At 72.7% G+C, this 56799-nt stretch carries 51 protein-coding genes and 2 pseudogenes (1 of these 53 running past the window's edge); 20 read left to right on the forward strand and 33 right to left on the reverse strand.

Going from position 1 to position 56799, the window contains the following annotated elements; genetic code table 11:
- Positions 1–249, reverse strand: partial view of a hypothetical protein gene (locus ABZY20_RS06130; RefSeq protein WP_356437220.1) — the 5' portion only. 258 nt of this gene lie to the left of the window's left edge; 249 of the gene's 507 nt are visible here — the first part of the coding sequence; the start codon lies at positions 247–249; the stop codon falls past the left edge of the window.
- Between the two features lie 95 nt (positions 250–344).
- Positions 345–1916, reverse strand: a complete 1572-nt coding sequence (locus ABZY20_RS06135; RefSeq protein ID WP_356437437.1) for a glycoside hydrolase family 20 protein — start codon at positions 1914–1916, stop codon at positions 345–347.
- A 289-nt stretch (positions 1917–2205) separates the two neighbouring features.
- Here ABZY20_RS06135 and ABZY20_RS06140 point away from each other — a divergent pair, with 289 nt between their 5' ends.
- The 9 genes from ABZY20_RS06140 (at position 2206) to ABZY20_RS06180 (ending at position 9077) form a co-directional block, all read left to right on the forward strand.
- Positions 2206–2679 (forward strand): 2-oxo-4-hydroxy-4-carboxy-5-ureidoimidazoline decarboxylase, encoded by a 474-nt coding sequence (locus ABZY20_RS06140; RefSeq protein WP_356437222.1) that lies wholly within the window; start codon positions 2206–2208, stop codon positions 2677–2679.
- Between the two features lie 219 nt (positions 2680–2898).
- A complete protein-coding gene (gene sdhC, locus ABZY20_RS06145; RefSeq protein ID WP_356437225.1) occupies positions 2899–3279 on the forward strand; it encodes a succinate dehydrogenase, cytochrome b556 subunit in 381 nt (126 codons plus the stop codon).
- Positions 3280–3284: 5 nt separating this feature from the next.
- Entirely contained in the window at positions 3285–3767 is a 483-nt protein-coding gene (locus ABZY20_RS06150) for a succinate dehydrogenase hydrophobic membrane anchor subunit (RefSeq protein ID WP_356437228.1), read from the forward strand.
- Between the two features lie 19 nt (positions 3768–3786).
- The gene (sdhA, locus tag ABZY20_RS06155; RefSeq protein ID WP_356437231.1) at positions 3787–5541 is read left to right on the forward strand and encodes a succinate dehydrogenase flavoprotein subunit; all 1755 of its coding nucleotides are present in this window, start codon (positions 3787–3789) and stop codon (positions 5539–5541) included.
- A complete protein-coding gene (locus ABZY20_RS06160; RefSeq protein WP_356437233.1) occupies positions 5541–6320 on the forward strand; it encodes a succinate dehydrogenase iron-sulfur subunit in 780 nt (259 codons plus the stop codon). The genes sdhA and ABZY20_RS06160 overlap by 1 nt, the downstream gene beginning before the upstream one ends.
- A 152-nt stretch (positions 6321–6472) precedes the next feature.
- Positions 6473–7093 (forward strand): Uma2 family endonuclease, encoded by a 621-nt coding sequence (locus ABZY20_RS06165; protein WP_356437236.1) that lies wholly within the window; start codon positions 6473–6475, stop codon positions 7091–7093.
- Between the two features lie 269 nt (positions 7094–7362).
- Positions 7363–7770: a hypothetical protein gene (locus tag ABZY20_RS06170; RefSeq protein WP_356437239.1), complete on the forward strand. Its 408-nt coding sequence runs from the start codon at positions 7363–7365 to the stop codon at positions 7768–7770.
- Between the two features lie 12 nt (positions 7771–7782).
- Positions 7783–8316 (forward strand): DCC1-like thiol-disulfide oxidoreductase family protein, encoded by a 534-nt coding sequence (locus ABZY20_RS06175; RefSeq protein WP_356437242.1) that lies wholly within the window; start codon positions 7783–7785, stop codon positions 8314–8316.
- Positions 8317–8327: 11 nt separating this feature from the next.
- On the forward strand, positions 8328–9077 hold the full coding sequence (locus ABZY20_RS06180; protein WP_356437245.1) for a TetR family transcriptional regulator: 750 nt from the start codon (positions 8328–8330) through the stop codon (positions 9075–9077).
- A 40-nt stretch (positions 9078–9117) separates the two neighbouring features.
- On the opposite strand, the gene ABZY20_RS06185 is transcribed toward ABZY20_RS06180, so the two are convergent.
- Both ABZY20_RS06185 and ABZY20_RS06190 read right to left on the reverse strand, forming a co-directional pair.
- Entirely contained in the window at positions 9118–10461 is a 1344-nt protein-coding gene (locus tag ABZY20_RS06185) for a metallophosphoesterase (protein ID WP_356437248.1), read from the reverse strand.
- 23 nt (positions 10462–10484) lie between these two features.
- Positions 10485–10724 carry a hypothetical protein gene (locus tag ABZY20_RS06190; protein WP_356437250.1) on the reverse strand — a complete coding sequence of 80 codons (240 nt, stop codon included), beginning with the start codon at positions 10722–10724 and terminating at the stop codon, positions 10485–10487.
- A 91-nt stretch (positions 10725–10815) separates the two neighbouring features.
- Between ABZY20_RS06190 and ABZY20_RS06195 the strand changes: the two genes are divergently transcribed.
- The gene (locus ABZY20_RS06195) at positions 10816–12099 is read left to right on the forward strand and encodes a D-alanyl-D-alanine carboxypeptidase (RefSeq protein WP_356437253.1); all 1284 of its coding nucleotides are present in this window, start codon (positions 10816–10818) and stop codon (positions 12097–12099) included.
- Here ABZY20_RS06195 and ABZY20_RS06200 read toward each other — a convergent pair.
- From ABZY20_RS06200 to ABZY20_RS06215, 4 genes are read right to left on the reverse strand one after another with little or no spacing between them, the layout of a single operon-like run.
- The gene (locus ABZY20_RS06200; RefSeq protein ID WP_356437255.1) at positions 12047–12964 is read right to left on the reverse strand and encodes a YihY/virulence factor BrkB family protein; all 918 of its coding nucleotides are present in this window, start codon (positions 12962–12964) and stop codon (positions 12047–12049) included. The genes ABZY20_RS06195 and ABZY20_RS06200 overlap by 53 nt on opposite strands.
- On the reverse strand, positions 12952–13407 hold the full coding sequence (locus ABZY20_RS06205) for a GtrA family protein (RefSeq protein ID WP_356437258.1): 456 nt from the start codon (positions 13405–13407) through the stop codon (positions 12952–12954). Before ABZY20_RS06205 ends, ABZY20_RS06200 begins: the two co-directional genes overlap by 13 nt.
- Positions 13404–14348 carry a decaprenyl-phosphate phosphoribosyltransferase gene (locus ABZY20_RS06210; RefSeq protein WP_356437261.1) on the reverse strand — a complete coding sequence of 315 codons (945 nt, stop codon included), beginning with the start codon at positions 14346–14348 and terminating at the stop codon, positions 13404–13406. Before ABZY20_RS06210 ends, ABZY20_RS06205 begins: the two co-directional genes overlap by 4 nt.
- The gene (locus ABZY20_RS06215; RefSeq protein ID WP_356437264.1) at positions 14341–14862 is read right to left on the reverse strand and encodes a phosphatase PAP2 family protein; all 522 of its coding nucleotides are present in this window, start codon (positions 14860–14862) and stop codon (positions 14341–14343) included. Before ABZY20_RS06215 ends, ABZY20_RS06210 begins: the two co-directional genes overlap by 8 nt.
- Positions 14863–14995: 133 nt before the next feature.
- On the opposite strand from ABZY20_RS06215, the gene ABZY20_RS06220 reads away from it, so the two are divergent.
- The 4 genes and pseudogenes from ABZY20_RS06220 to ABZY20_RS06235 form a co-directional block, all read left to right on the forward strand.
- Complete coding sequence (locus ABZY20_RS06220; RefSeq protein WP_356437267.1) at positions 14996–16378, forward strand: FAD-binding oxidoreductase; 1383 nt, start codon at positions 14996–14998, stop codon at positions 16376–16378.
- A 25-nt stretch (positions 16379–16403) separates the two neighbouring features.
- Complete coding sequence (locus ABZY20_RS06225; RefSeq protein ID WP_356437270.1) at positions 16404–17159, forward strand: decaprenylphospho-beta-D-erythro-pentofuranosid-2-ulose 2-reductase; 756 nt, start codon at positions 16404–16406, stop codon at positions 17157–17159.
- A gap of 164 nt (positions 17160–17323) precedes the next feature.
- Positions 17324–17743 carry a CU044_2847 family protein gene (locus ABZY20_RS06230; RefSeq protein WP_356437273.1) on the forward strand — a complete coding sequence of 140 codons (420 nt, stop codon included), beginning with the start codon at positions 17324–17326 and terminating at the stop codon, positions 17741–17743.
- Positions 17730–19571 (forward strand): annotated as a pseudogene (locus ABZY20_RS06235) (serine protease); the annotation flags it as partial. The gene ABZY20_RS06230 and the pseudogene ABZY20_RS06235, both read left to right, overlap by 14 nt.
- Positions 19572–22067: 2496 nt before the next feature.
- Here the strand turns inward: ABZY20_RS06235 and ABZY20_RS06240 are convergent.
- The 9 genes from ABZY20_RS06240 to ABZY20_RS06280 all read right to left on the reverse strand — a co-directional run bounded on the left by ABZY20_RS06240 (position 22068) and on the right by ABZY20_RS06280 (position 29820).
- Positions 22068–22649 (reverse strand): 2'-5' RNA ligase family protein, encoded by a 582-nt coding sequence (locus tag ABZY20_RS06240; RefSeq protein WP_356437275.1) that lies wholly within the window; start codon positions 22647–22649, stop codon positions 22068–22070.
- 139 nt (positions 22650–22788) lie between these two features.
- Positions 22789–23802 (reverse strand): tryptophan--tRNA ligase, encoded by a 1014-nt coding sequence (gene trpS, locus ABZY20_RS06245; protein ID WP_356437278.1) that lies wholly within the window; start codon positions 23800–23802, stop codon positions 22789–22791.
- 93 nt (positions 23803–23895) lie between these two features.
- The gene (locus ABZY20_RS06250) at positions 23896–25344 is read right to left on the reverse strand and encodes a glycine hydroxymethyltransferase (protein ID WP_356437280.1); all 1449 of its coding nucleotides are present in this window, start codon (positions 25342–25344) and stop codon (positions 23896–23898) included.
- A gap of 229 nt (positions 25345–25573) precedes the next feature.
- Positions 25574–26755 (reverse strand): glutathionylspermidine synthase family protein, encoded by a 1182-nt coding sequence (locus tag ABZY20_RS06255; RefSeq protein WP_356437282.1) that lies wholly within the window; start codon positions 26753–26755, stop codon positions 25574–25576.
- Positions 26756–26769: 14 nt separating this feature from the next.
- A complete protein-coding gene (locus tag ABZY20_RS06260; RefSeq protein WP_356437284.1) occupies positions 26770–27117 on the reverse strand; it encodes a hypothetical protein in 348 nt (115 codons plus the stop codon).
- A gap of 205 nt (positions 27118–27322) precedes the next feature.
- A complete protein-coding gene (locus ABZY20_RS06265; RefSeq protein ID WP_356437286.1) occupies positions 27323–27649 on the reverse strand; it encodes a DUF1048 domain-containing protein in 327 nt (108 codons plus the stop codon).
- Between the two features lies 1 nt (position 27650).
- Positions 27651–28007, reverse strand: coding sequence for a DUF1048 domain-containing protein (locus tag ABZY20_RS06270; protein ID WP_356437288.1), 357 nt, complete (start codon positions 28005–28007; stop codon positions 27651–27653).
- The gene (locus tag ABZY20_RS06275) at positions 28004–28330 is read right to left on the reverse strand and encodes a PadR family transcriptional regulator (protein WP_356437291.1); all 327 of its coding nucleotides are present in this window, start codon (positions 28328–28330) and stop codon (positions 28004–28006) included. The genes ABZY20_RS06270 and ABZY20_RS06275 overlap by 4 nt, the downstream gene beginning before the upstream one ends.
- A 101-nt stretch (positions 28331–28431) precedes the next feature.
- Entirely contained in the window at positions 28432–29820 is a 1389-nt protein-coding gene (locus tag ABZY20_RS06280; RefSeq protein WP_356437294.1) for a PLP-dependent aminotransferase family protein, read from the reverse strand.
- Positions 29821–29867: 47 nt separating this feature from the next.
- Here ABZY20_RS06280 and ABZY20_RS06285 point away from each other — a divergent pair, with 47 nt between their 5' ends.
- Positions 29868–30398, forward strand: coding sequence for a carboxymuconolactone decarboxylase family protein (locus tag ABZY20_RS06285; protein WP_356437297.1), 531 nt, complete (start codon positions 29868–29870; stop codon positions 30396–30398).
- Positions 30395–31147 (forward strand): isocitrate lyase/phosphoenolpyruvate mutase family protein, encoded by a 753-nt coding sequence (locus ABZY20_RS06290; RefSeq protein WP_356437300.1) that lies wholly within the window; start codon positions 30395–30397, stop codon positions 31145–31147. The genes ABZY20_RS06285 and ABZY20_RS06290 overlap by 4 nt, the downstream gene beginning before the upstream one ends.
- Positions 31148–31153: 6 nt before the next feature.
- Here ABZY20_RS06290 and ABZY20_RS06295 read toward each other — a convergent pair whose 3' ends face one another.
- The 9 genes from ABZY20_RS06295 to ABZY20_RS06335 form a co-directional block, all read right to left on the reverse strand.
- Positions 31154–32110, reverse strand: a complete 957-nt coding sequence (locus tag ABZY20_RS06295; RefSeq protein ID WP_356437303.1) for an ABC transporter substrate-binding protein — start codon at positions 32108–32110, stop codon at positions 31154–31156.
- A 1-nt stretch (position 32111) separates the two neighbouring features.
- Positions 32112–34061: an ABC transporter permease subunit gene (locus ABZY20_RS06300; RefSeq protein WP_356437306.1), complete on the reverse strand. Its 1950-nt coding sequence runs from the start codon at positions 34059–34061 to the stop codon at positions 32112–32114.
- Positions 34061–35131, reverse strand: coding sequence for a glycine betaine/L-proline ABC transporter ATP-binding protein (locus ABZY20_RS06305; protein ID WP_356437309.1), 1071 nt, complete (start codon positions 35129–35131; stop codon positions 34061–34063). The genes ABZY20_RS06300 and ABZY20_RS06305 overlap by 1 nt, the downstream gene beginning before the upstream one ends.
- Before the next feature lie 32 nt (positions 35132–35163).
- Positions 35164–36696 (reverse strand): GMC oxidoreductase, encoded by a 1533-nt coding sequence (locus tag ABZY20_RS06310; RefSeq protein WP_356437312.1) that lies wholly within the window; start codon positions 36694–36696, stop codon positions 35164–35166.
- A 148-nt stretch (positions 36697–36844) separates the two neighbouring features.
- Positions 36845–38365 (reverse strand): aldehyde dehydrogenase family protein, encoded by a 1521-nt coding sequence (locus ABZY20_RS06315; protein WP_356437315.1) that lies wholly within the window; start codon positions 38363–38365, stop codon positions 36845–36847.
- Between the two features lie 574 nt (positions 38366–38939).
- A complete protein-coding gene (locus tag ABZY20_RS06320) occupies positions 38940–39929 on the reverse strand; it encodes a malate dehydrogenase (RefSeq protein WP_356437318.1) in 990 nt (329 codons plus the stop codon).
- A gap of 353 nt (positions 39930–40282) precedes the next feature.
- Complete coding sequence (locus ABZY20_RS06325) at positions 40283–41554, reverse strand: DUF2690 domain-containing protein (protein ID WP_356437321.1); 1272 nt, start codon at positions 41552–41554, stop codon at positions 40283–40285.
- A gap of 365 nt (positions 41555–41919) precedes the next feature.
- The gene (locus ABZY20_RS06330; RefSeq protein WP_356437324.1) at positions 41920–42582 is read right to left on the reverse strand and encodes a DUF3017 domain-containing protein; all 663 of its coding nucleotides are present in this window, start codon (positions 42580–42582) and stop codon (positions 41920–41922) included.
- Positions 42572–43426, reverse strand: coding sequence for a bifunctional methylenetetrahydrofolate dehydrogenase/methenyltetrahydrofolate cyclohydrolase (locus ABZY20_RS06335; RefSeq protein ID WP_356437326.1), 855 nt, complete (start codon positions 43424–43426; stop codon positions 42572–42574). Before ABZY20_RS06335 ends, ABZY20_RS06330 begins: the two co-directional genes overlap by 11 nt.
- A 276-nt stretch (positions 43427–43702) precedes the next feature.
- Between ABZY20_RS06335 and ABZY20_RS06340 the strand changes: the two genes are divergently transcribed.
- Together ABZY20_RS06340 and ABZY20_RS06345 are read left to right on the forward strand one after the other, a co-directional pair.
- Positions 43703–44287, forward strand: coding sequence for a hypothetical protein (locus tag ABZY20_RS06340; protein ID WP_356437329.1), 585 nt, complete (start codon positions 43703–43705; stop codon positions 44285–44287).
- Positions 44288–44513: 226 nt separating this feature from the next.
- Positions 44514–46079: a protein kinase gene (locus ABZY20_RS06345; protein ID WP_356437332.1), complete on the forward strand. Its 1566-nt coding sequence runs from the start codon at positions 44514–44516 to the stop codon at positions 46077–46079.
- Positions 46080–46629: 550 nt separating this feature from the next.
- Here ABZY20_RS06345 and ABZY20_RS06350 read toward each other — a convergent pair.
- The 6 genes from ABZY20_RS06350 to purN form a co-directional block, all read right to left on the reverse strand.
- A complete protein-coding gene (locus tag ABZY20_RS06350) occupies positions 46630–48099 on the reverse strand; it encodes an MFS transporter (protein WP_356437335.1) in 1470 nt (489 codons plus the stop codon).
- A gap of 73 nt (positions 48100–48172) precedes the next feature.
- Positions 48173–48352, reverse strand: a complete 180-nt coding sequence (locus ABZY20_RS06355) for a hypothetical protein (RefSeq protein ID WP_356437338.1) — start codon at positions 48350–48352, stop codon at positions 48173–48175.
- A gap of 296 nt (positions 48353–48648) precedes the next feature.
- Positions 48649–49578: a helix-turn-helix transcriptional regulator gene (locus ABZY20_RS06360; RefSeq protein WP_356437340.1), complete on the reverse strand. Its 930-nt coding sequence runs from the start codon at positions 49576–49578 to the stop codon at positions 48649–48651.
- Positions 49579–49784: 206 nt separating this feature from the next.
- Entirely contained in the window at positions 49785–50444 is a 660-nt protein-coding gene (locus ABZY20_RS06365; RefSeq protein WP_356437342.1) for a ScbR family autoregulator-binding transcription factor, read from the reverse strand.
- 195 nt (positions 50445–50639) lie between these two features.
- Positions 50640–52202: a bifunctional phosphoribosylaminoimidazolecarboxamide formyltransferase/IMP cyclohydrolase gene (purH, locus tag ABZY20_RS06370; protein WP_356437344.1), complete on the reverse strand. Its 1563-nt coding sequence runs from the start codon at positions 52200–52202 to the stop codon at positions 50640–50642.
- The gene (gene purN, locus ABZY20_RS06375; RefSeq protein WP_356437346.1) at positions 52199–52837 is read right to left on the reverse strand and encodes a phosphoribosylglycinamide formyltransferase; all 639 of its coding nucleotides are present in this window, start codon (positions 52835–52837) and stop codon (positions 52199–52201) included. The genes purH and purN overlap by 4 nt, the downstream gene beginning before the upstream one ends.
- Positions 52838–53146: 309 nt before the next feature.
- Between purN and ABZY20_RS06380 the strand changes: the two genes are divergently transcribed.
- Positions 53147–53923, forward strand: coding sequence for a hypothetical protein (locus ABZY20_RS06380; protein ID WP_356437348.1), 777 nt, complete (start codon positions 53147–53149; stop codon positions 53921–53923).
- Positions 53924–53964: 41 nt separating this feature from the next.
- Here ABZY20_RS06380 and ABZY20_RS06385 read toward each other — a convergent pair whose 3' ends face one another.
- A complete protein-coding gene (locus ABZY20_RS06385) occupies positions 53965–55740 on the reverse strand; it encodes a DUF6350 family protein (protein ID WP_356437351.1) in 1776 nt (591 codons plus the stop codon).
- 96 nt (positions 55741–55836) lie between these two features.
- Here ABZY20_RS06385 and ABZY20_RS06390 point away from each other — a divergent pair.
- A pseudogene (locus ABZY20_RS06390) lies at positions 55837–56031 on the forward strand (helix-turn-helix transcriptional regulator); the annotation flags it as partial.
- Between the last annotated feature and the right edge of the window lie 768 nt (positions 56032–56799).

Raw genomic sequence — 56799 nt, forward strand, 5'->3', positions numbered from 1 at the left:
CGGCGCGGCCGCCTCCAGCACCACGCACTCGCTGTTCATGACGTACCCGAACAGCGCGGGCGCCCCGGTCTCGCGGGCGAGGGCGTTCATGTTCCCCATGGCGCCGTCGCCGCTCGCGTACTCCCAGACCTGCCAGCCGTCCGCCGCCGAGGTGTGCCGGGTCATCCCGTCCGCGACCTCCGCGAGCGCCGTCAGCTCGGTGAGGGGCCGCTCCCCCCGGCCGACGACGAAGTATCCCCAGTAGCCCATGCTCCGCTGCCCCCCTGTCCGTCCGATTCGGATCGCCTCAGAAGACCACCACAGCTCCACGGGGGTGCGCAGCCGTACGGCGCAATTCGTGCGGGTCAGCCCAGTTCGTTCGCCAGGGTCCGGAACTCCGCCCAGGACAGCTCGGGCCGGCCCGGGTCCCACAGCTTCTGCACGGTCGCCCGCAGCGGCATCCGGATCCCGGCGGCCACCTGGTCCTGCGTCTGGGAGCCGGCGAGGTCGCACCAGACGGCGAAGGACCCGCCGAGGATCTGCCCGTCGTAGCGCTCCGGCACGGCCGTGGTGCCGCGCAGCACCCGGGGCGTCCACTGCTCGTAGATGCGCTGCCCGGTCGGATAGACGAAGGTCTGCGGCTCGCCGAGCACGTAGTAGAGGAACTCGTCGTTGTAGTTGATCACCTTGCGGCCCGCCTGCAGGTACTCCAGGGGCTGCCGGGCGCCGATCTCCTTGCCGGTCCAGTAGGCCACCTGGATGTCCCGGTCGGCCTCGACGGAGGTGTCGCGGAAGAACCCGTCGTTCCAGGCGCGCGGGACCCGCTCGTTCGCGCGGACCGTGGCGGCCCGGTCGTTCAGCCAGCCGGTGGCGAGGTCGGCGACGGTCGCGCCGGAGCCGTACTTCTGCCGCGCGGCGGCGGCCAGCTGCGGGAAGGACGCCTCCGGGTCGGAGCGCACCAGCGCCTGGTACTCGTCGCCGCCGAGGTGCCAGGGCCGGCCGGGGAAGAGACCGGCGTACTCGTCGAGCAGGTCGTCGACGATCTCGGCGCTCTCGGCCTTGGAGATGTCGATGGCGCCCTGCACGGCCGACCCCTGCACGGTGCGCAGCTGGAGGTCGGGGTGGGCGGCGATGACCGCGCCGAGGTGCCCGGGTGAGTCGATCTCGGGTACGACGGTGATGTGCCGGCTCTCCGCGAGGTCGACGATCCGGCGCACCTGCGCCTTGGTGAGGTGCTGCTCGGAGACGATCTCCGGGTGCGTGTCGGACTCGATCCGGAATCCCTGGTCGTCGGAGAAGTGCAGCCCGAGCTGGTTGAACTTGAGGTCGCCCAGCTCCCGGACGCGGTCCTCGATCCAGTCGGCGGTGAAGTTCTTGCGCGCGATGTCGAGCATGAACCCGCGCTGCTCCTTGGCCGGCTCGTCCTTCACCACGCCCTCGGGGGCCGTGCCGCCGTCGTGCACCGCCTGCTTGAGCGTGCGGGTGCCGTAGAAGACGCCGGCGTCGGCGGGCCCGGTGATGCGCACGCGCCCGTCGCCGACCCGCATCTCGTAGGACTCCGGGTTCGCGCCCTCGTCGCCCTGCAGGGCCAGCCGCAGGTCGCCGGACCGGTCGTCGCCCTTCTCACCCGCGTAGGCCATCCCCAGCTCACCGGCGATCAGCTTGCCCTCGTCGGCCAGCGAGGCGTCGTCCACGACGACACGCCCGTCCTTCTCCGGCTGCCAGCCCGGGCCGCGCGCCGGGCTGTGGTCGCGCACGGCGGGGATCGTCCGCGGCGCCGTGGACAGGGGGTAGGAGCGGCTGGGACTCGGGCTGGTCGGCGCTGCCGCCGCCCCGCCCCGGGTGGACGCCGCCTCCGGCCCGGTGGACCCGCCGCCCGAGGCCGCCCAGAACGCGAGACTCACCCCGGCCGCGATCACGACCAGGGCCACGGCCATGGCCACGACCAGCACCTGCCGCTGTTTTCCCTGCTTCGCCGGTGCCCGGCGCCTGTGCTGACTCACTCCGCCAACCTAAGACCCGTGGCCGTTCCGCGCGCGTCCACCACCCGTGGGGCGACTCTCCTCGCGGGTGAAGTTCGGGCATCTTCCGGACACGTCCCGATCGCACTCGATAGCGTGACGTCACAACTCTCACACCACGCCCTGCTGACACACGGCACGCCCACGAGGACCCACGCTGCCCGCGCACCGTCTCCCTGAGCTCCCCGGCCGACTGGCCATATCGGTGGAGCCCGTCAACACAGCCTCCGCGACGGACCTGGAGCGGACGCTCCTGTCCTGTCTGCGCAGCCCCCGCTGGTCCCGCAGCGTCGCGGCCCACCGCCCGTACCCCGACCTGGCATCCCTGCTCGCGGCGGCGGACGAGGCGGCCTACGACCTGAGCTGGGCCGACCTGAGCGAGGCCCTGGCCGCCGAGTCGCTGCCCTCCCTGCCGCCGGACACCTACGCGGCGGCCCACACGGCCCTCAGCGCGGCGCACGCCGCCTACGAGGCCCGTTTCGGACACGTTTTCGTCATCTGCCTGGCCGGGCTGGCCCCGGGCGACGTGCTGGACCATCTCCTGCAGGCCATCCGGTCACGATTGACCAACGATCCGGAGGAGGAGCGGGCGGTGGTGGCCGACGAGCTGCGGCGCCTGGCGAGGGAACGGCTGGTGGACGCCCTCAGGGGTGCGGGGAACGGCCCGACCGGCCCCTGACGGCCCGCACACGCGGCACAGACGCCCCCTCTCCCCCAGGGGCCGCACTAGCCCACCCGTACCTCTTTGCGTGCCAGTTTGATCACACCCGGGGACCCCCGCTCAGCCGAGCGGCGGCGCCTCGCTACGATGCTGGGGGCCGGTGGACCGTACCCGGCCGGGCCCGACCGACAAGGAAAGCCGGCGCGGCCCCAATCACCGCTCCCGGAGGAAACTTCCGTGCCGGCTGGAACGCTGTACCGCGGCCGGGAAGGAATGTGGTCCTGGGTGGCTCACCGAGTCACCGGCGTCCTCATTTTCTTCTTCCTGTTCGTTCACGTGCTGGACACCGCCCTCGTGCGGGTCTCACCGGAGGCCTACGACACCGTCGTGGCCACGTACAAGACGCCGATCGTCGCGCTGCTGGAGTACGGCCTCGTCGCCGCCATCCTCTTCCACGCGCTCAACGGCCTGCGTGTCATCGCCGTCGACTTCTGGACCAAGGGCGCCCGCTACCAGAAGCAGATGCTCTGGACCGTCGTCGCCCTGTGGGTCGTGCTGATGCTCGGGGCGATCTACCCCGTCCTCGGCCACGCCGCTCGTGAACTGTTCGGGAGCTGACGCCAATGTCCACGACTGAGAAGTCCGCCGCCGGCGTCGGCCCCGTCGAGGGTGGCGCCGTCTACACCGTCGACAACCCCGCGCCCTTCATCGAGGCACCGCGCAAGCGCACCAAGAAGACCCCCAAGAGCACCCGGGGCAACTTCGAGCTGGCGGCCTGGCTGTTCATGCGCCTGTCCGGCGTGGTGCTGGTCGTCCTGGTCATCGGCCACCTGCTGATCCAGCTCGTGCTGGACGGCGGTGTCTCCAAGATCGGCTTCGCCTTCGTGGCGGGCCGCTGGGCGAGCCCCTTCTGGCAGGTCTGGGACCTGCTGATGCTGTGGCTCGCGATGCTGCACGGCGCCAACGGCCTGCGCACGGTCATCAACGACTACGCGGAGCGCGCGAACACCCGGCTGTGGCTCAAGGGCCTGCTCTACACCGCCACGGTGTTCACCATCCTGCTGGGCACGCTGGTGATCTTCACCTTCGACCCGAACATCCGCTAGGCACGGGGCTGCGAGAATCATGAAGATCCACAAGTACGACACCGTCATCGTCGGCGCCGGTGGCGCCGGTATGCGCGCCGCCATCGAGTCGACGAAGCGCAGCCGCACCGCCGTGCTCACCAAGCTCTACCCCACCCGCTCCCACACGGGCGCCGCGCAGGGCGGCATGGCCGCCGCGCTCGCCAACGTGGAGGAGGACAACTGGGAGTGGCACACCTTCGACACGGTCAAGGGCGGTGACTACCTGGTCGACCAGGACGCCGCCGAGATCCTCGCGAAGGAGGCCATCGACTCCGTCCTCGACCTGGAGAAGATGGGCCTGCCGTTCAACCGCACCCCGAACGGCACCATCGACCAGCGCCGCTTCGGCGGTCACAGCCGCAACCACGGCGAGGCCCCGGTCCGCCGCTCCTGCTACGCGGCCGACCGCACCGGCCACATGATCCTCCAGACGCTGTACCAGAACTGCGTCAAGGAGGGCGTGGAGTTCTACAACGAGTTCTACGTCCTGGACCAGCTGATCACCGAGGTCGACGGCGTCAAGCGGTCGGCCGGTGTGGTGGCGTACGAGCTGGCCACCGGCGAGATCCACGTCTTCCAGGCGAAGTCCGTGATCTACGCGTCCGGCGGCTGCGGCAAGTTCTTCAAGGTGACGTCGAACGCGCACACCCTGACCGGTGACGGCCAGGCCGCGGTCTACCGCCGGGGCATCCCGCTGGAGGACATGGAGTTCTTCCAGTTCCACCCGACCGGCATCTGGCGCATGGGCATCCTGCTGACGGAGGGCGCCCGCGGTGAGGGCGGCATCCTGCGCAACAAGGACGGCGAGCGCTTCATGGAGAAGTACGCGCCGGTCATGAAGGACCTCGCCTCCCGAGACGTCGTCTCGCGCTCCATCTACACGGAGATCCGTGAGGGCCGCGGCTGCGGTCCCGAGGGCGACCACGTCTACCTCGACCTCACGCACCTGCCGCCGGAGCAGCTGGACGCCAAGCTCCCGGACATCACCGAGTTCGCCCGTACGTACCTCGGCATCGAGCCGTACACGGACCCCATCCCGATCCAGCCCACCGCGCACTACGCGATGGGCGGCATCCCGACGAACGTCGAGGGTGAGGTCCTGGCGGACAACACCACGGTCGTCCCGGGCCTGTACGCGGCCGGCGAGGTCGCCTGCGTGTCGGTGCACGGCGCCAACCGCCTCGGCACGAACTCGCTGCTGGACATCAACGTCTTCGGCAAGCGCGCGGGCATCGCCGCCGCCGAGTACGCCCAGAAGGCCGACTTCGTCGAGCTGCCGGAGAACCCGGCGGAGCTCGTGCTGGAGCAGGTGGAGCGGCTGCGCAACTCCACCGGCGCCGAGCGGGTGTCCGTCCTGCGCCGCGAGCTTCAGGAGACCATGGACGCCAACGTCATGGTGTTCCGCACCGAGCAGACCATCAAGACGGCGGTCGAGAAGATCGCGGAGCTGCGCGAGCGCTACAAGAACGTGGCGATCCAGGACAAGGGCAAGCGGTTCAACACCGACCTGCTGGAGGCCGTCGAGCTGGGCAACCTGCTCGACCTCGCCGAGGTCATGGCCGTCTCCGCGCTGGCCCGCAAGGAGTCCCGCGGCGGTCACTACCGCGAGGACTACCCGAACCGCGACGACGTCAACTTCATGCGGCACACCATGGCGTACCGCGAGGTCGGCGCCGACGGCTCCGAAACCGTCCGTCTCGACTACAAGCCGGTCGTCCAGACCCGCTACCAGCCGATGGAGCGTAAGTACTGATGGCTACCCCCGTTCTGGACAAGGAAGACGCGGCCGGCAAGCCCGAGCCCGGTTTCGCCGACTCCCCCTACATCACGGTCACCTTCCGGATCCGCCGCTTCAACCCGGAGGTCGCGGCGGACGCCACCTGGGAGGACTTCCAGGTCGAGATCGACCCGAAGGAGCGCGTCCTCGACGCCCTCCACAAGATCAAGTGGGAACTGGACGGCACGCTGACGTTCCGCCGCTCCTGCGCGCACGGCATCTGCGGCTCGGACGCCATGCGGATCAACGGCAAGAACCGCCTGGCCTGCAAGACGCTGATCAAGGACATCAACCCCGAGAAGCCGATCACGGTCGAGGCCATAAAGGGCCTGACGGTCCTGAAGGACCTCGTGGTCGACATGGAGCCGTTCTTCCAGGCGTACCGGGACGTCATGCCCTTCCTCATCACGAAGGACACGAACGAGCCCACGCGTGAGCGGCTGCAGTCCGCCGAGGACCGCGAGCGCTTCGACGACACCACGAAGTGCATCCTGTGCGCGGCCTGCACCACGTCGTGCCCGGTCTTCTGGAACGACGGCCAGTACTTCGGCCCGGCCGCCATCGTCAACGCGCACCGCTTCATCTTCGACTCGCGCGACGAGGCCGGTGAGCAGCGCCTGGAGATCCTCAACGACCGCGACGGCGTGTGGCGCTGCCGCACGACCTTCAACTGCACGGACGCCTGCCCGCGCGGCATCGAGGTCACGAAGGCGATCGCCGAGGTGAAGCGAGCGCTGATCACGCGCCGCTACTGAGCTCGACCGCTTGCCGACGAGGGCCCCGTCTCCGCTGGAGAGGGGGCCCTCCGGCATATGCCACACCATCGGGTGAACACAGCGGAACGGGCCGCGCGGACGCCGTCCGGCCTACGATGATGCTCTCGACACCAGCCCCCAGGAGGCACCTGATGTCCGCAGCTTCCGTCGAGCAGCCCTTCCACGAGGAAGAGCCGGTCACCCTGACGACCATCGCCGACGAGATCATGGAGCGCCATCCGGGCTACCGCGTCGAGATCATCGGAGGCCATCTCCTCGTGACCCCGTCCCCGGATGCTCCCCACGCCCGTGCCCTGACCAAACTCATGCGTCCGTTCATCGCAGCAGGACTGGACGACGGCGAGACCGAGGTTCTCCAGAACGTCGGACTCTGGCTCCCCACCGGTGCCGAGGACTACGCCATTCCCGACCTCGTGGTGGTGGACGCCGACATCGACGACCACTTCGTCGAGAACAACGCGTACGACCCTGCCTGCTTCCGCCTCGTCCTCGAGGTCACCTCCGGCAACTGGAAGGACGACCTCAAGACCAAGGTCGCCGCCTACGCCGAGGCCAAGGTGCCCGTCTACGTCGTCGTCGACCGCAAGCACCAGCGTCTCCACGTCCTGACCGACCCGGTGGGAAGCGGCTACGAGAACCACCGTCCGCATGCCCCCGGCGAGCTCGTCACCCTCCCCGACTCCGTCGGCGCCAAGGTGACCCTCGACGCGGCCGAGATCCTCAGGGCCGGCCAGGCGAGGAAGACCGACTGAACCTCACAACCGGCTCAGGATCGAAGGGTCAGTGATCTTCGTGTCCGCCGCCGGTGGCATCGCCGTGCCGGCCCTCAACTGCCTCGCCGGGCGCAGCGGCTGGAGTCCATGACGCGCAGCGCCTCGCCGGCGAACGTCATTTTTGTCATGCTCACGACGGTACGAGCCGCCCCTGACGATCTCCCCGCGGCTTGTGTTGAACATGTTCAAAAAGAGGTCTACAGTCATCCTCGACAGCGTTTTGAACGTGTTCAAGAAGGGTGGGGGCAATGGACCGCACGGTCGTCGCCTACGTCATCTACCTGCTGGTCAGCATCAGTCTGACCATCTGGGTGGCCCGCACGCTGAGCCGCAACGGGCGGGTCTTCCTCGCCGACGTGCTGCACGGCAACGAGAAGCTCGCCGAAGCCGTCAACCACCTCCTGGTGGTCGGCTTCTACCTCGTCAACCTCGGGTTCGTCGCGCTGTACCTGAGCGGCGACGAGACCATCACCGACACCCGCGGGGTCTTCGAGGCCCTGTCGACCAAGCTCGGCGTGGTGCTGCTCGTGCTCGGCGTGATGCACCTGGCCAACGTCTACGTGCTGAACCGGATCCGGCGCCGGGGCGCGATGGAACGGGAGCAGCTGCCGCCGGTGCCGCCGCAGGGCTGGGTCGCCCCGCAGGCCCAGGGCTGAGCGGAGACCGCCGTGAACGCCACCGCACCGGCCCCCCGGCCCACCACCGCACCACCGGTGAGACGGCTCACCGTGCTGTACGACGCCGAGTGCTCCCTGTGCGCGTTCCTGCGCGACTGGCTCCTGCGGCAGCCCCAGCTGGTGCCGCTGGAGCCGGTCCCGGCCGGCTCCGAGGAGGCCCGGCGGCGCTTTCCCGGCCTCGACCACGGCGCCACCCTCGACGAGATCACCGTCGTCGGCGACGCCGGGCAGGTCTACCGGGGCGCGGCCGCCTGGGTCGTCACCCTGTGGGCGCTGCGCGAGCACCGGCCGCTGGCCCACCGGCTGAGCACGCCGTCCGGTGCCCGGCTCGCCAGGGGCGCGGTGCTCGCCGCGGCCAAGTGGCGCGGGGCGCAGTGGCAGCGGCAGGACGCGCAGTGGGGCGGCCGGGTCTACCGGCGCGCGGACGGGTGGTCGTACCAGCCGGGCCGCGGCTGGACCTACACCGCGCCGGGCTGCGCCGACGGCACCTGCGCCCCCCGTCAGGCGGGGCGGAGCTGGCGTTAGGCTCTCTGTCCGTGCCCGCGAAGAACGACGGCCCCGACGAGGGCGCCCACCCCAGCAAGTCCGAGCAGACCCGCGCGCTGATCCTGGAGACGGCCATGCGGCTGTTCCAGGAGCGCGGCTACGACAAGACGACCATGCGGGCCATCGCCAAGGAGGCCGGGGTCTCCGTCGGCAACGCCTACTACTACTTCGAGGGCAAGGAACACCTGATCCAGGGCTTCTACGACCGGATCGCCGCCGAGCACCAGGTGGCGGTCCGGGGAATCCTGGAGCGGGAGACCGACCTGGAGGCGCGGCTCGCCGGCGTACTGCGCGCCTGGCTGGACATCGCCCGGCCCTACCACGAGTTCGCGGTGCAGTTCTTCAAGAACGCCGCCGACCCGGACAGTCCGCTCAGCCCCTTCTCGCCCGAGTCGGAGCACGCGCGCGTGGAGGCCATCAGCGTCCACCGGCAGGTCCTGGCCGGGACGAGGACGAAGGTGCCCGAGGAACTGCGGGACATCCTGCCCGAGTTGATGTGGCTGTCCCAGATGGGGCTCGTCCTGTACTGGATCTTCGACCGGACGGAGGGGCGGGAGCGCAGCTACCGGCTCGCCGAGCGCGGGGCCCGGCTGACCGCGCGCGGGGTCGTCCTGTCCCGCTTCCGGGTGCTGCGGCCGCTGGTGCGGGAGGTGCACGAGCTGTTCACGGACTTCCTGCCGGGCATGACCCGGGCGATGCCGGACCCGGCCAGGCGTCCCGCCGGGCCACCGAGCCCGTGATCCGCCGCGTGCCCGGGTCCGCCGGGGCGTCTGCGGTGTCTCAGGCCTGCCGGGAGGCCAGCTCGATCACCGTGATGTCCGAGGGGGCGCCGACCCGGGTGGGCGGGCCCCAGGCGCCCGCGCCGCGCGAGACGTAGAGCTGGGTGTCTCCGTAGCGTTCCAGGCCCGCCAGGGTGGGGTTGGCGCCGGAGGCGAGGAGGTTGCCGGGCCAGAGCTGGCCGCCGTGGGTGTGGCCGGACAGCTGGAGGTCGACGCCGTGGTCGACGGCGTCGTGGATCTGGACGGGCTGGTGGGCGAGGAGCACGCACGCGCGTGCCGTGTCCCGGTCGCCGAGCGCCCTGGCGAAGTCGGGGCCCTGGCCCTCGTCCTCGCCGGCCACGTCGTTGACGCCGGCCAGGTCGAAGTGCGGCAGTTCCCTGCGGGCGTTCTCCAGGGGGTCGAGGCCCAGCCGCCGGACCTCCTCGATCCACTGCCCCGCGCCGGAGAAGTACTCGTGGTTGCCGGTGACGAAGTAGGAGCCGTGACGGGCCTTGAGCTGGGCGAGCGGGGCGGCGGCGGGGCCGAGGTCCTTCACGCTGCCGTCGACCAGGTCACCGACGACCGCGATCAGGTCGGGCTGGGTCGAGTTGATCGTGTCGACGACCTTCTGCGCGAAGCCGCGCCCCAGGACCGGCCCGAGGTGCACGTCGCTGACGACCGCGATCCGGTACCCGTGCGCGGCCCGCGGCAGCTTGGCCAGCGGCACGGTCACCCGCTTCACCTCCGGGCCGCGCAGCACCCCGTACGTCCCGTGCCCGACGGTTCCGACGGCAGCGGCGGCGGCCGCCCCGGCGACGACCCGGGAGACGAACAGACGACGCGAGGGGCCGGCGGGAGCCGGGGAACTCGTGGTGCCGGACGGGTCGGTGCCGACGGGCGGCTGCACGGGGCCGCCGGGCACGGGGTCCGCCTCCTGTCCGGCCGCGGCGGAGGCGGCGGCGCCCTCGGGCACGACGACCTTCTCCGGCCGGGTGGAGTCCGCCGTCCCCGAACCGGCCTGCGCGCCCTGCTCCTTCGCCCTGTCCCGCCGCTCCAGGAACCGCCGCAGCAGCGGCCGTACGAGCTCGCCCGCGAGGACCGCCAGCACCAGGTACATCGACAGGGCCAGCCACAGGAAGCCCGGCCAGGCGAGGACCTGCTGGAGCCAGAAGGGGGCGCCGGAGCGTTCGGCGACCAGCGCCGTGATCGCCAGGGCCCAGCCGCCCGCGACCAGGACCGCGCCCGCGCGGCGGACGGGGCCCGGACCGCGGGTGGTGTCGCGGAACAGGCGGCGCCAGAGGTACCAGTTGGCCGTGACGATCACGGCCAGGACCAGCAGGGCGACGAGTACGAAGACGATGGCCACGGTGTCGTGTCTCCCGATTGCCGTTATGACGTCCGGCGCAGTGCGCGCAGACCACGCAACCCGATGGCCCCGATGACCGTCCCCAATACGAAGGAAACGACGGCGAGCAGCAGGTGCACCCAGAAGTACGCCGTGGGGGAGCCGTCGTCGAAGGCGAGCCCGCTGCCGTCCTTGACCAGGTTCTTGACGAAAGTGATCCAGATGACCCAGCTCCACACCCCGAAGGCGAGCAGGAACCAGGAGACGGGGCGGCTGAGCTTCATGCACCCAGTATCGCCAACGCGTGTCCGGTTCCGTTCCCGGGGTGGGGCCGGAGGCGGGACTTCCCCCCGCACGGCATGTACGTTTCCGACCGTGCCCGCTCCGAAGAAGACCGCCAGGCGATCCCTGCTGGTCACCTCCGCCGCCCTGTCGTCCCTCGCCCTGGCCGCACCCGCCGCCGTCGCCGCCCCGAGCCCCTCGGCGAGCCCGTCGGCCGCTCCCCCGGCGTCGATGTCGACCGTGGGCGGCGCCCGGCTCGGCAAGCCGGGCACGCAGGTGAACCTGGCGGGCGGGGTGCCCGTGCTGCCGAAGGGCGTCACCGCCCGCTCCTGGATCGTCGCCGACGCCGAGACCGGTGACGTGCTGGCCGCGCACAACGCGCACTGGCGCCTCGCCCCGGCGAGCACGCTGAAGATGCTGTTCGCGGACACGCTGCTGCCGAAGTTCCCCAGGACCGCGACGCACAAGGTCGTGCCGTCCGACCTGGCGGGCATCGGCGCGGGCTCGAGCATGGTGGGGATAAAGGAGGAGGAGACGTACACCGTCCACGACCTGTGGCTCGGCGTCTTCCTGCGCTCCGGCAACGACGCCGTGCACGTGCTGTCCGCGATGAACGGGGGCGTCGAGAACACCGTCCGGGAGATGAACGAGCACGCCGAGGAGCTCCAGGCCCTGGACACGCACGTGGTCAGCCCGGACGGCTACGACGCCGAGGGGCAGGTCTCCTCGGCGTACGACCTGACGCTGATCGCCCGCTCCGGGATGCAGAAGGAGGACTTCCGCGAGTACGCCTCGACGGTCACGGCGAAGTTCCCCGGCGAGACGAAGAAGAACAAGAAGGGCAAGAAGGTCCGCAAGTCCTTCGAGATCCAGAACACCAACCGGCTGCTGGCCGGTGACTCCGACGTGCCGGTCTACCAGGGCATCGCGGGCGTGAAGAACGGCAACACCACCAACGCGGGCGCGACCTTCACCGGCGTCGCCGAGCGGGACGGCAAGGTGCTGCTGGTCACCGTGATGAACCCGGAGGAGCCGGGGCACAACGAGGTCTACAAGGAGACCGCCCGGCTGTTCGACTGGGGCTTCGAGGCGGCCGGGAAGGTGCAGCCGGTGGGCGAACTGGTGCCGCCCAGGAGCCAGGCCCCCCGGCCCGGAGCGAACCCCTCCGGCGAGGCCGGCGGCGCGGGCGCCGGCGGCAAGGGCACGGCCGGGACCGGTTCCCAGCCGGTGGCCGGAGCCCCGGTGGCGGGCTCCGGCGGCATCGGGACCGCGCTCGGCGTCATCGGCGGCGTGCTGGTGCTGCTCGCGGGCGGTGCGTTCCTGGTCAACCGCCGCTGGCCGCTGCCGGATCTGGTGCGCCGCCGACCCCGCCCGTGAGGGCCGGGACCTCGTCCTGCTTGCTCTGCGTCGCCGTCCAGGAGGCGCAGAACAGCACCAGTTTCGAGGTGAAGTTGATCCACAGCAGCAGCGCCACGGGCACCCCGAACGCGCCGTACATGCTCTTCGCGGCCACGCCCTGGAGGTAGCCGCTGAGCAGCAGCTTCAGCAGTTCGAAGCCGACCGCGCCGGTCAGGGCCGCCACGACCAGGCGGTGGCGCGTCGGCTCGACGCCGGGCAGCAGCGTCAGGACGTAGAGCAGCAGCAGGAAGTTGGCGAGGACGGCGATCAGGAACGCGGCGATCCGCAGCAGGACCCCGCCCCAGCCGCCCTCGTCGATGCCCAGCTCCCGGATGATCCAGCCGATCATCGCCGAGGCCACGGCGGAGGCGGCCATGGTCACCAGCAGCGCGCCGCCGAGCCCGACCAGCACGCCCGCGTCCTTGCCGTAGCGCAGGACCGGGTTCTCCTCGTCGTCGGGCAGTTCCCACACCTCCCGCAGGCACTCGCGCATCGAGCCGGCCCAGCTGATGCCGGTGAAGAGCAGCAGCGCCCCCGCGATCAGCCCGATCGTGCCGGCGTTTTCCACCAGGCCCGCGATGTCCAGCTGGTCGGAGATGCCGGGCACCTGGTCGGTGAGCTTGTCCTGCAGCTTGTCCTGCTGCTCGGTGCTGAGCGTGGCGGCGGTGACGGCGGCGGACACCGTCAGCAGCGGGAACAGCGCGACGAAACTCGTGAAGGTCATCGCGGCGGCCAGCCGCGTCCACTTCACGCGGTCCAGCCGCTCGTACGACCGCCACGCGTGGGTGATCGTCAACCGTCCCAGCCACGGCCCGACGACCGGGAGCTTTTTCAGCCAGTCCATGATCCGTCTCTGCCCTCCGCCCGGAACACCCATGTACGGGTACCCCAGAACCGCAGGACTGTGGCCAGGGCCATGCCGACGACCGCGCCGGAGACGGTGTCCGCGCGCTGCGAGGTGAGCCCGAGGCCGTAGTGGCTGACGGCGAGGCAGAGCAGCTGGACGGCGGCCCCGGCGAGGTTCACCGCGAAGAACACGGCGTACGGGCGCAGGCCCCGGGCGCGTGCCGCGCGGTAGGGGCCGAGGGCGTTGCCCGCGTAGGCGACCGAGCAGGCGGCCAGGAAGGACAGGGTCTTGGCGGTGAGGGGGCCGAGTCCGGCGGGGCCGCGCAGGGCGGTGAACAGGGCCAGGTCGACGGCGTAGGCGAGCAGGCCGACGGTCGCGAAGCCCGCCAGCTCCTTAGCGCGGAGCGGGGACGCGGGGGCGGGCCACGCGCGCGTGGTCACCAATTGGCCACCGCCAGGCCGTACATGGCCATCCAGACCACGCCGATGACGGTGAGCGCCCGGTCGCGCAGGACGACGTCCTCCGGTTCGCCGGCCGTGCCGCGGTCGGCGAAGACGGCGTAGCGCAGGACCGCCAGGATGAAGGCGACCATGGACAGCTGCCGCCAGGGCAGCACGCTGGTGTGCGGGACGCCGCCCTCCTCCATGGCCCACAGGCAGTAGCCGAGGACGGCGACCCCGGCCGCGAGCTGCCAGACGAAGCGCAGGTAGCCGGTGGTGTACTCGGTGAGCAACGCGCGCGTGGCGCCCGCCTTCCCGGCCATCTGCACGGCCTCCGAGTAGCGCTTGGCCGACACCATGAACAGCGCGCCGAAGCCGGTGGTGATCAGGAACCAGCGCGACAGCGGGATGCCGAGGGCGAGGCCGCCGACCATGGCGCGCATCAGGAACCCGGTCGTGACGACCGCGAGGTCGACGACGAGGACGTGCTTGAGGCTGATGCAGTAGGCGAGTTGCAGGGCGAGGTAGGCGGTCAGCAGGGCGGCGACGGCCGGGCCGCACAGCCAGGCGGCGGCGACGGGGGCGAGCAGGCCGAGGACGCCGCCGACGGCGTAGGCGACGGGCACCGGGACCTGTCCGGCGGCGACCGGGCGGTGCCGTTTGACGGGGTGGGCGCGGTCGGCGTCGGCGTCGCGGGCGTCGTTGACCAGGTAGACGGCGGCGGCGCAGGCGGTGAAGAGCACGAAGACGAGTGCGAGCCGGATCAGGGCGTGCCGGGAGAAGAGCTCTCCGGCGGCCGCCGGGGCGGCGACCACGAGAATGTTCTTGACCCACTGCCGAGGGCGCGCGGTCCGCACGAGACCGGACAGCAGCCCGCCCCTGCGGTCCGGCGCGGGCGGCCGCTCGGGGGCGCGCTGCCGCAGGACGGCCGTCTCAGCCATGGTGGGCGCCTCCCCTCATCCAGCGGGCGCCCAGGCGGGCCGTGAGGGCGCCGAGGGCCGCTCCGGCGGCGACGTCGGAGGGGTAGTGGACGCCGGCCACCAGGCGCGAGACGCACACGGCGGCGGCGAGCGGCGGGACCGCGCGCACCCCGAGTGCGCCGAAGGCGACGGCGGCGGCCGCGGACGAGGTGGCGTGCGAGCTGGGGAAGGAGTGCCGTCCGACGGTACGCACCAGGGGCACCACGTGCGCGGGGCGCGGGCGGCGCACGACCCGTTTCACCCCCATGCTGACCAGGTGCGCCCCGGCGGTCAGGGCCGTGCCGCGCAGCCAGGCGCCGCGTCTCCTGCCGTCGACGGCGGCTCCGGCGAGCCCCGCCGCCAGCCACAGCGCCGCGTGCTCCCCGGCCCAGGACAGGGCGCGTGCGGCGCCGGCCACGCGCGGGTCGGTGCCGCACGCCCTGAGCGCCGAAACCATCCGGTGGTCGATGTCGTGCAGGTCGTCGAGGTCGTCCATGTGGACTCACTGTTCACGCCCGGCCCACCCGAACTGCGGCAATATAGAGCGACATCCCATTAATCACCCATTTCGGGGAGGCATGCCATGTTCCCGAACTGATCGCCCACACTAGGGCGATACGGTCACCGACATGTCTGCCGACACCGATTCCGACCCGGACGTCATGGGCCTGGACCACACCACCGTCACCGGCTGGGGCCGCACCGCCCCCACAGCAGGCCGGCTGATCCGCCCGCGGACGTACGAGGAGGCCGCGACGGCCGTCCGGGAGTGCGGGGCCCGCGGCGGGATCCCCCGGGGCCTGGGACGGGCGTACGGGGACGCGGCGCAGAACGCGGGCGGGTCCGTGCTCGACATGACGGGCCTGGACCGCGTGCACGCCATCGACGCCGACGGCGGCACCGTGCTGTGCGACGCGGGCGTCTCCCTGCACCGGCTGATGGAAGTGCTGCTGCCGCTCGGCTGGTTCGTGCCGGTCACCCCCGGCACCCGCTACGTCACCGTCGGCGGCGCGATCGGCGCCGACATCCACGGCAAGAACCACCACGTCTCCGGCTCCTTCGCGCGGCACGTGCTCGCCTTCGAACTGCTCACCGCCGACGGTGAGATCCGCACGGTGATCCCCGGCACGCCGCTCTTCGACGCGACGGCGGGCGGCATGGGCCTGACCGGCGTCATCCTCACCGCCACGCTCCGCCTGCAGCCGGTCGAGACGTCGCTGATGTCGGTCGACACCGAACGCGCGACGGACCTCGACGACCTGATGGCCCGGCTCGCGGCCACCGACCACCGCTACCGCTACTCGGTCGCCTGGATCGACCTGCTGGCCCGCGGCGCGTCGACCGGCCGCGCGGTCCTCACCCGCGGCGACCACGCGCCCCTGGACGCGCTCCCCGCCCGCCTGCGCCGCGACCCGCTCGCCTTCCGCACCGCGCGCCTGCCGTCCACGCCCTCCGTCGTCCCCGAGGGCCTGCTCACCCGGACGACCGTGGGCCTGTTCAACGAGCTGTGGTACCGCAAGTCGCCCCGCGCCCGCGCGGGGGCGCTCCAGCGGATCTCGGCGTTCTTCCACCCCCTGGACGGGGTGCCCCACTGGAACCGCGTCTACGGCCGGGGCGGCTTCGTCCAGTACCAGTTCGCCGTCGGCTACGGCCAGGAGGACGCCCTGCGCCGCATCGTGCGCCGCATCTCCGAACGCCGCTGCCCGTCCTTCCTGGCCGTCCTCAAGCGCTTCGGGGAGTCCGACCCGGGCTGGCTGTCCTTCCCGGTGCCCGGCTGGACGCTGGCCCTGGACATCCCGGCGGGCCTGCCCGGCCTCGGCGCGTTCCTCGACGAACTCGACGACGAGGTCGCCGCCGCGGGCGGACGCGTCTACCTCGCCAAGGACGCCCGGCTGCGCCCGGAGCTGCTCGCGGCGATGTACCCGCGCCTGGACGACTTCCGCGCCCTGCGCGCCGAACTGGACCCGCACGGGGTGTTCGTGTCCGACCTGGCCCGCCGCCTGGCTCTCTAGGCACGGCAAAACACTAGGAGTTGTCATGAAGGACGCCTTCGGCCTCCCCCAGTCCCTGCTCGTCCTCGGCGGCACCTCGGAGATCGCGCTGGCCACCGCCCGCCGGCTGATCGCCCGCCGCACCCGCACGGTATGGCTGGCGGGCCGCCCCTCGCCCGCGCTGGAGGAGGCCGCCGGCGAGCTGCGCGGGCTCGGCGCCGACGTGCACACCATCGCCTTCGACGCCCTCGACCCGGCCTCCCACGAGGCCGTGCTCGGCAAGGTGTTCGCCGAGGGCGACATCGACATGGTGCTGCTCGCGTTCGGCCTCCTCGGCGACCAGGCCCGTGACGAACGGGAACCGGAGGCGGCGGTGCGGGTCGCCCAGACCAACTACACCGGCGCGGTCTCGGCGGGCCTGGTGTGCGCCCGCTCGCTGCAGTCGCAGGGGCACGGCTCGCTGGTCGTGCTGTCCTCGGTCGCGGGCGAGCGGGCCCGGCGCGCCAACTTCATCTACGGCTCCAGCAAGGCCGGCCTGGACGCCTTCGCCCAGGGCCTGGGCGACGCGCTGCACGGCACGGGCGTCCACGTGATGGTGGTGCGCCCCGGCTTCGTCCGCACCCGGATGACCGCCGGCCTGCCGGAGTCCCCCCTGGCGACCACGCCCGAGGCGGTCGCGACCGCGGTCGAACTGGGCCTGCGGCGCCGCTCGGAGACGGTGTGGGTCCCGGGGGCGCTGCGCGTGGTGATGTCGGCCCTGCGGCACCTGCCGCGGGGGGTGTTCCGGCGGTTGCCGGTGTGACGTCGGGCTGAGTGCCGCGTGTCGCCTCAGGGGCGTCAACTGGCCACTTCCGCAAGTCCATTGAAGTTCGCCGTCGATGCTGCGTACATTTCTCGGGCTCGACCCGGGAAACGGACGCGGTGCGGCAACACCGGACCTCACGGAAGCGACGGACCACGGACACGATGGCGGAGACGACGGAGTTCACGGCGAGTGACGGCACGGTGCTGCGCGTCGAGGTCGACGGACCTCCCCCGCCGTACGGCGCGGACGCGCACGAACCCGTCCGCAGGCGGCGCCGCCCCGAGACCGCGGAGGGCGCCACGGGCACCCTGCGCGAGGCCGTGGACCACGTCCGCCCGGCGGCGCAGGACGTCCTCGACTCGCTGCGGGCCATGCCGCAGGCCCCGGACCGGGTGACGCTGGAGTTCGGGGTCAAGCTGGGCGCGGACGCGGGCGTCGTCCTGGCGCGGGCCTCCTCCGAGGCGCACTTCAAGGTGCTGATGGAGTGGGAGCGGCAGCCGCGCGAGCGGGAACGGGCAGCGGACGAGGAAGGGAACGACGCACCGGCCGCGGAGACGGCCCCCGGCGATGGCGACCGCTGAGGCGCGCCGCCCCTCCGCCTCCCCGGCGTTCGAGTGGGGGCTCGCCCGATTACTCGGCACCGACGGCGTCCCGCTGGGCGCCGGCTTCCTGATCACGCCCCACCTGGTGTGCACCTGCGCGCATGTGCTGGCGGGCGAGGTGCGCACGCCGTCGGACGTCCCGGACACACCCGTCCGCGTCGACTTCCCGCTGCTCGCCGACGGCAGTCCGCCGCCCGTGACCGCCACGGTCGTCGAGTGGCGCCCCGAGGACGACGTGGCCGTGCTCCGGCTGGCGCACCCGGTGCACGGCTCCGCGCCGCTGCCGCTGGCCTCCCCGGACCAGTCGCTGTGGGGCCGTGAGGCCCGCGTGTACGGCTTCCCCGAGGACACCGTCTCGGGCGTCAACGCCCACGGCACCCTGCGCGGCGGGCAGGGCGCGGGCCGCATCCAGCTCGACACCGGCGCCGGCAGCGTGCCGATCCTGCCCGGCTTCAGCGGCAGCCCGGTGTGGGACGTGGAGGCCCGCGCGGTGGTCGGGATGATCGCGGCAAGGGGCGGGCGCTCCCTCACGGGCACGGCGTACCTGGTCCCCGCCCGACGGCTGGCGCCCGGAGAGGCCCTGGCGGCCGAGGACCGGGAGCCTTTCAAGGGCCTGCTGCGCTTCGAGGAGGAGGACGCGCACCTGTTCCACGGCCGCGAGGACGACGCCGCCGCCCTCGCCGCAGCGGTGCGTGAACGCCCGCTGGTCCTGCTGACCGGGCAGTCGGGCACGGGCAAGTCGTCACTGCTGCGCGCCGGACTGCTGCCCCGGCTGCGGGAGGCGGACGCGGTGGTCGTGGTGCGGACGCCGCGCGAGGCGGACGATCCCGCCGTCTTCTTCGGCGAGGCACTGCTCGCCCTGTGGGACGCCGCCCGCCCCGCAGCACCGGACGACGCGCGGGGCACCGTCGTACGCGAGGCGCTGGCCGGTGACGATCTCGCGCTCGGACGGCTGCGCGAGCGGCTGCGGTCCGCGGCCGGGGGCCGGATGTGCGTGCTGGTGGTCGACCAGTTCGAGGAGTACGCGGCCGCCGCGCCGCGCGCCGCCCGCCGGGCCGTGGCCTGGCTGCGCGAACTCACCGGTGTCGCCGACCTGGTACCCGGCCGTGGGCTGCGTGCCGTCCTGACCGCCAGGAACGCGACGCTGGACGCGCTGGCCACCGCGCTCCCGGCCGAGCGGCTGACCCGGTCCCTGGTGCGCCTGGACCCGCTGGGCGACGACGCCCTGGCACGGGTGATCTCCGAACCGCTGCGCTCGGTTCCGGGCGCGGGACTGGAGCCGGGGCTGGCGGAGCTGCTGCTGAGGGACGCCCGCGAGGCCCAGGACGCCCACGGGGAGGCCAACGCCCTGCCCCTGCTGGAGTTCACGCTCGCCCAGCTGTGGCAACGGCGCACCGGGGGCACCCTCACCCATGCCGCCTACCAGGACCTCGGAGGGCTGTCCGGCGCACTGGCCCGGCACGCCCAGACCACGCTCACGACGGCCGTCGGGGAGGGGCTCGCCGACGAGGAGACGGCACGCCGCCTGTTCCAGCGGCTGGCCCGCCCGTACGGGCTCGGCCGCTTCCTGCCGGACAGCGTGCCGGTCGCCGAACTCGACTCCGGCCAGTCGCGGTTGGCGCAGCGGATGACGCGGGTGAAGCTGCTCGTCCGGGTCCGTCCCCAGGCGGGCGGGCCGCCGGGGGAGTCGCTGCGCATGGCGCACGAGGCGCTGCTGCGCGAGTGGGAGTGGTTGCGCACCGCTCTGCGCGAGGGCGAGGAGTTCCGTGCCTGGCAGGCCGAAGTGGAGGAGCACGCGCGCGCGTGGCAGGAGGCGGGCGGCCGCCCCTTCGCCCCCGTCCCGGGGAAACTCCTGTCGGCGGCCGACCGCTGGCAGTCGGAACGCGCGCGGGACATCACCGATGTGCAGCGGGCGTATCTCGCGGCGGGCCGCCGGCACGCCCGCAGGGGCCCGTACGTGCTGCGCGCGTTCACCGCGGCCGTCACCGTGCTGACGCTGCTGGCCGGCTGGCTGGCCTGGGACGCCTCACGCAGCCGGGACGAGGCAGAGAAGCAGCTGCGCGTGTCCGCGTCGGGCCAGCTGGCCGATCTGTCGCAGGAGCGGTCGTCCACCGACCTCGGTCTGTCGGTGCAGGCGGCCATGGGCGCGTGGGCCACCTCCCCCACCGACGAGGCACACGGCGCGCTGTTCCGCCAGTACCTGCGGATGCGGGGTGTGGAACGGATGCACGTCGGCCTGTGGTCGGGCGGTGTGCGGGACGTGAGGTCCGCCCCGGGCAGCGACGTCCTGGCCGTCGTCACCTCTCCGGACGAGGAGAGCAGGCGCCGGGTGAACGTCATCACGGAGGCGGCCTCCGGGCGTCCCCGGGTCTTCCGCCTCCGGAACGTCCCCGACGGCGACTTCGTGAGCGCCTTCAGCGACGACGGACGCTGGTACGCGGTCGGCGGGGCGGACGGATCGGTGCGCCTGTGGCAGGTCGGCGTACCGGATGCCGAACCGCGGCTGCTCGCCGGCGCGCGGGACGGCGTCGACCAGGCCTATCACTCACCGCTGGACTTCTCCGACGACGGATCGCGGCTGCTGCGCCTTCACGCGTACGACGTGCGGCCCGGCGAGGCCACCGACCAGCGGGCCACCCTGGAGGTCTGGGACGTCGCCTCCGGCGTCGAAGTACCCGTCCCCGCACGGCTGATCGGCGGGCGGCACGCGGACACCGCGTGTTTCGCGGACGGCCGGGACGAGGTGGCGGTGACGTGGTCCCGCGAGGTCGCGGACCAGGCGACCGCCGAGTGGTCGGCCGCGGTCTTCGGCCTGGCCGACGGGCGGGAACGGCGGCGGCTGGTGTCGGACACCGAGATGGTGCGCTGCGCGGCGCGTGGACACCTGGTCGAGGTGTCCGGTGTCCGAAAGGCCCCGTCACGGCTCCTCGACACGGACGGAACCGAACGAGAACGCCGCGTCCCGCAGGACTTCGACCACTACGACGCCTCGGAGCTCCACCACACGCGGATGGTCAGGGGCTCCTCTGCCTCCGGCGAACCGGAGTACGGACTGCTGACCCTGGTCGGTGCGACGGACGACCGCACGTGGACCGCCGTGATGCCGGCCCACAGCGACTCCGACGAGTCGCGGGTGGCGGTCTGGCCGACGGAGGGCGGCGCGGGGCGGCCGCAGGTGGTGGCGGTGGTGGGGGACGCGCTGCTGCGTCTTCGGCCGGCCGAAGGCGCCGCGGTCCCCGGGTTCGAACTCGATCCTTACGAGGACCTGCCGGTGCTCTCCCCGGACGGCCGCCGGTTCGCGATACGCCAGGAGAAGCGGATCTGGGTCGGCGGTCCCGGGCGCCCGTTCCGCTCCGCCGCCCTGCCCGGCGACCCCGAGGGACTCGAACCCTGGCACCTGACGTGGGCACGCGCCGGGACGGAAGAGACGGTCGCCGCCTGGGACCCGGGCGGCGACCGTGTGACCCTGTACGACGTGGACGACCCCGGGCGTCGCCAGGACGTCGACCTGCGGGCCCGGCAGGGGACCCGCATCGATGCGGTGGTCGGGCTCGGCAACGGCGAACTGGCCGTGCTGCTGTCCTCGAACGAGGTGCTCCGCGTCGATCCGCGCACGGGCGCGGTCGTGGCACCGGCGCTGCGGGTGGCGCCCCGCCCCACGACCACGCCGTCGTGGCCCAGGCAGCCCGGACAGCTGCTCCCCCGCCCGGGCCACCCCGCCCAGGCCCTGATCGTGACCTCCCTCGACCACCGGCGGGGGCGGTTGCTGCTGTGGGACCTCGTCAAGGGCACCCGTGTGTCGGCGTGGGAAACGGCGACGGGGGTGGCGGGGCAGGGTACGCAACGGACCTTGCATCCCGTCGTGTTCGGCTCGGCCGGGCGCCTCGTGGCGGTCACCCACCCCGACGGCAAGGTGCGCTTCTGGGATGCGGCGAAGGGCAGGAAGGTGGGCGGAACCGTGCGGGTCTCCCCCGCGACGAGCCTGCTGGCCCTCATCGGCGATCGCACCCTGGTCGTCCAGGGCGACGGTTTCACGCTGTACGACGCCCCGTCCGGCCGGGTCCTGGGCAGTGGTCAGTCCACCGTAAGCGCCGACCCGTTCGCGGTGGTGTGGTCCGGGACGCGAGCGCATCTCCTGGCGGGCGGCCAGGTGCAGAGCTTCCGGGTCGATCCCGAGGTGTGGTGGCGCGAACTCTGCGCGAGCGCGGGCCGACCCTACAGCCGGGACGAACGCGGGATCCTTCCGACCGGCGCCCGCACCGGTCCCCCGTGCTCCGCGTCCTGACGCCGGCCCTCGGCCAGGTCAGTAGGTCGGCAGCGTGCCCCGCTGGGTCGGGGCCGCGCCCTGCTGGGGTACCGCGGAGCGGCCGAAGGTGAAGTCGCGGAGTCTGCGCCACACGCCGTCGGCGCCCTGTTCGTAGAGGGCGAAGCCGGTGCAGGGCCAGGCGGCCTCGTAGTCGGCGAGTTCCTCGAAGGCGCGGTCCATCGCGGCCTCGTCGATGCCGTGGGCGACGGTGACGTGCGGGTGGTAGGGGAACTGCAGTTCGCGGGCGACCGGGCCCGCGGGGTCGCGGACCTGCTGCTGGAGCCGGGCGCAGTCCTCCGCGCCCGTGACGATGCGGACGAACACCACCGGCGACAGGGGCCGGAAGGTGCCGGTGCCGTGCAGCCGCAGGGGGAACGGGCGGCCGGCGGCCGCGACCTCGCTCAGGTGCGCCTCGACGGCCGGCAGGGCGCTGTCGTCCATCTCCGTCGGCGGCAGCAGGGTGACGTGCGTGGGGATGCCGTGAGCCGCGGCGTCGCCGAAGCCCGCGCGCAGCTGCTGGAGCTCGCTGCCGTGAGGCTCCGGGACCGCGATCGAGACACCGATCGTTACGGTCCCCACGTCGTCTCCTGTCGTGTCAGTGTGGCCGCTGATACGACCACCCGGTTATCGACTGTACGGCCACGGCACGGTTACGGGCAGGCGCAACGGACGTGATGTACAGCGCTGTGCGGTGGTACGGGTGCGCCCGGGGGCGGGTTCAGTGCTTGGCGGGCAGGAAACCGACCTTGTCGTACGCCTGCGCGAGGGTCTCCGCGGCGACCGCGCGGGCCTTCTCGGCGCCCTTGGCCAGGATCGAGTCGAGCGTCTCCGGGTCGTCCAGGTACTGCTGGGTGCGCTCGCGGAACGGCGTGACGAAGTCGACCATGATCTCGGCGAGGTCCGTCTTGAGCGCGCCGTACATCTTCCCGGTGTACTTCTCCTCCAGCTCGCCGACCGTCTCGCCGGTGAGGGTCGAGTAGATCGTGAGGAGGTTGCTGATGCCCGGCTTGTTCCGGGTGTCGTAGCGGATCACCGTGTCCGTGTCGGTGACCGCGCTCTTGACCTTCTTCGCGGTGGTCTTCGGCTCGTCCAGGAGGTTGATGAGGCCCTTCGGCGTGGACGCCGACTTGCTCATCTTGATCGACGGGTCCTGCAGGTCGTAGATCTTCGCCGTCTCCTTGAGGATGTACGGCTTCGGGACGGTGAAGGTCCGGCCGAAGCGGCCGTTGAAGCGCTCGGCGAGGTCGCGGGTCAGCTCGACGTGCTGGCGCTGGTCCTCGCCGACGGGGACCTCGTGGGCCTGGTACAGCAGGATGTCCGCGACCTGGAGGATCGGGTACGTGAACAGGCCGACGGAGGCGCGGTCGGCGCCCTGCTTGGCGGCCTTGTCCTTGAACTGGGTCATCCGGCCGGCCTCGCCGAAGCCCGTGAGGCAGTTCATGACCCAGGCGAGCTGGGCGTGCTCCGGGACGTGGCTCTGGACGAAGAGCGTGCAGCGGTCCGGGTCGAGACCGGCCGCGAGGAGCTGCGCGGCGGCCAGGCGGGTGTTCGCGCGCAGGTCCTTCGGGTCCTGCGGGACCGTGATCGCGTGCAGGTCGACGACCATGTAGAACGCGTCGTGGGTCTCCTGCAGGGCCACCCACTGGCGGACGGCGCCGAGGTAGTTGCCGAGGTGGAACGAGCCGGCGGTGGGCTGGATGCCGGACAGCACGCGGGGTCGGTCGTTGGCCATGTTCATCATTGTCTCAGAGAGCTCGGGTGGTACGGGCCGTGGGGAACCGCCGGCCGGCGGGTGCCGGTCGGCGGTTCCCCCGGACGGCGTGCGTCAGCCGAGGTCGATCTCCGGGTACAGCGGGAAGCCCGCCACCAGGTCCGTGGCGCGCCGGGAGATCTCGTCCGCCACCTTCGCGTCCAGGACGTGGGCGGCCTTCGAGGGGGCGCCCGACTTCGTCGTGCCCGGCTCGGTGGTGGTCAGGACGCGGTCGATCAGGCCGGCGACCTCGTCCATCTCGGCCGTGCCCAGGCCGCGCGTGGTGAGCGCGGGTGTGCCGATGCGGATGCCCGAGGTGTACCAGGCGCCGTTCGGGTCGGCGGGGATCGCGTTGCGGTTGGTGACGATGCCCGACTCGAGCAGGGCGGCCTCGGCCTGGCGGCCGGTGAGGCCGTAGGAGGAGGCGACGTCGATCAGGTTCAGGTGGTTGTCCGTACCGCCCGTGACCAGGGTCGCGCCCCGGCGCATCAGGCCCTCGGCCAGCGCGCGGGAGTTGTCGACGATGCGCTGCGCGTAGTCGCGGAAGGACTCCTGGCGGGCCTCGGCGAAGGCCACGGCCTTGGCGGCCATGACGTGCGGGAGCGGGCCGCCGAGGACCATCGGGCAGCCGCGGTCGACCTGGTCCTTCAGCGAGTCGTCGCACAGCACCATGCCGCCGCGCGGGCCGCGCAGCGACTTGTGGGTGGTCGTCGTCACGATCTGGGCGTGCGGGACCGGGTCGAAGTCGCCGGTGAGGACCTTGCCCGCGACCAGGCCGGCGAAGTGCGCCATGTCGACCATGAGCGTGGCGCCGACCTCGTCGGCGATCTCGCGCATGATCCGGAAGTTCACCAGGCGGGGGTAGGCCGAGTAGCCCGCGACGATGATCAGCGGCTTGAACTCGCGGGCCGTGGCGCGCAGGGCCTCGTAGTCCAGCAGGCCGGTGGCCGGGTCGGTGCCGTAGGAGCGCTGGTCGAACATCTTGCCGGAGATGTTCGGGCGGAAGCCGTGGGTGAGGTGGCCGCCGGCGTCCAGGGACATGCCGAGCATGCGCTGGTTGCCGAAGGCCCGGCGCAGCTCCGCCCAGTCCTCGTCGGAGAGCTCGTTGACCTGGCGGGCGCCGGCCTTCTCCAGGGCCGGGACCTCGACCCGCTGGGCGAGGACCGACCAGAAGGCGACGAGGTTGGCGTCGATGCCGGAGTGCGGCTGGACGTAGGCGTGGCGGGCGCCGAACAGCTCCTTGGCGTGGTCGGCGGCGAGCGACTCGACGGTGTCGACGTTGCGGCAGCCGGCGTAGAAGCGGCGGCCGACGGTGCCCTCGGCGTACTTGTCGCTGAACCAGTTGCCCATCGCCAGGAGCGTGGCCGGGGAGGCGTAGTTCTCGGAGGCGATCAGCTTGAGCATCTCGCGCTGGTCGGCGACCTCCTGGCCGATGGCGTCCGCCACGCGGGGCTCCACGGCGCGGATGACGTCGAGGGCGGCGCGGAAGGCGGTGGAAGCGGGGGACAGGGGCTCGGCTGGCATGGTGGGACCTCCGGACGTTGCGTTCAGCGTTCACGGTACGGCCCAGGCGCACGGCACGGTTCCGGTCCCCGTGGTGCAACCGGGCCCGGGGGCCGCTTCCCGATGGTCGGTCCCATCCCAGCACGCCAGTCACGGCCCGCGATCAGCCTACCGGACCATGTGTGCGGGTCTCGTCGTGGCTTGTCGCGCAGTTCCCCGCGCCCCTCAGGCAGGTGCCCCTGAGCCCCGTCTACAAGATCACGTGCGGCAGGAACCGGGCGTACTCGTCGGTGATCAGGCCCGAGGACTCGCGGATGCCCAGGCCCGCCGACTCGTTCTCCACCACCCAGGCGCCCAGGACCACACGGTTGCCGTCGAAGTCGGGGAGCGGGGCCAGTCGCTGGTAGCAGCAGGGTTCGTCGCGGGGGGCCGGGGCGGAGCCGGGCTCGTGGATCGTCACGCCCGCGCCCTCCCTGCCCAGCAGGGGCTTGGCCGCCCAGCCGGTGGCGGTGAGGTCGCGGGGGCCGTCCAGGTACGCCGGCAGGAGGTTGGGGTGGTCCGGGTAGAGCTCCCAGAGGATCGCCAGCAGCGCCTTGTTGCTGAGGAGCATCTTCCAGGCCGGCTCGATCCACAGGGTGGAGCCGGTGCCGCCGCCGTTGTCGAGGGTGTCGAGGACGTGGTCGGCGAAGCGGTCGGTGGTGAGCCACTCCCAGGGGTAGAGCTTGAAGACGCTGCGCATGAAGCGCAGGCGCTGGTCGACGAAGCGGCGGGACAGGCGGTCCCAGCCGATCTCCTCCATGGAGATCCACTCGGTCGGCAGGCCCGCCTGTTCGGCCGTCTCCTTGAGGTAGGCGACGGTCATGAGGTCCTCGCCGAGTTCGTCGGCCGAGGAGTAGGCGAAGTAGAGGGGGCTGCCGGGCGGGAGGAGGCCCGCCTGCTTGCGCCACGCGTCGATGAGGCGTTCGTGGAGGGAGTTCCACTGGTCGGCGCCGGGGAAGCGCTCCTCCATCCAGAACCACTGGGGGGAGGCGGCCTCGACCAGCGAGGTGGGGGTGTCGGCGTTGTACTCCAGGAGCTTGGCCGGGCCGGTGCCGTCGTAGCGCAGGTCGAAACGGCCGTAGACGGACGGCAGTTCGGCGCGGCGGTGCCAGGCCTCGGCGACCGCGCGCGCCACGCGCGGGTCGGTGATGCCCAGGTCGGTGAAGCGGTCCTCGGCGACGATGTGGTCCGCCGCCGCCAGGCACATGCGGTGGAGGTCCTCGACGACCTCCTCGAGGGCCTCGATCTCCGCGAGGGTGAAGACGTAGTAGGCGCTCTCGTCCCAGTAGGGGCGCAGGGAGTCGTCGGGGTAGCGGGTCAGGGGGTAGATCAGGCCCTGTTCCTCGACGGTCTGCTGCCAGCCGGGGCGGGGTGTGGTGGTACGGCGTTCCATCGCTGCGCGTCCGGTCAGCCGCCGCCGCTGCCGCCCGAGCAGCCGAAGCCGCCCCGGTCGACGGCCTCGCTGCGGCTGAAGGTGCCGTCCTCGGCCCAGCCGCCGCTGACGTCGGCGTCGTAGTACCAGTCGGCGTTCGCGGTCCTGGCCTTGCCGGTCTTCTTGCCACCCGTGCCGGTGGACACGCTGGACGAGCAGTCCTTGTCGGCCACGATCTTGTAGCCGTTGATGTAGTCGTAGCTGTCCCGGTCCACACAGCGGCGGTCCGGGTCGGAGCCGCAGGCGGACAGGGCCGCAGCGAGGACTCCCATGCCGCCCAGCACGACCGTGCTGGAGCGCAGCCGCCGTCGAGTTTCCGCCATCTTCGCGTCTCCCCCGGTTGGTTCCTGTCATGTACTGCCGAGCGGACAGCCTAGAGAGCCGGAGCGGCGGGCGCACAGGGGCCCCCTGCGCGGAGTTCTCCTCCAGCGCCGGTATGGGGCCTTTGGCGTGTCATGTGGTGTTGGTGTGGCCGGCCGGGGTGAAGGCCGGCACCGGGGCCGTGCCCGCGGGCATGAACCGGCGGTGCTACTTGCCGGCCGTGCCGGGATTGCCGTTGACGGAGGCCTGATAGACGTCCGCGTAGGTGGGTGAGTCCTTGATCAGGCCGTCGCAGAACGCGGCGACGTCCGGGCCGATGAGCTCCAGAACTCCCTTGCCTCCGGCCGCGCCCTCCTCGAAGAAGTCGACGATCCCGGGGAGCAGACGCCCGTCGGCCAGGCCGGTCGGCCCGACCTTGAACAGGTACCGCTGCATCTCCTGGTAGACGATCCGGTAGTCCGGCGGGAGCGCCTTGACCCGGGCCACGTGCGCCCGCCACTGCCTCTTGCCCTCGATGATGTCGTGGATGCTCACGTCAGCCCTCCAGCCGCTTCAGTTTCCGTGCGACGTTCCTGTTCAACTGCTCGCGCCACCGGTCGCGATGGGTTCGGGCCCCTTCGCCGCCGGCCAGCGCCGTGCAGAAGCCCCGGATGTCGTCGCCGAGTACGTCGCGGACGTTCAGTCCGTCCGCGGCGGTCTCTTCGAGCAGCCCCAGGGCGGAGTCGAGGATCGGCGTCAGGTTGCGGCCGGTGAAGTCCCCATGGGGAAGGAGGTGGACCTTGATCTGCTCCCACGCCGCCCGGTGGTCCTCGGGAAGGGCCTGGGCCCGGACTTCGAACGCCTTCCATTCCCGGGTGAGATCACTGCCGGTGACGGTCTCCCAGAGGTTCATTCCCCGCCCTCCTTGAGCTTGTCGATGCGTGATGAGACGAACTGCCACTTCGCCCAGAACTTCGCGAGTTCCTCGCGTCCGGCGTCGTTGAGCGTGAAGAACTTGCGCGGCGGACCGGACTCGGAAGGCCGCCTGGTGACTTGGACGAGTCCGTTCCGTTCCAGCCGCAGCAGGATGGTGTACACCGTCCCCTCGACGACGTCGGCAAAGCCGAGTTCGTTGAGCTGACGGGTGATGGCGTACCCGTAGGTTTCCTCGCGCCCGATGATCTGGAGCACGCACCCTTCGAGCGTCCCCTTCAGCATCTCCGTCAGGTCGTCCACCGCATGCCTCGCCTCAGCCCTCCCGGTACTACGTAGCACCGAGTACCACTACACAGTAGCACCGAGTAGTGGAGGTTCGGCAATCGACTGAACCAGGCGGGTCACGCGGGCAGGACCCTGCACAGTGCTTCGAGCGCTCCCGTCCAGGCGTGGTCCGGTGGGGTGCCGTAGCCGACGACCAGGGCGTCGAGGGGTTCCGTCGCGGCGGTGGGGTGCCGGTAGCGGGTCAGGCCGTGGACGGCGAGGTCCTGCCAGTGGGCGGCCTGGACCACCGACTGTTCGGTGCCGGGCGGCAGGCGCAGCAGGACGTGCAGACCGGCCGCGATGCCGGTGACGCGGGCCTCGGGTGCGCGGGCCGCGACGGCGGCGACCAGGGCGTCCCGGCGGCGCCGGTAGCGCAGGCGGGTCGCGCGGACATGGCGGTCGTAGGCACCGGAGGTGAGGAACTCGGCCAGGGTCAGCTGGTCCAGCGCCCCGCAGGTGTCGACGCCGCCCTTCGCCTCCGCGACCGCCTCGGCGAGCCCGGGCGGCAGCACCATCCAGGCCAGCCGCAGCCCGGGCGCGAGGGACTTGCTGGCGGTGCCGAGGTAGACGACCCGGTCCGGGTCGAGGCCCTGGAGCGCGCCCACGGGCTGCCGGTCGTAGCGGAACTCGCCGTCGTAGTCGTCCTCCAGGACCAGGCCGCCGGTGCGCCGCGCCCAGTCCACGACGGCCGCCCGGCGGTCGCGGTGCAGGGGCAGGCCCATGGGGAACTGGTGGGCGGGGGTGAGCAGGACCGCGTCGGCCCCGGGCGGCTCCCCCGGGTCGGTGCCCCGCCGGTCGAACGGCAGCGGGACGGTGTCCAGACCGGCGGCGGTCAGCAGGCCCCGGTGCACGTCGAGGCCGTACGACTCGACCGCGACCGTGCGTGCCCCGTCCGCGCGCAGGACCGCGCCGAGCAGCTTCAGGCCGTGGACGAACCCGGCGCAGACCACGATCCGTTCGGGGTCGGCGCGTACGCCCCGGGCCCGGGAGAGGTAGCCGGCGAGGGCGTGTCTCAGCTCCGGGCGGCCGCGGGGGTCGCCGTAGTCCAGCGCGTGGTACGGGGCGGAGGCGAGGGCGCGGCGGGCGGCCTTGAGCCACTCGGCGCGGGGGAAGGACGCCAGGTCGGGGCTGCCCGGGCGCAGGTCGTAGGCCGGGCCGCCGCGGGCCCGGGGGTGGGGTGCGGCACCGGCCGGTGCGACGACCGTCCGCGCGGCGACGCGGGTCCCCGAGCCCTGCCGGGCGGAGAGCCAGCCCTCGGCGACCAGGTCGGCGTAGGCGTCGGCGACCGTGTTGCGGGCGATGCCCAGGTCGGCGGCGAGCACGCGGGAGGAGGGCAGCCGGGTGCCGGGTGCCAGCCGGCCGGAGCGCACCGCCTCGCGCAGGGCGTCGGTCAGACCCCGGCGCAGGCCCGGACCGGTCGGCTCCAGGTGCAGGTCGATGCCCAGAGTGGCCCACGGTTCCGCCATGGAAATGGACCATACCCCTGGGCTGCTTCCTTCCTAGGGTCGAGGGCATGACGACGACCCACACCGACGACCCGACCACCGCCCCGGCCACGCCCGCCGGGACGTACGCCCCCGAACAGCCCGCCCGCCTGGACTGGGCCGGGCACGCGCCCGACGTCTACCAGGCCATGGTCCGGCTCGACGCGGCGGCCCGGCAGGGCCTGGACCCCGCGCTGCTGGAGCTGGTGAAGATCCGCGCCTCGCAGATCAACCACTGCGCGTTCTGCGTCGACATGCACAGCAAGGACGCCCTCGCCGCCGGGGAGAGCGTCGAGCGGATCATCCAGCTCGGCGCCTGGGAGGAGTCCCGGCACTTCTACACCGAGAAGGAGCTCGCGGCGCTGGAGCTGACGGAGGCCGTGACGGTCCTGACCGACGGGTTCGTGCCGGACGAGGTGTACGAGAGTGCCGCGCGGCACTTCGAGGAGGCCGAGCTGGCCCGGCTGATCGCCGCGATCACGGTGATCAACGCCTGGAACCGGTTCGGCGTGACCTGCCGCCTCGCACCGGGCCACTACCGGCCCGGGCAGTACAAGTGAGCCTTCTCCCGGGCGGCGCGGGGCGGTTCGGGAACAAGGCGGACGCGTTCCGCGCCCTGCACCGGCACCGGCTGCCCGATGATCCGCTCGTGCTGCCCGGGCCGTGGGACGCGGCCAGCGCCCGGGTGTTCGCCGAGGCGGGGTTCCCGGCGCTCGCCACGCCCAGCGCCGGGGTCGCCGCCTCGCTCGGTCACGAGGACGGGCAGACCCCGGCCGCCGAGATGTTCGCGGCGGTCGCCCGGATCGTCCGGGCCGTCGACGTGCCCGTGTCGGCGGACGTGGAGGGCGGGTACGGGCTCGCGCCCGGGGAGCTGGTGGAGCGGCTGCTGGAGACCGGGGCGGTGGGCTGCAACCTGGAGGACTCCGCGGGCGGGGTGCTCAAGGACCCGCACGCGCACGCCGATTGGCTGGCCGCGGTGCGCGAGGCGGCGGGTGACCTGCTGTTCGTGAACGCGCGTGTGGACACCTTCGTCCGCGGCGTCGCCGACCCCGCGCGGGCCATCGAGCGTGCGGCGCTGTACGTCGCGGCGGGCGCCGACTGCGTGTACCCGATCGGCGCCCCGCCGGAGGTCCTGCCGCTGCTGCGCGCCGGGATCCAGGGCCCGATCAACGTGGGGGCCCTGCCCGGCGAAGGCCCCTCGCCCGCCGAACTCGGCGCGCGAGGGGCCACCCGGATCACCTTCGGGCCGGGCCTGCAGCGGCGGGCCGCCCGGGCCCTGCGGGAGATCGCGGACGGACTGCTGCCGTAGGGAGGGTCAGGGCAGCCACTTCCGCCACGTGGACCTGTGGCTGTCCACCCACTTCTTCGCCGCCTCCTCGGGCGTCATCTTCTTGTCGGCGATCATCAGGGAGACCTCGTTCTGGTCCTCGGTCGTCCACCGGAACTTCTTCAGGAAGGCCGCCGCCTCACCGCCCTTGTCGGCGAAGTCCGCGTTGAGGTACTTCTGCAGCGGGGTGTGCGGATAGGCGCAGGCGACCTTCTCCGGGTCGGCGTCGCAGCCCTCCTTGTACGGCGGCAGCTTCACCTCGGTCATGGGGACCTTCTCGAAGAGCCACTGCGGCGAGTACCAGTAGGTGAGGAAGGGCTTCTTCTCCTTGGCGAACTGGCGGATCTGGGTGATCTGCGCCGCCTCGGAGCCCGCGAACACCACCTGGTAGTCCAGCTTCAGGTTCTTCACCAGCGCCTTGTCGTTGGTGACGTAGGACGGCGAACCGTCCATCAGCTGGCCCTTGCTGCCGCTCTCGGGGGTGCGGAAGAGGTCGGCGTACTTGTCGAGGTTCTTCCAGTTCGTGATGTCCGGGTGCTTCTCGGCGAGGTACGTGGGGACGAACCAGCCGATGTGGCCGGTGACGCCGAGTTCGCCGCCGGGGGCGATCGTCTTCTTGTCCTCGACGTACCGCTGCTCCTGCTCGGGGTGGCCCCAGTCCTCCAGGATCGCGTCCACGCGGCCCTGGCTGAGGGCGTCCCAGGCGGGCACCTCGTCGACCTGGACGGTGTCGACGCGGTAGCCCAGCTCGTGCTCCAGCAGGTACTCGGCGACGGCCACGTTGGCCTGCGCGCCCACCCAGGACTGCACGGACAGGGTCACGGTCTTCGCGCCCTGCGCGTTGGCGAACGGCGAGGCCTGCTTGGTCATGTCGGCGGCACCGCAGCCGGTGAGCAGCGCCAGGGAACTGACGGTGGCCGCCATGGCCGTCGTACGGATACGCATGTCAGGCTCCCTTCGTCACGCGGCGTTCGGTGGGCTGGGTCACCCGGTCGAGCATCAGGCCGAGGCAGACGATCGCCGCGCCGGCCACCAGACCGGTCGCCAGGTCGCCCTGGGCGAGGCCGAAGACGACGTCGTAGCCGAGCGCGCCACCGCCGACCAGGCCGCCGATGACGACGACGGCGAGGACCAGCACGAGGCCCTGGTTGACGGCGAGCAGCAGCGCCGGCCGGGCCAGCGGGAGCTGGACCTGCCGCAGCTGCTGCCAGCCGGTCGCGCCGAGCGACCCGGAGGCCTCCAGCGCGGCCGGGTCGACCTGGCGCAGGCCCTGGGTGGTGATGCGGACGACGGCGGGCAGGGCGTAGACGATCGCGGCCGCGACGGCCGGGGCGCGGCCGACGCCGAACAGGGCGACGACCGGGATCAGGTACACGAACTGCGGCATCGTCTGGAAGACGTCGAGGACCGGGCGCAGCGCCCGCTCCAGCCGGTCGCTGCGGGCCGCGGCGATCCCGACGGCGAAGCCGACGACGAGGGTGACGGCGACGGCCGCCAGGACCTGGGAGAGGGTGTCCAGGGACGGCTTCCACACGCCGAGCACGCCGATCGCGGCCATGGCGAGGACGGCGGTGAGCGCGGTGCGCCAGGTGCCGATGACCCAGGCCAGGGCGGCGACGATCAGCAGGACCGCCCACCAGGGCAGCGCCTGCAGGCCGTCGCGCATCGGGTCGAGGACCCAGGTGGTGAAGTGGCCGGCCCAGTCGGCGGTGCCGCCGATGACGGGGACGCCCGAGTACAGGTGGGCGGTCATCCAGTCGACCGCGCGGTTGACGGGCTCGGCGATGCCGACGACCCAGGCGTCGGGCCAGTCCAGGCGCCCCGCGAGCCGCCCGGCGACGGCCACGGCGACGACGCCGGCGAGGGCGTAGAGCCAGCCGCGGCCGCTGTGGGGCTCCGGTTCGGCTCCGAGCTTCTCCCCCGCCGCGCCGGTGACGCGGTCCAGGACGACGGCCAGCAGCACGATCGGGATGCCGGCGGCGAGCGCGGCGCCGACGTCGACCGAGGCCAGGGCCTGGTAGACGCGGTCACCGAGACCGCCCGCGCCGATGACGGCCGCGATGACGGCCATGGACAGCGCCATCATGATCGTCTGGTTGAGGCCGAGGAGGAGTTCCTTGCGGGCCAGCGGGATGCGGGCGGTCAGCAGCCGCTGGCGCCGGGTGGTGCCGAGCGACTCGACGGCCTCCAGCACCTCCTTGTCGGCGCCGCGCAGACCGAGCGAGGTCAGCCGGGCCATGGGCGGGGCGGCGTAGACGACGGTGGCCAGGACGGCCGCCGGGACGCCGATGCCCAAGACCAGCACGACCGGCAGCAGGTAGGCGAAGGCGGGCAGCACCTGCATGGTGTCCAGGACGGGGCGCAGCACCCGGTCCATCCGGTCGGACAGCCCGGCGGCGAGCCCGAGCAGCACGCCCACGACGACCGACGCGAGCACCGCGACGACCATCAGGGCGAGGGTCTGCATGGTCGGCACCCACATGCCGAGCAGGCCGCAGGCCAGGAACGCGGTGGCCGTGCCGAGCGCCAGCCGCACGCCGGCGACGCGCCAGGCGACGAGCGCGCCCAGGGCCGTGACCCCCGCCCAGCCGACGGCGAGGAGGGCGAGGTAGACGGCGCGTACGGCGATGACGACGACGTTGCTGACGTGGCCGAAGAAGTACAGGAACAGCGGGTGGCTGTCGCGGTTGTCGATGATCCAGTCGCTGGCCGCGGCGAGCCGGTCGGAGAAGTCGACGGTGAGCGCGCCCGGCCAGGTGCCGCTGGCCCAGCGGCCCGCGGCAAGCGGGACGAGGATCGCGGCGGCCACGGCGAGCAGCAGCAGTTTGCGGACGGCGGGGCGCCGGAGGAGTCCTGGCAGGCCGACGCGGGGGGCGGACGCGGTGATCGTCGCCATCACACCGCCTCCTTGGGCTGCGCGGTCCCCGGCGGGGCGGGCCGCTCGGTGCCGGCGACGACCCCGAGGAGGGTCTCGGAGTCGACCACGCCGACGCAGCGGCCCCGGTCCACGACCCGGGCCGGGGCACCGGCGCGGGCGACCGCCTCGATCGCCTCGGAGACCGTCGCGTCGGGCCGGACGGCCGGTCCGCTGCCGTCCTGGTCCGCCGAGGGGCGGCGCATGGCCGTACGGACCGTCATGACCTGCTCGCGCGGGACGTCCTGGACGAACGCGCGGACGTAGTCGTCGGCGGGCGAGCCCACGATCTCCTCGGGCGTGCCGAGCTGCACGACCCGGCCGTCGCGCATCAGGGCGATGCGGTCGCCGAGCTTGAGGGCTTCCTGGAGGTCGTGGGTGATGAAGACCATCGTGCGGCCCTCGTCCTGGTGCAGCCGGACCACCTCGTCCTGCATCTCACGCCGGATGAGCGGGTCGAGCGCGCTGAACGGCTCGTCGAACAGCAGGACTTCCGGGTCGACGGCGAGGGCGCGGGCCAGGCCCACGCGCTGGCGCTGGCCGCCGGAGAGCTGGCCGGGGCGGCGGTGCTCCATGCCTTCCAGACCGACCTTGGCGACGACCTCGGCGGCCCGCTCACGCCGCTCGGCCTTGCCGACGCCCTGGATCTCCAGGCCGTAGGCGACGTTGTCGAGGACCGTGCGGTGCGGCAGCAGGCCGAAGTGCTGGAAGACCATGGCGGCGCGGTGGCGGCGCAGTGCGCGCAGCCGGGAGCGGTCCATGGCGCGCACGTCCTCGCCGTCGATGGCGATGGTGCCGGCCGTCGGCTCGATCAGCCGGGTCAGACAGCGCACCAGCGTGGACTTGCCGGAGCCGGACAGGCCCATGACGACGAAGACCTCGCCCTTGCGCACGTCGAAGCTGACGTCGCGGACGGCGGCGGTGCAGCCGGTGCGGGCGCGCAGCGCGGCGGCGTCCAGGCCGGTGAGTTCGGGGTCGCCGGGGACGCGGTCGGCCTTGGGGCCGAACACCTTCCACAGGCCCTGCACCGAGAAGACGGGCGTGGTGTCCATGGGCTGCTCCGTACGGGGTTCGAGGATCGCGGTCACCGGACACCACCACCGATCAGCTCGGCGGCCTTCTCCCCGACCATCAGCACGCCGATCATCGGGTTGACGGTGGTCATGGTGGGGAACACGGAGGCGTCGGCGACGCGGATGCCGCGCAGGCCGCGGACGCGCAGCTCGGGGTCGACGACGGCCAGGTGGTCGTCGGCGGCGCCCATCCGGCAGGTGCCGGCCGGGTGGTAGACGGTGTGCGCGACCTTGCGGGCGTACTCGCTCAGTTCCTCGTCGCCCGTGACGTCCGGGCCGGGGGCCACCTCCCGCTTGAGCCAGCCGGCCAGCGGCTCGGTCTTCGCGATCTCGCGGGCGATGCGGATGCCGTCGACGAGGGTGCGGCCGTCGTAGTCGTCCTCGTCGGTGAAGTAGCGGAAGTCCAGGGCCGGCTTGACCTCGGGGTCGGCGCTGGTCAGGTAGAGCCGGCCGCGGCTCCTGGGCTTGGGGATGTTCGGGGTCATCGAGACGCCGAACTCCGGCCGCCGGTAGCCCAGTCGCTCGGGGTTGTCCGTGAAGGGGATCTGGTAGAAGTGGAACATCAGGTCCGGGTGCGGCAGTTCGCGGTCGCGCCGCACGAACAGGCCCGCGTCGGAGTCCATCGCGGAGTTCTCCGGGATGGGGCCGTGCGTCTCCCAGACGATGACCGACTCGGGGTGGTCGAGCAGGTTCTCGCCGACGCCCGGCAGGTCGTGCGCGACGGGGATGCCGAGCTTCTCCAGGTCGTCCTTGGGGCCGATGCCGGAGTGCATCAGCAGCCGCGGCGAGTCCACGGCGCCGGCGCACAGCAGCACCTCGTTGCGCGCCTTGACGAGGAACTCCTCGCCGTCCTTGGTGCGCACGTGGACGCCCTCGGCGCGGTCGCCGTCGAGCTCCAGCCGGTACGCCCACGTCTCCAGCAGGAGCGTCAGGTTGGGCCGCTCGTCCATCACCGGGTGCAGGTACGCCACCGACGCCGAGGACCGCTTGTTGTCCTCGGGGTGGTAGGCGAGGTCGAAGAAGCCGACGCCCTCGGTGAACGGCTTCTTGTTGAAGCCCTCCACGCGCGGCACGCCCAGCGCCTCCTGGGCCGCGTCGACGAAGTCGCGGGCGATGGCGTTCCGGTCCTTCTCGTCGACCGGGACGATGTTGTTGAGCAGCCGGGCGAAGTACGCCTCCATCTGCACGGCGCCCCAGCCCTCGGCGCCGGCGGCCTCCCACTCGTCCCAGTCGGCGGGCAGCGGCTTGAAGGCGATCAGGGTGTTGTGCGAGGAGCAGCCGCCCAGGACCCGGGCGCGGCTGTGGCGGATGTGCGAGTTCCCGCGTGGCTGCTCGGTGGTGGGGTAGTCGTAGTCGAGCTCGCCGCCGAGCAGGCCCATCCAGCGGCGCAGGGTCAGCACGTCGTCGCGGCCGACGTCGCTGGGGCCGCCCTCGATGACGGCGACCGTGACGTCGGGGTTCTCGGTGAGTCGGGAGGCGATGACGGAGCCTGCGGTTCCGCCGCCTATGACGACATAGTCGTACTCATGGCTGGTGTGGGACATGGCGTACTCGCTCCAGTGGGGATGAAGTCCAGTGGGGATGGAGTCCGGTGGGGATGAAGGGGGACGGGCTCGCAGCGTGCGGGGAGGGCCGGCCCGGGGCGGGAGGGGACGTCGCCCCGGGCCGGAGGAGGTCGTCCGGGCGAGGGGGTCAGCCCGCGAACCAGCGCACCGGCTTCGGAGCGAGGTTCTGGTAGACGTGCTTGGTCTCGCGGTACTCGGCGAGCCCGGCCGGGCCGAGTTCGCGGCCCACTCCGCTCTTGCCGAAACCGCCCCACTCCGCCTGCGGCAGGTAGGGGTGGAAGTCGTTGATCCAGATCGTGCCGTGGCGCAGCCGGCCGGCGACGCGGCGGGCGCGGCCCGGGTCGGAGGTCCAGACGCCGCCCGCGAGGCCGTACTCGGTGTCGTTGGCGAGGGCGACGGCCTCGTCCTCGGTGCGGAAGGTCTCGACGGTGAGGACCGGCCCGAAGACCTCCTCCCGTACGACGCGCATCTCGCGGTGGCAGTGGTCGAGGACGGTCGGCTCGTAGAACCAGCCGTTCTCCGGGCGCTGCGGGGACGGCTCGGGGCGCTTGCCGCCGCAGCGCAGCACCGCGCCCTCCTTCAGGGCCGACTCGACGTACATCTCGACCTTGGCGCGCTGCTGCTCGGAGACGAGCGGGCCGCACTCGACGCCGTCCTCGGTGCCGCGCCCGAGGCGGATCTTCCCGGCCCGGCGGGCGAGTTCGGCGACGAAGCGGTCCCGCACCGACTCCTCGACGATGAGGCGGGCCCCGGCCGAGCAGACCTGGCCGCTGTGGATGAAGGCGGCGTTGAGGGCCTGGTCGACGGCTGTGTCGAAGCCCTCCTCGGTGGCGCAGGCGTCGGCGAAGACGACGTTGGGGTTCTTGCCGCCGAGTTCGAGGGCGACCTTCTTGACGGTGGGCGCGGCGGCCTGGGCGACCTTGGTGCCGCTGATCAGGCCGCCGGTGAAGGAAACCAGGTCGACGTCCGGGTGCTCGGCCATGCGCGCGCCGACGGTGTGGCCGGGCCCGGTGACGATGTTGGCGACGCCCTCCGGCAGGCCGGCCTCGACGAGCAGCTCGATCAGCGCGATCGTCGTCATCGGCGTGATCTCGCTCGGCTTGACGACGAAGGTGTTGCCGGCGGCGAGGGCGGGGGCGATCTTCCAGCTGGCCTGCAGCAGCGGGTAGTTCCAGGGCGTGATCATCGCGCAGACGCCGACGGGCTCGTGCACGACGACGCTGTGGATGTCGGGCGAGCCGGCGTCCACGACCCGGCCGGGGGCCTCGCCTGCGACCAGGTCGGCGAAGTAGCGGAAGGCGTCGGCGACGCAGTCGATGTCGACGCGCCCCTCCTCGACGGTCTTGCCCGCGTCGCGGGCCTCCAGCCGGCCCAGCTCCTCGCGGTCCCGCACGAGCAGGTCCGCCACGCGCCGCAGCAGCGCGGCGCGCTCACTGACGGGCGTACGCGGCCAGGGGCCCTCGTCGAAGGCGCGGCGGGCGGCGGCCACCGCCAGGTCGGTGTCCTTCTCGTCGCCCTCCGCGACCACGGCGAAGGGCAGGGCGTCCGCGGGGTCGAGGATCTCGCGCGTGGCACCGGAAACGGCCGCCCGCCATTTTCCTGCCGCGTGGATGGTTTGACTCGCCTGAAGCTCGGTACTTTCCGCCATGATCGATGTTCGCCTTCCGTTCCTGATCAGCGTCTCTGTGTCACATGGGTGTCACCAAGAGACCGAGAACGCCTGCCCAACGCCCCCGGATGCATGCGCTCCGGTGACCGAAAGTGCGCTGTGTCACTGAAGATGCGGGCAAGTGCGGACAAATCGTCCACGGATCGGGAGGGCTGAAGACGCCGAGTGAGCAGGGCGTGAGCTGTCCGAGTCGTCGCCCGGCGGGTCCTCCCGCCCCTCCGGTCCTCCCCTCTCCCCACCTCCCCTCCCCGGCGTCGGTCGGCCGGTTCGTGCGGTGGCCGCGGCGGTGGTGAAGGGAGTATGCCGAGGGGCGACGCCCCGGGCGAGCATCTCCGCGGCCGGGGTCTCTTCCTGTTCCCGGGCGTCCGGGGCGGGCGCGGCCCTTCCCCTCGCCCGCCGCCCCGCCCCCGGGGCGGCGAGGCGTGTCCTGTCCCCCGCCGTGCCAGGGCGGCGCGGCCCGAGGACGCCCCCGAAACCCCGAAGGCCCCGCACCGGAGTCGACCGGTGCGGGGCCTTCTTCGACGGCGCGGAGGGGATCCGGCCGGTCGGGGTGTCAGATGAGGCCGAGGCCGCGGACCGCCTCGCGCTCCTCCTCGAGCTCCTTGACGGAGGCGTCGATCCGGGCGCGGGAGAACTCGTTGATCTCCAGGCCCTGGACGATCTCGTACTTGCCGTCCTTGCAGGTCACCGGGAAGGAGGAGATGAGGCCCTCCGGGACGCCGTAGGAGCCGTCCGACGGGATGCCCATGGAGACCCAGTCACCCTCGGGGGTGCCGTTGACCCACGAGTAGACGTGGTCGATGGCGGCGTTGGCGGCGGAGGCGGCCGACGAGGCGCCGCGGGCCTCGATGATGGCGGCGCCGCGCTTGGCGACGGTCGGGATGAAGTCGTCCGCGAGCCACTTCTCGTCGTTGACGACCTCGGCGGCGTTCTTGCCGGCCACCGTGGCGTGGAAGATGTCCGGGTACTGGGTGGCCGAGTGGTTGCCCCAGATCGTGAGCTTCCGGATCTCCGAGACCGGGGTGCCGGTCTTCTTCGAGAGCTGGGTCAGGGCGCGGTTGTGGTCCAGGCGGGTCATCGCCGTGAACCGCTCGGCGGGTACGTCCGGCGCGGCGGCCTGGGCGATGAGCGCGTTGGTGTTGGCCGGGTTGCCGACGACCAGGACCTTGATGTCGTCCGCGGCGTGGGCGTTGATGGCCTGGCCCTGCGGCTTGAAGATGCCGCCGTTGGCCTCCAGCAGGTCGCCGCGCTCCATGCCCTTGGTGCGGGGGCGGGCGCCGACGAGCAGACCGACGTTGGCGCCGTCGAAGGCGACGTTCGGGTCGTCCGTGATCTCGATGCCCTGCAGGAGCGGGAACGCGCAGTCGTCCAGCTCCATGGCCGTGCCCTCGGCCGCCTTCAGGGCGGGCGTGATCTCCAGCAGGCGCAGCTTCACCGGCACGTCCGCGCCGAGCAGCTGACCGGAGGCGATGCGGAAGAGCAGGGCGTAACCGATCTGGCCGGCCGCGCCGGTGACGGTGACGTTCACGGGAGTGCGGGTCATGGCGTTCTCCGTATGACAGCTGGCGGGAGGGGCGGGGTCCCTGCCCCGGACGTTTGATCGATCTCTTGGCGTCAAGAGATCCATCCAGCCGTCAGGCTATCGCGCATCCGGGATCCCGGACGGCCGGGTCGGTGTGGCCCGGCCCACAACCCGCCCCCAGGGCAAGGGACGCCGTGGCGGACGTACGAACGGGAGGCGGCCGCCTGTCCGGGAGAGAGGGACGAAGACGGCCGCCTGGGGGGATACCGACGCTGCCGGACTCCCGTGGGGGTACCGTTCGCCTGCCCACGTTCGCGGCGGGCATGCCTCCCCGTGCGCAATCCTTCTGCCGGCCGGGCGAAGGGTCGCTGCGGCTACTCGGTGCAGCCCTCGCTCCCGGCCGCGAGCGTCGCGCAGGCCTTGGCGTCGGCGGCGCTCTTCACGGCCACCATCGGGGTGTAGGCGATGGTGTCGCCGGCCTCGGTGATGCTTCCGGTCTGCTTCGCCTTGCCCGAGCTGATCCGCACCTCGTCGCCCTGTGCCGCCTGGGTGATACGGCCCCAGGCGGCCTTGCAGGTCTCGCTGTAGCGGACCTCGACCGTGGCCGCGCCGACGGTGGCCGTCTGCGCGGTGGTGACCAGGTCACCGCTGCACCCCATGGCCTCCGCGTCCTTGCCGGTGCAGCTGTCGCCGACGCACTTGACGCCGGGCGGCAGCTTGAGGTCGGTGCGGGCGGTGGGCTTCGGCGACGCGGTGCCTCCCCCGGCCTCGTCGTCGCCGCCGCCACCGGTGAGGTAGAACGCGCCGGCCATGACCACGAGCACGCCGACGACGGCCGCGACGAACGTCAGGGTCCGCCGCTTCCCGGCGGCGGCGCCCCGGGCCCCGCCCGGGCCGCGGGACCCGCCCGCACCGTCCGAAGAGGCAGGTGCGGCGTGGGCGGGTACGGCGTCCTGCGGCGGTTCGCCGTACGGGCCGGCGCCGGTCCCGGGCGTCCGGGACGGCCCCGCGGAGGTGCCGGATCCCGTACCGGCCCGGGGTCCGGTGCCCGCCTGCGACGGGCCCTGGTAACCGGCCAGCTTCCACGAGTTGACCTCGGTCCCGCCGCCGGTGGAATCCTGGACCTCGGGAGCCGTGGGCTGCGCCGGCACGGTCGGCGATACACCCGCCGGGCCCGCGATGCCCGGCGTGACCGTGGCGCTGCCGCTGCGGCGGGCCGTCCTGCCCCCGCCCGCCTGGTCCCCCGGGCCCCCGCCCGCCGAGGCGCTCTTGCCGTCGGCCCGGGAGCCGCCGAAGTCCTGCCCGCCGAACTCTCCGAGCGCGGCACGGGCCTGGGATATCCGGATGGCCTCCATCGTCATGTCGTGCCGCATCTCCGAGCGGCTCCAGGCGCGCTCGGCGAGCTCCCACATGGTGGTCACGTGCAGCGGGTTCGTGCCGGTGACCTCGGCCAGGGCCACGATCGCGCCCTTGGGCGCGAGCAGCCGGCCGTTCAGATAACGCTCCCACGAGGTCTTGCTGTAACCCGTGCGGTCCGCCACCGACGCGATGCTGAGCCCGCTGCGGTCCACGAGCCTGCGCAGCTGGCTGGTGAACTCCCTGATCTGCGGATCGAGCTCGTCCGGCAAGGCCTTCCAACGAGGCATTGCGTCCCCCCTCTTCCCCCCGGTAGTGCTGATGTTTCCCGCGCTGTTCCGCCCCGCGCGCGGCGGCCTCGGCCGATCCCCGTTGGGCTACCCACAGGGATGCGTCCACTCAGGATCTCAGTTCCGCGGCGGGGGGCGCACAGAAGCGTGGTGCCCGCGCGCGACGGACCCTGGGCCGTCCCGATTGTCCACGCCGGACCCGTGGTTGCACCACTTCGTGCCGAATCGGTTGCCGGACGTACCGGAACCGTCACTTCCGTGCCACAGCGTACGGACAGGCGTTGAACAGGACGTTCGCGGTGCACGAGGGTGGAGCGCGAACGGCGGCCCGTCCCTCTTCGGGGGAGGGGACGGGCCGCCGTCCGTCACTCGCTGGTGACGGTGAAGTGCAGGGTGTCCTTCAGGAACGGGATCTGCAGCAGCGGATCCGGCTGCGCCATCAGCGCCAGCAGGACGATCGAGGCGCCCATCACGCCGTAGGTGACCAGGTCGGTGAAGCGGGAGCGGACCGCGAGCATGCCGACGTCCGGCAGCAGCCAGCGCAGTACGCCGCCGCCCAGCAGGGCGATGCCGATCATGAGCGTCCCGGCCCGGAACTGGTCGAACGCGGTCACCAGCAGACCGATTCCGACCAGCCCCAGCACGGCGAGCACCGGCCACTGCCGCGCCGGCGCGGGCGCGTCCCCGGACGCGGCCCGGCCGCCGCCCTCGGGTCGTGCGGTGTCCTTGGTGAACAGCGGGAACCGCCGGGTGACCCGGCGGGGCCGCCCCTGGGCGTCGGGCGCGCTGACGGCGTCGCGGACGGTCAGCTCGTCCCCGTCCTCCGCCGGCGCACCGGGTTCGCCCGGGGCGGTCGGCGCGGCTGGCGCGGTCGGGTCGGTCGGGTCGCCTGAGACGGCCCGGTCACCTGGCGCGGTCCGGTCGCGCTCCCCGTCCGGGGCGCCGCTCCGCGCCTCCAGGGCGCCGCTCCGTGCCTCCTGGGCCTCCTCGACGTCTGGCGCGCTCCGCGCCTTCCGCTCAGCCGGCACTGCGCTCCGCCGCCTCGACCACGTTGACGAGCAGCTGGGCGCGGGTCATCGGGCCGACCCCGCCCGGGTTCGGGGAGATCCAGCCGGCGACCTCGGCCACGTCGGGGTGGACGTCGCCGACGATCTTGCCCTCGGCGCTGCGCGAGACGCCGACGTCGAGGACGGCCGCGCCCGGCTTGACGTCCTCGGCGCGGATCAGATGGGCGGAGCCGGCCGCGGCGACGATGATGTCCGCGCGCTTGAGGTGGGCCGACAGGTCGCGGGTGCCGGTGTGGCACTGGGTCACGGTCGCGTTCTCGCTGCGGCGCGTGAGCAGCAGCGGCATCGGGCGGCCGATGGTCACGCCGCGCCCGACGACCACGACCTCGGCGCCCTTGATCTCCACACCGTAGCGGCGCAGCAGGGTCAGCACGCCGTTCGGGGTGCAGGGCAGCGGGGCCGGCTCGTTCAGGACCAGGCGGCCGAGGTTCATCGGGTGCAGCCCGTCGGCGTCCTTGTCCGGGTCCATCAGCTCGAGGATGCGGTTCTCGTCGATGCCCCGGGGCAGCGGGAGTTGCACGATGTACCCGGTGCAGGCCGGGTCCTCGTTCAGCTCGCGCACGACCGCCTCGATCTCCTCCTGCGTGGCGGTGGCGGGCAGCTCGCGCTGGATGGAGGCGATGCCCACCTGGGCGCAGTCGCGGTGCTTGCCTGCGACGTACTTCTGGCTGCCGGGGTCGTCCCCGACCAGGATCGTGCCGAGGCCGGGCGTGACGCCCTTCTCCTTCAGCGCCGCCACGCGGGCGGTCAGATCGGACTTGATCGCGGCTGCGGTGGCCTTGCCATCGAGAATCTGGGCGGTCATGGCCCCATCCTCGCGGATGACCCGCCCGTCGTTCCAATCCGGCCGCAATACGGGCACCCGGGGGCCCCTCCGCCCGTATCCGCTCATGATCAGCGATGTTGCACTTGCACAACACATCGGGAATGCGGCTGGACAAGCCCGTCACCGGTGAAGAACGATGACCTGACAAGTGCCGCGGGCAGCTCAACGGGGGGGCAGTCGCAATCTGAAGAACTTTCCTCCGGTGCGGATGCCACGCGTCGTCCCCGCACTCGGAACAACGGAGGAATGCCCGCCATGAGCTTCGGCGACCCGAACAACCCCTACGGCCCGCCCCAGGGCCAGCAGCCGCAGCAGCCGCAGGGCTACGGCTACCCGCAGCAGCAGGGACAGGCGCCCGGCTACGGCTACCCGCAGGCCCCTCCGGTCTCCCCCTACGGCGGCGGCCCCGCCGCCCCGACGACGATGCCCGGCTCGGTGAGCGCGGCCCGCGTGATGATGTGGGTCATCGTCGGCCTGCAGCTCATCGGCGTGGCCATCTTCGCCTTCTCCGCCATCGCGCTCAACGCCGCGAAGGACGATGAGTCCCTCAAGGACAACACCGCCTTCCAGGACCTGGTCGGCGACTCGACCGGCGTGATCTGGGGTTACGTGGTCTTCGGCGTGGCCTGGATGATCTTCGCGGCCGTCCTGGCGACGAAGTTCAACAGCGGCGGCAACGGCGCCCGCGTCACCATCCTGGTCTTCGCCATCATCACGGCGGTCCTCGGCATCTACCCGTTCGTCATCGTGGGCCTGGTGCACACCATCCTGGCCGTCCTGGTCGCGGTGTTCGTCGGCAACGCGGCCGGCAAGGCCTGGTTCAACCGCCCGCGGTACTGAACGCGCCCGGTCCGCCGGAGCAGTTCACGCCATTCACACCCAAGGGCCGTGTCTCACCCGTACGAGGGGGGCACGGCCCTGGTGCGTCGCCCTAACCTGACGGTGGCAGCTGTTCAGGCACGGGGAGAGCACCTTGTACAGCATCGTCATGGCACCTCCGCCGACCACGGAGGACGCGTCGCACCACACGCTGACCGCGCTCACGCCCCGCCGGGCGGGGTGACCGGTGACCGGGCCGTACGCCGTGCCCGTGCCGAAGGGGTACCGGGTCGGCGTCTGGGAGGTGCGCGAGCCCATCGCGACCGGCGCCTTCGGCAGCGTGTACACGGCCCGGCGCGTCGGCGGGAGCACCGCACTGCCGCCCACGGCCGCCCTGAAGTTCCTGCCCACCGGTACGGCGACGCCCCGCCGGCTGGCCCATCTGCGGGAGCTGATCGAGCGGGAGGTCGAGCTGTACCGGCGGCTCACGCACCCGCGTCTGGTGCGGATGTTCGAGACGCTGACCGTCGACGACCCGGACCGCCCGGAGCTGGACGGCGCCACCGTGCTCGTGCTGGAGCGGGCCGAGGGCTCGCTGTCCGCCCTGCTCGCCGCCACGGCCCGGCCCGCCGCCGGACCCGCCCTGCTCGCACAGATCTGCGAGGGCCTGGCACAGCTGCACGACGCCGGCTGGGTGCACGGCGATCTGAAACCGGCCAACGTGCTGCTGATGGCGGACGGTTCGGTCCGGCTCGCCGACTTCAACATGTCCGCCGAGCTGGAGGGCACCCACGCCTACACGCCCGCCTTCTCCACGCCCGACTACACCCCGCCGGACCTGCTGTGGGGCGAGATCGGAGAACGCGGCCGCCGGATCCGCCCGTCCGCCGACGTGTGGGCCTTCGGCGTCCTCGCCCACCTCGTCCTCACCGGCTCCTTCCCGCTGCCCGGCGCCACACCGGCGGCCCGCCGCGACGCGGCGGCGGCGTACGCCCGCGGCACGGACGACCTGCGCCTGTCGCCCGAACTGCCCGACGCGTGGCGGCAGATCATCACCGCCTGCCTGAGCCGCACCCACCGCGAGCGCATCTCCGGCCGGGCCCTGCTGCGCCGCGTCGAGGCGGCCGCGGGCACCGGCCACCACCCCTTTCGGCTGCCCCGGCCGCGCACGGTCCGCCGCCCGGGCCGCATGCCCCTGGCGGCGCTGGTGGCCGCCGCCACGACCGCGCTGGCCGCCCTCGCGTACGGCGTCGGCGTCTGGGCCGGCGGCGCCCCGGGCGGCACCGGCAGCGGCTCCGGCGCGAGTGCGCACGTCTCCGCCGCCGCGTACGGCGCCTCCGAGCTGCGCACCGACCGGGGCATTCCGCCCGCCTACCGCCTGCTGATCGTCGAGACGGCGCACGACTGCGACCGCGAGGAGGTCACGCCGGTCCTGATCGCCGCCATGCTCAAGGTGGAGAGCGACTTCGACCCGGACCTCGCCGATCCCGCCCGCGACGAGTACGGCATCGCCCGCTGGACCCCGCGCGTGCTGCGCTGGTGGATGAACGAGGACGGCACCCCCGGGGAGACCGTCCCCGAACCCCCCTTCCCACCCGCCGAGTCCATCCCGGCGATGGGCCGCTACCTGTGCTGGATCGCGCCCCGCCTGGACTCCGGCCTGCCGGGCGACCGCCGCGTCCTGGTCGCGACCGCGTACCGCAGGTCGTACCGGACGGTGAACAAGGCGGGCGGCGTCCCACCGCAGGACCGCCCCTACGCCGACCGCATCGCCCACTACCTCCAGGAGTACGGCCCTACCGGCGGGAGGTGACCCCGGCGCCGGGCAGGGACCGCCCGCCGGGGCGGTGATGCGCCGCCAGTGCCCCTCCCACTCGGGGACGTTGTCGGTGAGCAGCCCGACCGGATGGCCGGCGGCCCGGACAGCGCGGACCGCCAGCATCACCGGGTTGCCCTCACGTCCTCCCAGCCACTGCTCGCCGAAGCGCTCCAGCCGCGCGGCACTCAGGTCCAGACCCGGGTGGCGGGCGCGCAGGGCCGCCCGGATCCGGCGTCCCCACTCGGCCTCGCTGATCCGGCCCAGTTCGAGCGGGGCCGGCGGGTGCAGGCCGAGGTCCGCTCCCACGTCGGCCGCCGCCCGGCACAACCGCTCGGGCGAGATGCCGGTCTCCTCGGCGTAGCGGGCGTACAGCTCGGCCATGGTGGGGGTCAGGACGCCGCCGAAGTCGAACCAGACGGTGGTGGAGGCCGCTCCCCCGCCGCCCGGTTCCGGGGCGGATCGGCGAGGGGGCCGTGCGGGAAACCGCCCGTCGCCGGCTCCGAGCGGAACGACTCCCGGCCCGTTCCGTCGGTCTGAGCGGTGCTCAGGCGGTCCTGGTGGCCTGGACGGGCTCCGCGGTGCCTGCGACCGGCTCGGTCGCGGCGGGGTCGACGCGGTCGTCCCCGGCCGGCTTCTTGAAGGTGAGCACCACCAGGAACGTCAGCGCGATGCCGATGGCGATGGCCCAGGTGGCGGTGGTGACGCCGTCCATCAGCTGCCCGGCGTCCTTGGTGTCGCCCCCTCCGGCGGCGTTGGCGATCGCGATCAGCACGGCCAGACCGACGGCGCCGCCGATCTGCTGACCGGTGGTCGCGATGCCGGAGCCGATGCCCTGGTCGGCCGCCTGCACTCCGGTGGTGGCCGCGGCGAACATGGTGGTGAAGACGATGCCCTGGCCCAGCGAGAGCACGAACAGCGACGGCGCGATCAGACCGTAGGAGGCGTCCTGGCCGAGGGTGAGGGCGAGGACGACGGTGCCGGCCAGGCCCATGGCCAGACCGATGAACAGGGTGTTGCGGACACCGAACTTGGTGGTCCACTTGCCGCCCACGATGGTGCCGACGAGGACGCTGCCGGACGGCAGCACGAAGGCGAAGCCCGTGGTCCAGGCGCTGTAGCCCTGCACGATCTGCCAGTACTGGGTGAGGAAGTACGCCAGCGCGCCGAAGGTGGCCATGAACAGGAAGGTGATGCCCGCACCGGTGGACAGGTTGCGGTTGCCGAACAGCCGCAGCGGCACCATGGGGGCCGCGCTGCGGCTCTCGACGACCAGGAACAGCGCGAAGGTCACGACGGCCACGCCGAGCGCCGCCAGGACCTGGCCGGAGCCCCAGCCCGCCTCCGGGCCCTGGACGAGGGCGAAGACGAACAGCGTGGAGGCGACGGTGCCGGTGACGGCGCCCGGCAGGTCGAAGCCGCCGCCGGCCTGCGGGTTGTCGTCGGGCAGCAGCCACATCGCCACGACCGTCGCGGCGCCGGCCAGCAGCACGTTGACGTAGAAGACCGAGGGCCAGCCGAAGGCGTCGGTGAGCAGACCGCCGAGGATGGAGCCGAGCACCATGCCGGAGCCGCCGGCGCCGCCCCACACGGACAGGGCGCGGTTGCGCTCGGCGCCCTCCGCGAAGAGCGTGGTGACCAGGGAGAGGGTCGCCGGCGCGAGGAACGCGCCGCCCAGGCCCTGCACCGCCCGGGCCGCGATGAGCAGCCACGGGTCCTCGGCGAGTCCGCCCGCGAGGGAGGACGCCGCGTAGAGGAAGAGTCCGAGGACGAACATCCGCTTGCGGCCGAAGAGGTCGGTGGCCCGGCCGCCGAGCAGCAGGAACCCGCCGAAGGCGACGGCGTAGGCGGAGACCACCCACTGCAGGTCCTGGGCGCCGAAGCCGAGGTTCTCGCCGATCTCCGGCAGGGAGACGAAGACGATGTTGTAGTCGATCGCAATGATCATCTGGGCGAACGCGAGCAGTGCGAGCACCGCTCCCAGATGACGCGGCCGTGTCGAGTTGATGCCGGACACGCCGGTTCCTTTCGTGGAAGGAAGGGAGAGGGGAGTTGGGGCCCCGGGCGGGGCGCGCGGGATGCGGCGGGGGTCAGCAGCGCAGTGCGTGCGCGACACGGCGTTGCGTCTGCTCCATGGGGCCGCGGACGGCGCCGTACGGGATGCCCGTCCGCTCCGGCGCCTCGGCGCTCGGGGGACCGGCGGCGGTGCGCGTCCGCCGCGGTTCGACCGGTGCCGTGGAGGACGTCGGGGTAACTACGGTTGAGGACATGCCTCCAGGCTCAGCCGGGGCAAGGCGCCCTACCAGTGCGCAGGCAACATAGTGGTCGCGCCAACAGGGGGCCGGACGGCGGTGGGCGCCGCGCCATTCGGCCGCCGAGGCCACGAACCGGGCAGCGCGCAGCCCTTCCTGCCCGGCCCGGCCGACGTGGCGGCGAGGGCATCCGGCAGGGCGCCGCCCTCGATCCGGCCCAGGGGCGGGATCGTGTGGCCGGCGGCGATGCGGGCCGGTCCGAAGGGGGAACCAGGCCCGCGGGTCCAGCTGGACATGACCGTACGGGAGACAGGTCAGCCGCTGCATCCCGAGCGGAATGCGGAGCCGATGCTGTTCATCCGCTGCGCCAGCGTCACGTGCGACATCCTGCGCAGCGCCGCCTCCGTGCCGGTGCCCGGAGTGGGCAGGAACACCGTCATCCGCAGGGCGATGCGGCGGGTGAAGTCGAGCGTGGCGCGAGTGAAGTGGAGGTCGCCGACGGCCGCGTGGGTGAGCACCTCGGGGCCGCAGGAGTCCTCCTGCACCTCGTGCCGGTCCCACAGCTGCTCGAACAGGGGGCTGGTGGCGCGCAGTTCCTCCACCAGCGCGGGGATGGCCGCGTCCTCGATGTGCAGGGCCGCCTGGCTGCGGAAGCGGGCCACGACGCTCGGGGCGATCTTCTCCCAGAGCGGGTAGGCGGACCGCACGTCGTCGTTGGTGAAGAACTCCCGCAGGATGTTGTACGGCCGCCGCCCCCGGAGGCCGCCGGACTCCGGGGTGTCGCCGACGCGGCCGCCGGCCGAGGGCGCGTCGCCCATGCCGAGGAGGGTCTCGGCCGCCGCGTTGGCGACCACGACGTTCCACGCGTGGTCGGCGATGTACGCCGGGTTGGGCCACCAGTTCTCGACGAACGGGCGCATGGCCTCCGCCTCGGGCGGAGCCTGCGGCAGCAGCGGTACGGCCTGGACGCCGGCGAGCTGGCGCAGGTACAGCCGCTGGTTCTCGGTGAGGCGGAGCACCCGGGCGATGGAGTCCAGCACCTCACCGGACACGTTCTCGGCACGGCCCTGCTCGATCCACGTGTACCAGGAGACACCCACGCCGGCGAGCAGCGCGACCTCCTCCCGGCGCAGTCCGGGCGTACGGCGCTTGCCGGCGTCCGGAAGCCCGACCTGGTTGGGGGACACCTCGGCCCGGCGTGCCATCAGGAACCGGCCGAGTTCGAGGAGGTGTGGAGGTGCCACGCGCCTGGCGGAAGCAGCATTTCCCATCGGTTGCGGTTCCCCTTCTGTTCATGGCGGAGCAGGGGGGTGTGCCGGCCTCATGCAGCTCCCCCGTGCCGCCTGAGCCTCAGAACAAACATACTCGTCTGTTTGTTTCCAGAGGGCCACACGTTTTCAGTCGGCGGGCCCGGGCGGCGTGACTCTCGTCACGCAGAGGTCGGCCGGCGTCACCCCGCGTCGTGCAGCACCGGGCCCGGCGCCCGGCCGGCGTGCTCCAGTTCCTCCGCCCGCTTCTCGTCGGTCCTCAGGCGCAGCAGCAGCCCGGGGGCGGCGATGCCGGGCAGCATGGCCCGCCACAGAACGCAGACACGGAACAGCAGATCAGCACGCCCAGTGGAAAGCTGGGACAGCAGCTGGATGCCGGTGAAGGCCCCCACGACCAGGACCGCGATCTCGTCGGGGTCGGTGTGCGGCAGCAGTTCGCCCTTGTTGCGGGCCTGCCGCAGCAGGTCGCCGACGATCTCCTGGGACCACACATAGGGGCGGGTGCCCGGCTGGTAGGAGGTCTCCTCGGTCGCCAGCCGCACGGCGGCCTGGAGGATCACGTCCGTCTGCAGCATCCGCGCGTAGGACAGCGTCAGGTCGATGGCGGCCTGCAGGGGGCACTCCGCGGACAGCGGCCGCAGCAGCGGCATCTGGTACTCGACGATGGCGTCGGCCAGCGCCTCCTTGGACGGGAAGTGGAAGTACAGGGCCCCCCGCGTCACGCCCGCCCGCCGCAGCACGTCGGTGGTGCTGGAGCCGTCGTAGCCGTGCTCCTTGATGCATTCGGCGGCGGACCGGAGCAGCAGCGCCCTGGTCCGCAGGGCGCGTTCCTGACGTGGCATGGGACGAGGTCTCCGAGATGAGGCGGCGGGTTACCGGATGATGAACACCGAAAAACAGATAGGTCTGTATGTTACTCGGGGTCGGAGCATCCGATAAGTGGGGCCGCCGGCCAAAAACAGGGGCGGCGCCGCGCGTCTCCGCGCAGCGCCGCCCCGTGCGGCCGGACCGCTCCGTGTCAGCTTGTCAGTTCCGTGTCAGTGGAAGAAGTGGCGCGTCCCGGTGAAGTACATCGTGATGCCCGCCTTCTTCGCGGCCTCCACGACCTGCTCGTCGCGGACCGAGCCGCCCGGCTGGACGATGGCCTTGACGCCGGCGGCGCTCAGCACGTCGATGTTGTCGGGGAAGGGGAAGAAGGCGTCGGACGCCGCGTACGATCCGCGCGCCCGCTCCTCGCCCGCCCGCTCGACGGCCAGCTTGCAGGAGTCCACGCGGTTGACCTGGCCCATGCCGACGCCGACCGACGCGCCGTCCTTGGCGAGCAGGATCGCGTTGGACTTCACCGCGCGGCAGGCCTTCCAGGCGAAGGCCAGCTCGGCCAGCTCCGCGGCGCTCAGCGCCTCGCCGGTGGCGAGGGTCCAGTTGGCCGGGTCGTCGCCGTCGGCCTGGAGGCGGTCGGTGACCTGGAGCAGCGCGCCGCCGTCGATCGGCTTGACCTCGACGGGGGCGGAGGGTCCCTCGGGGCAGCGCAGCACGCGGATGTTCTTCTTCTTGGTGAGGGCCTCCAGGGCCCCCTCCTCGTAGCCGGGCGCGACGACGACCTCGGTGAAGATCTCCGCGACCTGCTCCGCCATCTCCTTGCTGACCGGGCGGTTGACCGCGATCACGCCGCCGAACGCCGACAGCGGGTCGCAGGCGTGCGCCTTGCGGTGCGCCTCGGCCACGTCGGCCCCGATCGCGATGCCGCAGGGGTTGGCGTGCTTGATGATCGCGACGCAGGGCTCGGCGTGGTCGTACGCGGCACGGCGGGCGGCGTCCGTGTCCGTGTAGTTGTTGTACGACATCTCCTTGCCGTGCAGCTGCTCGGCCTCGGCGAGGCCGCCGGTGCCGGAGACGTAGAGCGCGGCGGGCTGGTGCGGGTTCTCGCCGTAGCGAAGGGTGTGCTCGCGCTCCCAGGTGGCGCCGAGGAAGTCGGGGAACTGCGACTCGTCGGCCGGCGCGTAGGAGGAGGCGAACCAGGAGGCGACGGCGACGTCGTAGGCGGCCGTGTGCTGGAAGGCCTCGGCGGCGAGCCGCTTGCGCGTGGCGAGGTCGAAGCCGCCGTTCTGCACGGCGGACAGCACGTCGGCGTAGCGCGCGGGGCTGGTGACGACGGCGACCGAGGGGTGGTTCTTGGCGGCGGCGCGGACCATCGACGGCCCGCCGATGTCGATCTGCTCCACGCACTCGTCGGGCGAGGCGCCGGAGGCGACGGTCTCACGGAACGGGTAGAGGTTGACGACGACGAGGTCGAACGGCTCGACACCCAGCTCGGCGAGCTGCTCGCGGTGGCTGTCCAGACGCAGGTCGGCGAGGATGCCGGCGTGCACGCGCGGGTGCAGCGTCTTGACGCGGCCGTCCAGGCACTCGGGGAAGCCGGTCAGTTCCTCGACCTTGGTGACGGGGACGCCGACAGCGGCGATCTTCGCGGCGGTGGAGCCGGTGGAGACGAGCTCGACCCCGGCCTCGTGGAGCCCGCGCGCGAGGTCCTCCAGACCGGTCTTGTCGTAGACGCTGACGAGCGCCCGGCGAAGGGGCCGCTTGTTGCTCTCGGCGGTCACTGGATAACTACCTTTCGTCCCTCAATGCGATAGCCGTTGCGGGCGAGCCGCCCCACGACCTCGACGAGCAGCCTTCGCTCGACTTCCTTGATGCGCTCGTGCAGAGCGCCTTCGTCGTCCTCGTCCCGGACCTCCACCACGCCCTGCGCGATGATCGGCCCGGTGTCGACGCCGTCGTCGACGAAGTGGACGGTGCAGCCGGTGACCTTGGCGCCGTACGCGAGCGCGTCCCGCACGCCGTGGGCCCCCGGGAAACTGGGCAGCAGCGCGGGGTGGGTGTTGACGAACCGCCCGCCGAACCGTGCGAGGAACTCCTTGCCGACGATCTTCATGAACCCGGCGGAGACGACGAGGTCGGGCTCGTACGCCGCGACGGCCTCGGCGAGCGCGGCGTCCCACTCCTCGCGGCTGCCGAAGTCCTTGACCCGGCACACGAAGGTCGGCAGCCCGGCGCGCTCGGCGCGGGCCAGCCCCTCGATGCCCGCGCGGTCGGCGCCGACGGCCACGATCTCGGCCCCGTACGCCTGCGCGCCGGTCTCGGCGATCCCGTCGAGCAGCGCCTGCAGATTGGTGCCGGAGCCGGAAACCAGCACGACGAGGCGCTTGGCGCGCGGGGCCACGGGCTTGGCGGCCACGGTGGTGGGCCTTTCTCGGGGGAGCGTCTGTCCAGGCGGCCGGCACTCGACTTTTTGTACATTCATACGAATGCTTCGCGCCCCCGGATACGGGGAAGCCTACGAACCGGTCGGCCGTCAGCAACGATACCGGCACACCGGACGGCCCCCACGGGACGGGGGCGCGGCCGGAAGGTAGCGTCTGGGCGGAGCCGGTTCGGGAACGCCGTTCGGCCGTGGTGCGTTCATGAAGGTGACGGACCCGGATCCGACACCGTCCAGTCCTGACCCACCCACGCCCCTACTCACCCACGGGAAGACGCTCACTTGATGCCGGACCGCAGCCTGCGACTCCTCACGTTCCCCCAGCCGTCGGTGCAGGGAGGGGAGCGCGGCGCCGTGCTGCTGCGGGAGCGCCCCGGCTCACCGCCCGACGCCCCGTCCGACGGTGACGGCCGGGACGGGCGGGGGCGCGGCTCCCAGGAGGACAACCCCTTCGCCCCGCCGCCCGAGGGCACGCCGGACCGGCCCTGGCAGCCGCGGCACCCGTCGGGTGAGGACGAGCGGGACGGCGGGGAGCGTGACCGCTCCCCGTGGGGCAGGCAGTGGAGCGACCGGCAGCCCGGCCGCTCCCCCGACGGCTTCGGCGATCGCCCCCGCGGCGGCGGCGAGGGCCAGGACGGCGGCCAGGGCGGCCCGAACCCGCGCTGGGACCCGACGGACCCGGCCCAGCGCCGCGCGCGCTACGCCCTGCTCTCGGGCATGTGGGCCTTCTTCTTCGCCCTCTTCAGCTGGCCGTACGTGGCGCTGCTGCTGGGCGCGCTCGCCCTCTACTGGGCCATCAGCTCGCTGCGCGCCAAGCCGCGCCGGCCCGACCCCGACGCCCCGGCGCCGGAGCAGCAGGGCCGCCCCCAGACGACGGCGGCGGTGAGCGGCCTGGTCACGGCGTCCCTGGCGATCACCCTGGTCGCCGCGTCCTTCGCGGCCCAGCTGGTCTACCGGGACTACTACACGTGCACGAACGACGCCCTCACGAACGAGGCCAAGCAGTCCTGCTCGAAGCTGCTGCCGGAGGAGCTTCGCGGGGTGCTGGAGAGCAAGGGCTGACGGGGTTCGGCTTCTTCGGGTTCTTCGGCTTCCGGGGCCGATCAGTTTTCTCCCTTCTCCTTTCCCTTCCCTTCGCCTTCTGCCTTCCCCTCGTCTTCGGCCTCGCTCGTTTCCGACGAGCGGGTGGTCCTGGTGTCCTGTGTGACCTCGGAGGTCTGCCGGGACTCGCCCCACCAGGCCTCCTCCCACGCGGCCCCCGCGGCCGCTCCGGGTCGGGCACCGGCCGCGCCCCGGGCAGGGGCTGTGCCTGCGGCTGGGGTTGCGACCGCGGCTCGGGCTCCGGATCCGGTCGCGGCTTCCGTGGCGCCATCGGCCCGGGCCTCCCGGCCGCCGCCCACCCGGGCGAACCAGCCCGCACGGCGTCGCGCCGCCCTCCGCAGCCGCCCGCCTCCCTCGCCGTCCGCACTTTCGGCCGGTTCCTCACGCTGCCTGCCGATCCTCGGCTCGTCCGCCCCGAGCGCACGGCGGTGCCACGCCCGGCTGCCCAGCGCCGTCGGCACCGCCAGCAGGACCAGCCAGGCCAGGGCCGCCAGACCCACCTGCCACCACACCGGGCCGAAGCGGGCGAGTACGGAGACGCCCAGGGGGCCGCCCGCGAGTGCGGCCAGGCCCGCCAGCACGGCGGCGCACAGCAGTGCCGCCAGGCCGGTCGCCCGGACGGTACGGCCCGCCGACCAGGCCTCGGTGCGCCCGCGGCCCGGGCTCGTCCCACCGCGTTCCGTGCCGGCCGCCGCCTTCGCCACGCGACGGCCCAGCACCACCCCGGCCACCACCGGGACCAGCCCGGCCGCCCAGTGCACCGGCGTCCCCGGCCCTTCGGCGGGCACCGCGGCCAGCAGCGGGAACGGGGGCAGGAACGGCGCCGGCGCGGAGGACAGCGGGCTGACGACATGACCCGCGCCGAGGGCGAAGCCGGGCCCGAGCGCGTAGGCGGCACCCCACACCGCGGCGTTCGGCACCAGGGCCGCGCACAGCAGCAGCACCGCGAACCGCCCCGACCACCCCTCGGTCAGCCGGAGCAACGCCCCTTGCGCGGCGGCGCCGTGCCCCACCAGCGACAGCGCCGTCAGCATCGCACCGCCCGCGAGGAGCACCCCGAGCCCGGCCGCCGCGGCCCGCGTGGCCACACCCGGGCGTCCGTCCGGGCCCAGGAGCAACGGCCGTACGCCCACCGGCAGAACGCCCAGCGCCCGCCGCAGCGGCCGGCCCGGACGCCCGTACGCCGACCACACCCCGGCGCCCGCCGCCACCACGGCGACGGCCGCCACGCACAGCCCGGCCCACACCCACGACGGCCGCAGCGGGCCGCCCGCCGCGTAGAGGGCGGCGGGCGCGGCGACGGCGAGGTAGCCGAGGACCACGCCCGGCCAGGACGTACGGACGGGCACCAGGGGCGGGCCCTCGTCCCCTTCGCCGTCCGCCGGGTGACCGTCGCCCCCGCCCCCCGTCACCCCGCCGTACGCGGCGTCCCGCCCCGCCCGGTGCAGCAGCCACACCGGCAGCGCGAGGAGCAGCAGCGGCGGGACGCCGACGGGTGCGGGGACGCCGGAGAGCGTGTCGACGCGGACCAGTTCGGCCCCGTGGGCCAGCAGCCACAGCGCCGCCGCGACGTGCAGCGCGCCGCCGGGGCCGCTGTCGGGGTACGGCGAGCTGATCCACAGCAGCATCACCAGCACGGCGAACGACGCGAGCCCCAGCCCCGCCGCGACCGCGCCCCCCACCAGGCCGCCGCCCAGTCCGGGCGAACAGTCACGCATGCGAGTGAGCAGGGGCGCTGACGGACGTCGGCGAGCGGTCATCTCGATCACGCCCGCCATGCTCCCAACGACACGCGCTTTCCCGTCGTAACAAGCGAACCACCGTTGTGTCGCTCAATATACGTTTATGTACTTTTCTGTACGGAGGGGCGTGCTGTGACCCAGAGCCCTGCCAAGCCGCTCCCCCCGCCGAAGGAACGCCGACGCCTGCGTGAGGCCGCCTCGTTGACGCGGGCTCAGCTTGCCTCCAGGGTCGGCGTCACCAGCGAGACGGTGCGCGGATGGGAGACCGGCCGCGCGACGCCGCGCGGCCGGAAAGGGGAGAAGTACGCGAGCGTGCTGAACTCGCTGGCACCGGACGGCGAGGTGACGGGTGCTCAGGAGGACGGCGACGGCCGGGAGGACGGCGTCGAGACTCGGCCCGGGGAGGGTGTCGTGGCCGGGGAGGGTGTCGGGGCTGGGGAGGGTGTCGGGGCTGGGGAGGGTGTCGGGGCGCAGGAGCACGGCAGGGCGCGGGGAGACGGCAGGTCCGGGGCGAGTGCCGAGGACCGGGACGACGCCGGCGGTTCGGGCGGGCCGGTGCGCGGGGGATGGGGGCGGACGTCCCGGCGGGCCGGGCGCAGGGCTGCCGCCACCGCCGAGCGCGAGGCGAGCGGCAGGGCGAAGCACGACCCGTCTCCTGCCCGCTCTCGGGCGCGAGCCAACACCGAGGCGCGAGCCGGCACCAAGGCGCGAGCCGGCACCGAAGCGCGAGCCACCGAGGCGCGAAGCTCCTCGGGTGCGGAGCCCGGGGTCGCCTCCGGTGCGGAGCGGGAACGCGCGTCCACCGCTGACCGGGGCCGGATCTCCCTCCTGGGCCGGCGCCGCGCGCCCACCCCCGACCGGTCCCGGTCCCGAGGCCGGGGCCAGGGCCGGGGAGCCGCCGCCCACGAACGCCCCCACACCCCCGGCTCGGACCGCGGCCACCCGCAGACCCCCGGACGGGGACACTCCCCCGCCCCTGACACCCGGGGCCGGACTCCCCTGCCGGACGGAGATCACTCTCCCGCCCCCGATCACGGCAGCCTGTTCCCGCCCCTGGATCGCGAGAGCCTGTTTCCCGCCCTGGACCGCAGATGG

The sequence above is a fragment of the Streptomyces sp. NPDC006624 genome, assembly GCF_040611555.1.
GTDB lineage: Bacteria > Actinomycetota > Actinomycetes > Streptomycetales > Streptomycetaceae > Streptomyces.

Bases quoted from the DNA above. Each gene is read 5' to 3' on its own strand.
- ABZY20_RS06210 (WP_356437261.1), bottom strand. From the start codon at position 14,348: ATGGCTGAGACGGCCGTCCTGCGGCAGCGCGCCCCCGAGCGGCCGCCC.
- ABZY20_RS06325 (WP_356437321.1), bottom strand. From the start codon at position 41,554: ATGCCTCGTTGGAAGGCCTTGCCGGACGAGCTCGATCCGCAGATCAGG.
- ABZY20_RS06365 (WP_356437342.1), bottom strand. From the start codon at position 50,444: ATGCCACGTCAGGAACGCGCCCTGCGGACCAGGGCGCTGCTGCTCCGG.
- ABZY20_RS06335 (WP_356437326.1), bottom strand. From the start codon at position 43,426: ATGACCGCCCAGATTCTCGATGGCAAGGCCACCGCAGCCGCGATCAAG.
- ABZY20_RS06160 (WP_356437233.1), top strand. From the start codon at position 5,541: ATGGCTACCCCCGTTCTGGACAAGGAAGACGCGGCCGGCAAGCCCGAG.
- ABZY20_RS06295 (WP_356437303.1), bottom strand. From the start codon at position 32,110: ATGCGTATCCGTACGACGGCCATGGCGGCCACCGTCAGTTCCCTGGCG.
- ABZY20_RS06270 (WP_356437288.1), bottom strand. From the start codon at position 28,007: ATGAACCTCTGGGAGACCGTCACCGGCAGTGATCTCACCCGGGAATGG.
- ABZY20_RS06230 (WP_356437273.1), top strand. From the start codon at position 17,324: ATGGCGGAGACGACGGAGTTCACGGCGAGTGACGGCACGGTGCTGCGC.
- ABZY20_RS06355 (WP_356437338.1), bottom strand. From the start codon at position 48,352: ATGTCCTCAACCGTAGTTACCCCGACGTCCTCCACGGCACCGGTCGAA.
- ABZY20_RS06380 (WP_356437348.1), top strand. From the start codon at position 53,147: ATGCCGGACCGCAGCCTGCGACTCCTCACGTTCCCCCAGCCGTCGGTG.
- trpS (WP_356437278.1), bottom strand. From the start codon at position 23,802: ATGGCCAACGACCGACCCCGCGTGCTGTCCGGCATCCAGCCCACCGCC.
- ABZY20_RS06315 (WP_356437315.1), bottom strand. From the start codon at position 38,365: ATGGCGGAAAGTACCGAGCTTCAGGCGAGTCAAACCATCCACGCGGCA.
- ABZY20_RS06310 (WP_356437312.1), bottom strand. From the start codon at position 36,696: ATGTCCCACACCAGCCATGAGTACGACTATGTCGTCATAGGCGGCGGA.
- ABZY20_RS06255 (WP_356437282.1), bottom strand. From the start codon at position 26,755: ATGGAACGCCGTACCACCACACCCCGCCCCGGCTGGCAGCAGACCGTC.
- ABZY20_RS06170 (WP_356437239.1), top strand. From the start codon at position 7,363: ATGGACCGCACGGTCGTCGCCTACGTCATCTACCTGCTGGTCAGCATC.
- ABZY20_RS06340 (WP_356437329.1), top strand. From the start codon at position 43,703: ATGAGCTTCGGCGACCCGAACAACCCCTACGGCCCGCCCCAGGGCCAG.
- ABZY20_RS06135 (WP_356437437.1), bottom strand. From the start codon at position 1,916: ATGGCCGTGGCCCTGGTCGTGATCGCGGCCGGGGTGAGTCTCGCGTTC.
- ABZY20_RS06200 (WP_356437255.1), bottom strand. From the start codon at position 12,964: ATGGACTGGCTGAAAAAGCTCCCGGTCGTCGGGCCGTGGCTGGGACGG.
- ABZY20_RS06215 (WP_356437264.1), bottom strand. From the start codon at position 14,862: ATGGACGACCTCGACGACCTGCACGACATCGACCACCGGATGGTTTCG.
- ABZY20_RS06300 (WP_356437306.1), bottom strand. From the start codon at position 34,061: ATGGCGACGATCACCGCGTCCGCCCCCCGCGTCGGCCTGCCAGGACTC.
- sdhA (WP_356437231.1), top strand. From the start codon at position 3,787: ATGAAGATCCACAAGTACGACACCGTCATCGTCGGCGCCGGTGGCGCC.
- ABZY20_RS06280 (WP_356437294.1), bottom strand. From the start codon at position 29,820: ATGGCGGAACCGTGGGCCACTCTGGGCATCGACCTGCACCTGGAGCCG.
- ABZY20_RS06150 (WP_356437228.1), top strand. From the start codon at position 3,285: ATGTCCACGACTGAGAAGTCCGCCGCCGGCGTCGGCCCCGTCGAGGGT.
- ABZY20_RS06220 (WP_356437267.1), top strand. From the start codon at position 14,996: ATGTCTGCCGACACCGATTCCGACCCGGACGTCATGGGCCTGGACCAC.
- ABZY20_RS06190 (WP_356437250.1), bottom strand. From the start codon at position 10,724: ATGAAGCTCAGCCGCCCCGTCTCCTGGTTCCTGCTCGCCTTCGGGGTG.
- ABZY20_RS06165 (WP_356437236.1), top strand. From the start codon at position 6,473: ATGTCCGCAGCTTCCGTCGAGCAGCCCTTCCACGAGGAAGAGCCGGTC.
- ABZY20_RS06285 (WP_356437297.1), top strand. From the start codon at position 29,868: ATGACGACGACCCACACCGACGACCCGACCACCGCCCCGGCCACGCCC.
- ABZY20_RS06385 (WP_356437351.1), bottom strand. From the start codon at position 55,740: ATGGCGGGCGTGATCGAGATGACCGCTCGCCGACGTCCGTCAGCGCCC.
- ABZY20_RS06260 (WP_356437284.1), bottom strand. From the start codon at position 27,117: ATGGCGGAAACTCGACGGCGGCTGCGCTCCAGCACGGTCGTGCTGGGC.
- ABZY20_RS06305 (WP_356437309.1), bottom strand. From the start codon at position 35,131: ATGGACACCACGCCCGTCTTCTCGGTGCAGGGCCTGTGGAAGGTGTTC.
- ABZY20_RS06250 (WP_356437280.1), bottom strand. From the start codon at position 25,344: ATGCCAGCCGAGCCCCTGTCCCCCGCTTCCACCGCCTTCCGCGCCGCC.
- ABZY20_RS06225 (WP_356437270.1), top strand. From the start codon at position 16,404: ATGAAGGACGCCTTCGGCCTCCCCCAGTCCCTGCTCGTCCTCGGCGGC.
- ABZY20_RS06320 (WP_356437318.1), bottom strand. From the start codon at position 39,929: ATGACCCGCACTCCCGTGAACGTCACCGTCACCGGCGCGGCCGGCCAG.